43 protein-coding genes, 1 tRNA gene and 1 pseudogene are annotated in these 42522 nt (G+C 61.8%); 32 read left to right on the top strand and 13 right to left on the bottom strand.

Going from position 1 to position 42522, the window contains the following annotated elements:
* From ACXJKO_RS11310 to ACXJKO_RS11300, 3 genes and pseudogenes are all read left to right on the top strand, one after another.
* A pseudogene (locus tag ACXJKO_RS11310) lies at positions 1-662 on the top strand (cytochrome ubiquinol oxidase subunit I); the annotation flags it as partial.
* Position 663: 1 nt separating this feature from the next.
* The gene (locus ACXJKO_RS11305; RefSeq protein WP_457091190.1) at positions 664-1023 is read left to right on the top strand and encodes a hypothetical protein; all 360 of its coding nucleotides are present in this window, start codon (positions 664-666) and stop codon (positions 1021-1023) included.
* An 18-nt stretch (positions 1024-1041) separates the two neighbouring features.
* Complete coding sequence (locus ACXJKO_RS11300) at positions 1042-1569, top strand: DUF421 domain-containing protein (RefSeq protein WP_457091189.1); 528 nt, start codon at positions 1042-1044, stop codon at positions 1567-1569.
* A 19-nt stretch (positions 1570-1588) separates the two neighbouring features.
* Here ACXJKO_RS11300 and ACXJKO_RS11295 read toward each other — a convergent pair whose 3' ends face one another.
* From ACXJKO_RS11295 to ACXJKO_RS11285, 3 genes are read right to left on the bottom strand one after another with little or no spacing between them, the layout of a single operon-like run.
* Positions 1589-2722, bottom strand: a complete 1134-nt coding sequence (locus ACXJKO_RS11295) for an alpha-hydroxy acid oxidase (protein WP_457091188.1) — start codon at positions 2720-2722, stop codon at positions 1589-1591.
* A gap of 31 nt (positions 2723-2753) precedes the next feature.
* Positions 2754-4049 carry an L-rhamnose catabolism isomerase gene (rhaI, locus tag ACXJKO_RS11290; protein WP_457091187.1) on the bottom strand — a complete coding sequence of 432 codons (1296 nt, stop codon included), beginning with the start codon at positions 4047-4049 and terminating at the stop codon, positions 2754-2756.
* 21 nt (positions 4050-4070) lie between these two features.
* Entirely contained in the window at positions 4071-6176 is a 2106-nt protein-coding gene (locus ACXJKO_RS11285; protein WP_457091186.1) for a bifunctional rhamnulose-1-phosphate aldolase/short-chain dehydrogenase, read from the bottom strand.
* A 245-nt stretch (positions 6177-6421) separates the two neighbouring features.
* Here ACXJKO_RS11285 and ACXJKO_RS11280 point away from each other — a divergent pair, with 245 nt between their 5' ends.
* The 7 genes from ACXJKO_RS11280 (at position 6422) to ACXJKO_RS11250 (ending at position 13649) form a co-directional block, all read left to right on the top strand.
* Positions 6422-7234: a DeoR/GlpR family DNA-binding transcription regulator gene (locus ACXJKO_RS11280; protein WP_457091185.1), complete on the top strand. Its 813-nt coding sequence runs from the start codon at positions 6422-6424 to the stop codon at positions 7232-7234.
* Between the two features lie 36 nt (positions 7235-7270).
* Complete coding sequence (gene rhaS, locus ACXJKO_RS11275; protein ID WP_457091184.1) at positions 7271-8266, top strand: rhamnose ABC transporter substrate-binding protein; 996 nt, start codon at positions 7271-7273, stop codon at positions 8264-8266.
* 79 nt (positions 8267-8345) lie between these two features.
* Entirely contained in the window at positions 8346-9863 is a 1518-nt protein-coding gene (locus ACXJKO_RS11270; protein ID WP_457091183.1) for a sugar ABC transporter ATP-binding protein, read from the top strand.
* Positions 9864-9879: 16 nt separating this feature from the next.
* Positions 9880-10899: an ABC transporter permease gene (locus ACXJKO_RS11265; RefSeq protein WP_457091182.1), complete on the top strand. Its 1020-nt coding sequence runs from the start codon at positions 9880-9882 to the stop codon at positions 10897-10899.
* A complete protein-coding gene (locus ACXJKO_RS11260; protein ID WP_457091181.1) occupies positions 10896-11942 on the top strand; it encodes an ABC transporter permease in 1047 nt (348 codons plus the stop codon). Before ACXJKO_RS11265 ends, ACXJKO_RS11260 begins: the two co-directional genes overlap by 4 nt.
* Positions 11939-12262: an L-rhamnose mutarotase gene (gene rhaM, locus ACXJKO_RS11255; protein ID WP_457091180.1), complete on the top strand. Its 324-nt coding sequence runs from the start codon at positions 11939-11941 to the stop codon at positions 12260-12262. Before ACXJKO_RS11260 ends, rhaM begins: the two co-directional genes overlap by 4 nt.
* 4 nt (positions 12263-12266) lie before the next feature.
* The gene (locus ACXJKO_RS11250; RefSeq protein ID WP_457091179.1) at positions 12267-13649 is read left to right on the top strand and encodes an FGGY-family carbohydrate kinase; all 1383 of its coding nucleotides are present in this window, start codon (positions 12267-12269) and stop codon (positions 13647-13649) included.
* 368 nt (positions 13650-14017) lie between these two features.
* On the opposite strand, the gene ACXJKO_RS11245 is transcribed toward ACXJKO_RS11250, so the two are convergent.
* Complete coding sequence (locus ACXJKO_RS11245; protein WP_457091178.1) at positions 14018-14395, bottom strand: hypothetical protein; 378 nt, start codon at positions 14393-14395, stop codon at positions 14018-14020.
* Between the two features lie 181 nt (positions 14396-14576).
* On the opposite strand from ACXJKO_RS11245, the gene ACXJKO_RS11240 reads away from it, so the two are divergent.
* Positions 14577-15311: an extensin-like domain-containing protein gene (locus tag ACXJKO_RS11240; RefSeq protein WP_457091177.1), complete on the top strand. Its 735-nt coding sequence runs from the start codon at positions 14577-14579 to the stop codon at positions 15309-15311.
* Between the two features lie 73 nt (positions 15312-15384).
* Positions 15385-16368, top strand: coding sequence for a L,D-transpeptidase family protein (locus ACXJKO_RS11235; protein ID WP_457091176.1), 984 nt, complete (start codon positions 15385-15387; stop codon positions 16366-16368).
* A 5-nt stretch (positions 16369-16373) separates the two neighbouring features.
* On the opposite strand, the gene ACXJKO_RS11230 is transcribed toward ACXJKO_RS11235, so the two are convergent.
* On the bottom strand, positions 16374-16649 hold the full coding sequence (locus ACXJKO_RS11230) for a hypothetical protein (protein WP_457091175.1): 276 nt from the start codon (positions 16647-16649) through the stop codon (positions 16374-16376).
* 192 nt (positions 16650-16841) lie between these two features.
* Positions 16842-17261 carry a BA14K family protein gene (locus ACXJKO_RS11225; protein WP_457091174.1) on the bottom strand — a complete coding sequence of 140 codons (420 nt, stop codon included), beginning with the start codon at positions 17259-17261 and terminating at the stop codon, positions 16842-16844.
* 301 nt (positions 17262-17562) lie between these two features.
* Here ACXJKO_RS11225 and ACXJKO_RS11220 point away from each other — a divergent pair, with 301 nt between their 5' ends.
* From ACXJKO_RS11220 to ACXJKO_RS11200, 5 genes are all read left to right on the top strand, one after another.
* Positions 17563-17961: a molybdopterin-dependent oxidoreductase gene (locus tag ACXJKO_RS11220; protein WP_457091173.1), complete on the top strand. Its 399-nt coding sequence runs from the start codon at positions 17563-17565 to the stop codon at positions 17959-17961.
* A 2-nt stretch (positions 17962-17963) separates the two neighbouring features.
* Positions 17964-20108: a PAS domain-containing sensor histidine kinase gene (locus ACXJKO_RS11215; RefSeq protein WP_457091172.1), complete on the top strand. Its 2145-nt coding sequence runs from the start codon at positions 17964-17966 to the stop codon at positions 20106-20108.
* Between the two features lie 14 nt (positions 20109-20122).
* The gene (locus ACXJKO_RS11210) at positions 20123-21166 is read left to right on the top strand and encodes a response regulator (RefSeq protein WP_457091171.1); all 1044 of its coding nucleotides are present in this window, start codon (positions 20123-20125) and stop codon (positions 21164-21166) included.
* A 171-nt stretch (positions 21167-21337) separates the two neighbouring features.
* A complete protein-coding gene (locus ACXJKO_RS11205) occupies positions 21338-21721 on the top strand; it encodes a hypothetical protein (protein WP_457091170.1) in 384 nt (127 codons plus the stop codon).
* Positions 21722-21848: 127 nt separating this feature from the next.
* Positions 21849-22037, top strand: coding sequence for a hypothetical protein (locus ACXJKO_RS11200; RefSeq protein ID WP_457091169.1), 189 nt, complete (start codon positions 21849-21851; stop codon positions 22035-22037).
* On the opposite strand, the gene ACXJKO_RS11195 is transcribed toward ACXJKO_RS11200, so the two are convergent.
* Positions 22034-22243, bottom strand: a complete 210-nt coding sequence (locus ACXJKO_RS11195) for a DUF2842 domain-containing protein (RefSeq protein ID WP_457091168.1) — start codon at positions 22241-22243, stop codon at positions 22034-22036. The two genes, ACXJKO_RS11200 and ACXJKO_RS11195, sit on opposite strands and share 4 nt — an antisense overlap.
* 123 nt (positions 22244-22366) lie before the next feature.
* On the opposite strand from ACXJKO_RS11195, the gene ACXJKO_RS11190 reads away from it, so the two are divergent.
* Positions 22367-23431 (top strand): COX15/CtaA family protein, encoded by a 1065-nt coding sequence (locus ACXJKO_RS11190; RefSeq protein WP_457091167.1) that lies wholly within the window; start codon positions 22367-22369, stop codon positions 23429-23431.
* Between the two features lie 56 nt (positions 23432-23487).
* Here the strand turns inward: ACXJKO_RS11190 and ACXJKO_RS11185 are convergent, their stop codons facing one another.
* A complete protein-coding gene (locus ACXJKO_RS11185; RefSeq protein WP_457091166.1) occupies positions 23488-23898 on the bottom strand; it encodes a DUF1236 domain-containing protein in 411 nt (136 codons plus the stop codon).
* 329 nt (positions 23899-24227) lie between these two features.
* Between ACXJKO_RS11185 and ACXJKO_RS11180 the strand changes: the two genes are divergently transcribed.
* The gene (locus tag ACXJKO_RS11180) at positions 24228-24899 is read left to right on the top strand and encodes an AAA family ATPase (RefSeq protein WP_457091165.1); all 672 of its coding nucleotides are present in this window, start codon (positions 24228-24230) and stop codon (positions 24897-24899) included.
* Positions 24900-25198: 299 nt separating this feature from the next.
* Here ACXJKO_RS11180 and ACXJKO_RS11175 read toward each other — a convergent pair whose 3' ends face one another.
* Positions 25199-26482: an O-acetylhomoserine aminocarboxypropyltransferase gene (locus ACXJKO_RS11175; RefSeq protein ID WP_457091164.1), complete on the bottom strand. Its 1284-nt coding sequence runs from the start codon at positions 26480-26482 to the stop codon at positions 25199-25201.
* Between the two features lie 201 nt (positions 26483-26683).
* Positions 26684-27208: a CoA-binding protein gene (locus tag ACXJKO_RS11170; protein WP_457091163.1), complete on the bottom strand. Its 525-nt coding sequence runs from the start codon at positions 27206-27208 to the stop codon at positions 26684-26686.
* Between the two features lie 51 nt (positions 27209-27259).
* Here ACXJKO_RS11170 and ACXJKO_RS11165 point away from each other — a divergent pair, with 51 nt between their 5' ends.
* Positions 27260-27697: a PaaI family thioesterase gene (locus tag ACXJKO_RS11165; RefSeq protein WP_457091162.1), complete on the top strand. Its 438-nt coding sequence runs from the start codon at positions 27260-27262 to the stop codon at positions 27695-27697.
* Positions 27698-27714: 17 nt separating this feature from the next.
* On the opposite strand, the gene ACXJKO_RS11160 is transcribed toward ACXJKO_RS11165, so the two are convergent.
* Positions 27715-28344: a glutathione S-transferase family protein gene (locus tag ACXJKO_RS11160; protein WP_457091161.1), complete on the bottom strand. Its 630-nt coding sequence runs from the start codon at positions 28342-28344 to the stop codon at positions 27715-27717.
* Between the two features lie 285 nt (positions 28345-28629).
* Between ACXJKO_RS11160 and rplM the strand changes: the two genes are divergently transcribed.
* The 3 genes from rplM to argC all read left to right on the top strand — a co-directional run bounded on the left by rplM (position 28630) and on the right by argC (position 30667).
* Positions 28630-29094 (top strand): 50S ribosomal protein L13, encoded by a 465-nt coding sequence (gene rplM / locus ACXJKO_RS11155; RefSeq protein WP_457091160.1) that lies wholly within the window; start codon positions 28630-28632, stop codon positions 29092-29094.
* A 3-nt stretch (positions 29095-29097) separates the two neighbouring features.
* Positions 29098-29574, top strand: a complete 477-nt coding sequence (gene rpsI, locus ACXJKO_RS11150) for a 30S ribosomal protein S9 (protein ID WP_457091159.1) — start codon at positions 29098-29100, stop codon at positions 29572-29574.
* A gap of 121 nt (positions 29575-29695) precedes the next feature.
* Positions 29696-30667, top strand: a complete 972-nt coding sequence (gene argC, locus ACXJKO_RS11145; RefSeq protein ID WP_457091158.1) for an N-acetyl-gamma-glutamyl-phosphate reductase — start codon at positions 29696-29698, stop codon at positions 30665-30667.
* A 55-nt stretch (positions 30668-30722) separates the two neighbouring features.
* On the opposite strand, the gene ACXJKO_RS11140 is transcribed toward argC, so the two are convergent.
* Entirely contained in the window at positions 30723-31607 is an 885-nt protein-coding gene (locus tag ACXJKO_RS11140) for a fumarylacetoacetate hydrolase family protein (RefSeq protein WP_457091157.1), read from the bottom strand.
* Between the two features lie 383 nt (positions 31608-31990).
* On the opposite strand from ACXJKO_RS11140, the gene ACXJKO_RS11135 reads away from it, so the two are divergent.
* Positions 31991-33304, top strand: coding sequence for an OmpP1/FadL family transporter (locus tag ACXJKO_RS11135; RefSeq protein WP_457091156.1), 1314 nt, complete (start codon positions 31991-31993; stop codon positions 33302-33304).
* A gap of 72 nt (positions 33305-33376) precedes the next feature.
* Here ACXJKO_RS11135 and ACXJKO_RS11130 read toward each other — a convergent pair whose 3' ends face one another.
* Positions 33377-35194 (bottom strand): PHA/PHB synthase family protein, encoded by a 1818-nt coding sequence (locus tag ACXJKO_RS11130; RefSeq protein WP_457091155.1) that lies wholly within the window; start codon positions 35192-35194, stop codon positions 33377-33379.
* Between the two features lie 111 nt (positions 35195-35305).
* Here ACXJKO_RS11130 and ACXJKO_RS11125 point away from each other — a divergent pair, with 111 nt between their 5' ends.
* The 8 genes from ACXJKO_RS11125 to ACXJKO_RS11090 all read left to right on the top strand — a co-directional run bounded on the left by ACXJKO_RS11125 (position 35306) and on the right by ACXJKO_RS11090 (position 42395).
* Positions 35306-35716: a hypothetical protein gene (locus ACXJKO_RS11125; RefSeq protein ID WP_457091154.1), complete on the top strand. Its 411-nt coding sequence runs from the start codon at positions 35306-35308 to the stop codon at positions 35714-35716.
* A 42-nt stretch (positions 35717-35758) separates the two neighbouring features.
* Positions 35759-36979 carry an LL-diaminopimelate aminotransferase gene (locus ACXJKO_RS11120; RefSeq protein WP_457091153.1) on the top strand — a complete coding sequence of 407 codons (1221 nt, stop codon included), beginning with the start codon at positions 35759-35761 and terminating at the stop codon, positions 36977-36979.
* Between the two features lie 113 nt (positions 36980-37092).
* A complete protein-coding gene (locus ACXJKO_RS11115) occupies positions 37093-38415 on the top strand; it encodes a homoserine dehydrogenase (protein ID WP_457091152.1) in 1323 nt (440 codons plus the stop codon).
* Between the two features lie 63 nt (positions 38416-38478).
* A complete protein-coding gene (gene glpX / locus ACXJKO_RS11110) occupies positions 38479-39477 on the top strand; it encodes a class II fructose-bisphosphatase (RefSeq protein ID WP_457091151.1) in 999 nt (332 codons plus the stop codon).
* A 95-nt stretch (positions 39478-39572) separates the two neighbouring features.
* Positions 39573-40013, top strand: coding sequence for an N-acetyltransferase family protein (locus ACXJKO_RS11105; RefSeq protein ID WP_457091150.1), 441 nt, complete (start codon positions 39573-39575; stop codon positions 40011-40013).
* Positions 40014-40040: 27 nt separating this feature from the next.
* Positions 40041-41852, top strand: coding sequence for a single-stranded-DNA-specific exonuclease RecJ (gene recJ / locus ACXJKO_RS11100; protein WP_457091149.1), 1812 nt, complete (start codon positions 40041-40043; stop codon positions 41850-41852).
* A gap of 78 nt (positions 41853-41930) precedes the next feature.
* Positions 41931-42005, top strand: a tRNA-Glu gene (locus ACXJKO_RS11095).
* 156 nt (positions 42006-42161) lie between these two features.
* The gene (locus tag ACXJKO_RS11090; RefSeq protein WP_457091148.1) at positions 42162-42395 is read left to right on the top strand and encodes a DUF6894 family protein; all 234 of its coding nucleotides are present in this window, start codon (positions 42162-42164) and stop codon (positions 42393-42395) included.
* Positions 42396-42522 lie beyond the last annotated feature (127 nt).

The raw sequence follows: 42522 nt of genomic DNA, 5'->3' as shown, positions 1-42522 counted from the left end.
TCTGGTGGCTGTGGGAGACGGACCCCGGCCCCGTGCGGCCTGCCGCCGATATCGGCGGCGGCTATGTGCTGCCTGTCTATGTCACCGGGCCGATGAACCATTCCTGGTGGGCGATGATCGTGCTCATGGTCGTATCGGGAATGGTCTTCACCTGCCTGATCTTCTCCTATCTCTTCCTGTGGCTCGTGAACCCGGGCGCGTGGCCTACGCCAGGAACCGTCATCCCTGAATGGCTGTGGTCGGCAGCGTCCGCCGGTCTCTATGTGGCAAGCGCGAGCCTAATCGCCATTGCCAGCCGCACCTTGAGAGGCGATGACCGCCGTTCGCCGCGCGCGGTGCCTATCCTGATCGGGATCGCGCTCGTGCTCGTCGGGGCTGCATCGGCGGTGGATCTGTGGTCGCAATGGCAGGCGGGTTTGAGCCCATCCACCCATGCCTATGGCGCGACGGTCTATGCGATCATCTCGCTTCAGATCTTCTTCGTCATGACGACGGTCATCATGGGGCTTTACACCATCGCCCGCTGGCTCACCGGCAAGCTCGACAGCATCCGCCGGACGACCTTCGATAACACCATGCTGTTCTGGTACTACACCGTGGGCCAGGGCCTCGTCGGCCTACTTGTCGCCCACGGCTTCCCGCGTCTGACTGGAGGCCTCTAGCATGACCGGGCGGCGGACGATCCAGGTTCTCCTGATGCTCGGCGGGCTCCTTGCCTGGGCGGTGCAGTTCACGGTGATCTACGGCGTCACCTCGACCCTCTGCGGACGGGGATGGGCGGATGCGACATTGCTGGGCTTTCGGGTCGTGCCGGCGACGATTTTGGCGACCACGCTTCTCATGCTCGCCGCCACCGCGATTTTCTTGCTCATCTCGCTGCGAATCTATCGGCAGGTGCGGGATCAGCCGGTGGCGCCTGCGGATCTCTTCATGAGTCAGGCGGGCGTCCTGATCAACGCTTTCTCGCTGGTCGTGCTCATATGGCACGCGGTGCCCGCCTTCCTTCTTCCGTCCTGCGCATAGAGCTTAAGAGGAGCGATCATGATCGACTGGCAGGAATTGTTCATCCCGACCCATCCGATCTTCGAGATCATCCTTCGCGGGACGCTGACCTACATCATGCTGTTCCTGATCCTGCGATTCTTCCTCAAGCGGCAATCGGGCGTGATCGGGATCGCGGATCTGCTGGTGATCGTCCTCATCGCGGATGCGGCGCAGAACGCCATGGCGAGCGAATACAAGTCCATCACCGAAGGCGGAGTCCTCATTCTCACTATCGTGTTCTGGAATTACGCGGTCGATTGGCTCGGATACCGCTTTCCCGCACTCCAGCGCCTGACCCGACCGGCGCCGCTCCTGCTGATCGAAGACGGCAAGATGATCTTCAGGAACATGCGCCAGGAGATGATCACGACGGAGGAGCTGGACAGCCAGCTTCGCCAGCAGGGTGTCGAACACTCGTCCGAGGTGAAGCGGGCCTATATCGAGGGCGACGGCTCCATCAGCATCATTCGAAAGGACAAGGGAGAAACCGGTTCGAACGATAGTTCCTTGAAAGGCGTTGCCTGAGCCGCCGATCCGGCGGCTCTTACGCCATCAGGACGGTCCGATCGATCTCCGCAATCGTGCGCCGTCCCGTGAGCGCCATGGTGACGTCGAGTTCCCGCGCGATGATGTTGATGGCCTTCTCGACTCCTGCCTGTCCACCGGCCCCGAGGCCATAGTTGAAAGCGCGCCCGATCAGGCAGGATTTCGCGCCGAGCGCGATGGCGCGCACGATATCCTGGCCGGAGCGGATGCCGCTGTCGAACATCACCTCCACCTGATCGCCGACCGCCTCGGCGATGGGCGGCAACATGGAAATGGCCGAGGGTGCGCCATCAAGCTGGCGGCCGCCATGGTTCGACACCACGATGGCATCCGCGCCCGTGCCGGCAGCCTTGCGGGCATCCTCCACGTCGAGAACGCCTTTCAGGATCAGCTTGCCCGGCCATATCCTGCGGATCCAGGCCACGTCGTCCCAGTTCAGCGTCGGATCAAACTGGGTGGAGATCCAGGCGGCGAGGGATGTCGCCGCCGACATGCCCTTCACGCCTTCCAGATTGCCGAAGGTCTTGCGCTTACCGCGCAGCACGCTCAGCGCCCAGGCGGGCTTAGTGGCTACGTCGAACACGTTCTTGAGCGTCACGCGGGGCGGCACGGTCATGCCGTTCTTGATGTCGTTGTGCCGCTGGCCCTGCACCTGAAGGTCGAGGGTAAGGACGAGCGCGCTGCACTTCGCGGCATGGGCCCGCCCTACGAGAGACTCGGCAAAGCCACGGTCGCGCATCACGTAGAGCTGGAACCAGAACGGTGCCGTGGTCGCCGCCGCCACATCCTCGATTGAGCAGATCGACATGGTGGACAGGGTAAACGGAATGTTGGCGGCCTCGGCGGCTTTTGCCGCGAGGATCTCGCCGTCGCCATGCTGCATGCCCGTCAGGCCCACGGGCGCAAGCCCGAAGGGCAGGGCGCGCGTGACGCCGAGAATAGTCGTCTCCGTCGAGCGATTGCCCACATCCACCATCACGCGCTGGCGCAGGGTAAGCGCTTTCAGGTCGCGGCGGTTGGCCTCCAGGGTTTCCTCGGCATAGGAGCCACGGTCGCAATAATCGAAGAAGGCACGCGGCGTGCGCCGGCGATGAAGTTCGCGCAGATCCTCGATGCTCGTGACCGTTTTCATCTCTGACTCCAGATGCGAGGTGCGGGCGGCGTCAGACGATGCCGCCGCTGCCACCCACGACCGCGGGGCGCTCCTTGCCGATCTGCGCGCGATAGCCGCTGGCGCGATATGCGGCGACCGGATCGATGGCGCCTCCGGCCTTCAGGCGGGCCATGGCGAGGATCGGCTCCACATCAGTGCGGAAACCGTTCTTCAAGGTCTCGGATGCCATCAGGGCGTCGTTCGATTCCTGATAGCTATCAAGGGCTTTCCGGTCCACGATCAGCGCCTGCGCATAGGCGCGGCGGATCTCGTTGGCGCTGCGGATCAGGCTTTCGATCGGGTCCGTCACGTTGTGCGACTGGTCGATCATGTGGGCCGGGTGGAAGTCCGGCACGTTGCGATGCTCCGCATCCACCAACTCGTTGAAGACGAGGAACAGGCGGTAGGGATCGATGGAGCCGGTATCCAGATCGTCGTCGCCGTATTTCGAGTCGTTGAAGTGGAAGCCGCCCAGCTTGTCGAACTGGATGAGGCGCGCCACGATCATCTCGATATTCACGTTCGGCGCATGGTGGCCGAGGTCCACGAGGCAATAGGCCTTCTCGCCGAGTTCCGTAGCGATGAGGTAGTTGGTGCCCCAATCCTGCACGACCGTGGAATAGAAGGCCGGCTCGTACATTTTGTGCTCGGAGAAGATGCGCCAGTCGCCGGGCAGTCGCTGGTAAATCGCTTTCATGGCGTCGAGATAGCGCTCGAAGCTGCGGGTGAAGTTGGTCTGGCCCGGAAAGTTCGAACCGTCGCCGATCCACACGGTCAGCGCCTTGGAGCCGATGGCCTCGCCGATCTCGATGCACTCGATGTTGTGCTCCACCGCCTGCTGGCGGGTCGCCGCATCCGCGTGGCTGAGCGAGCCGTATTTGTAGCTGTGCTCCTGCCCCGGCGCGTCGGAGAAGGTGTTGGAGTTCATGGCGTCGAAGCCGAGACCCAGCGCATTCGCATGGGTTTTCAGCCGGCGCGGATCGTCCACCTTGTCCCACGGGATATGCAGGGAGACGTTGGGCGTCGCCTGCGTGAGCTGATGGATTACCGCGCAATCATCGAGCTTGTCGAAAATGTTGCGCGGCTCGCCCATGCCGGGGAAACGGGCGAAGCGGGTGCCGCCCGTGCCCACGCCCCAGGAGGGCACGGCCACAAAGAACTGCCCCACCTTCTCGGTGATCGCGTCGATGCTGATGCCATCGCGGGCGAGCTTTGCCCCGAGAGCATCGTAGTCCGCCTTCAAGGCGCTGTTGCGCTTCTCGTTGTCGGCGGCGACGATCTCGGCCCGGATCTTCTGTTCTGCCATGGTTTCCTCCCCGGTCCGGTCTTAGCGCGTGAACGACATGGCGTTGCCGGCATCCACATTGACGATATTGCCGGTGGACTTTGCCGAGGCGTCGGAGGCGAGGAAGTATATGGCTTCCGCGATATCCTCCGGGAACACGTTCAGCTTCAGCAGGGAGCGCTTGCGATAATGCTCCTCCAGCTCGTCGACGGCGAGCTTCGATGACGCCGCGCGCTGCTCGCGCCACTCGCCCGACCAGATCTTGGAGCCGCGCAGCACCGCATCCGGGTTGACCGTGTTGACGCGAATGCCGACGTCAGCGCCTTCCAGCGCCAGGCAGCGGGCGAGATGGATCTCGGCGGCCTTGGCAGTGCAATAGGCGGAGGCGTTGGGAGAGGAGGCGAGGCCGTTCTTGGAGGCCACGAACACGATGTTGCCACCGAGCTTCTGACGGCGGAACAGGCGGAACGCCTCGCGGGAGACCAGGAAATAGCCGGTCGCGAGAATGTCCATGTTCTTGTTCCACATGGCGAGGTCGGTGTCCTCAACCGGAGCCGAGGAGGCGATGCCCGCATTCGACACCAGAATGTCGATGCCGCCGAACTCGACCGAGGCTTCGATGAAGGAGGTGAGAACCTCGTTCTCGCTCGTGACGTTGAGCTTTAGGCCGCGAACAACATCCTTGCCGAAGCGCTTGCCGAACTCGTCCACCGTGCCGCTGAGCGATTCTTGGTCGATATCCGCCAGAACCACGGAGGCACCCTCGGCCATCAGCCGCTCGGCCGTCGCACGGCCGATGCCGCCCGCGCCGCCGGTGATGAAGGCCACGCGGCCCGCAAGGCTCTTAGGTCTAGGCATGCGCTGGAGCTTAGCTTCCTCGAGGAGCCAGTACTCGATATCGAAGGCTTCCTGCTCAGGCAGGCCCTGATACTCGGAAACTGAGGACGCGCCGCGCATCACGTTGATGGCGTTCACATAGAACTCGCTGGCGATGCGGGCGGTGGCCTTGTCGCGAGCAAAGGAGAGCATGCCGACGCCGGGAATGAGGAATATCACCGGGTTCGGATCGCGCATCTTCGGGCTGTTGGCATGCTTGCACTGCTCATAATAGCGCGTGTAATCGGCGCGATAGGCGTCGAGCGCGGCATCGAGATCAGCCACCACGGCGTCGATGTTCGGCGACTTCGGATCGAATTCGAGCACGAGCGGACGGATCTTGGTGCGCAGGAAGTGATCCGGGCAGCTGGTGCCGAGCTGAGCAAGGGGCTTCAGGTTGGCGGAATTGACGAATTCGAGCACCGCGTCCTGATCGTCGAAGTGCCCGAGCTTGCGCTCCTCTTGGCCGATCTTGCCGCGGATTTCCGGCATCAGGCGCGCGGCGATCTTGCGGCGCTCCTCAACGGAGAGGCTCGTGGTCACTGCTCCGCCGAAGGCCGCCTTACTGGCGGTCTGCTGCGCGAACCACGTGATGGCCTTGTTGATGATGCGGAGCGTCAGCTCGTAACAATCCTTGGCGTTGTCGGCCCAGGTGAAGAGGCCATGGCTTTCGAGTACGACGCCCTTGGCCTTCGGGTTGGCCTTGGCGAAGGCTTCGAGATCGAGACCGAGCTGGAAGCCGGGGCGACGCCAGGGTAGCCAGCCGATCTCGTTACCAAAAATCTGCTGCGTCAGCTCCCGGGAATTCTTGGAGGCGGCGATCGCGATGATCGCATCCGGGTGCATGTGGTCCACATGCTTGTAGGGCAGGAAGCCGTGCAGGGGCGTGTCGATGGAGGCCGCGCGAGTGTTCAGATTGAAGGTCGCATGGGGCAGGAAGCCCACCATGCGGTCCTCGTCCTCGACGCCCTTATAAATCGTCTTCAGCGACAGCAGCTTGTCCATATAGAGGGTGGCGAAGCCATCGAGCTTGATGGTGCCGACATCGCYGCCGGAACCCTTCACCCACAGAACCTTGACTTGGCCGCCGGTGAGCGGATCGGTTTCTGTCACCTTGGCCGAGGTGTTGCCGCCACCGTAATTGGTGATGCGCTTGTCGGCGCCGAGCAGGTTGGAGCGATAGAGCAGCAGGCCCGGCTCATCGAACGTCGCGGCCTTCGCGTCATCCCACTTGTTGTCGAGCAGCTTTACGGTTTGCGTCGCAGTATCCACGGGTTCCTCCTGCCAAGCTGAACTAGGCGCGCATGCCTCACAATTAGGCGCAGAACATTCGCGAGACTCCGATCCTTGTCAACCAAAACCGGTCAAAAGCGCTCAAATACTGTCATTATACGAAGGGATAAGACCGGAAATGATTGACGATTTTGGGATTCTCCAAGACCCTAGTGTTGCCTGTAAGCGGATTTGATGGCCTCTTGATGATCCTGCTCGTTTCATTGGCACTCAGGTGAGGAAATATGCACGAACGTGAAAGGCATCGGATCATTCTTAGCCTCGTTCAGGAGAGACCCGTCGCAACCATCCAGGATCTGGTGGAGCTGACGGAAGCCTCCGAGGCGACGATCCGGCGGGATATCGCGGCCCTTCACGTCCAGGGGCGCCTGCGCCGTGTTCGCGGCGGGGCCGAAGCCCTGCATCCGCAGCAGATCAGCCCGCTGGCTGCCAAGCCATTTCGCGTGTCGGAAGGCGAGAACAGCGCCAAGAAGCGCGCAATCGCCCGCGAGGCCGTGGCTCTGTGTAGCGACGGCGATGCCATCATCATCAATGGCGGAACGACTACGTTCCAGATGGTGCATTATCTCTCGACGCGCCGGATGCAGGTCTTCACCAATTCCTTTGCGATCGCGGAACATCTGATCAAGCATTCCAAGAACCAGGTGATGCTACCCGGCGGCTCGGTCTATCGCGACCAGAGCATCATTCTCTCGCCCTTCGACAATGACGTGACGCGCAATTTCTACGCGCGCCGCATGTTCATGGGTGCCCAAGGCGTCGGCACGCTCGGTGTGATGGAGCAGGATGCGCTGATCATCCAGGCCGAGCAGAAGCTCATCAACCAAGCGGACGAGCTGGTGCTGATGGTGGATTCCACCAAATTCCAGCGCCGTTCCAGTCTCATTCTCTGCCCCCTCAATCGCGTTTCCACGCTGATCACCGATGACGGCATTCCGGATCAGGCGCGCGCGATGATCGAGGATGCGGGCATCAAGCTGATCGTCGCCAGGGTCTCGGCAACGGAGGCGACACAGGAATCCTCATCGGCGGCGTGAAGTCCGCCGGAGGTGTTTTGGAACGGGAGGAAGAACATGAAACTATTCGCGAAACTTGCTGCTGGGACGGCCCTGGGCCTCGCTCTTCTCACGGGTGCTGCCAGCGCCGAGAACCTCAAGATCGGCCTTGTGGTGAAGTCCCTCGGCAACGGCTTCTTCGAGGCCGCCAACAAGGGCGCTCAGCAGGCCGCCAAGGAACTCGGCGGCGTCGACATCATCTATACCGGCCCAACCTCGACCACGGCCGAGGGCCAGATCGAAGTAATCAACGCGCTCATCGCGCAGAAAGTCGATGCCATCGCGATTTCGGCTAACGATCCCGACGCCGTTGTTCCGGCCCTGAAGAAGGCCATGCAGCGCGGCATCAAGGTGATTTCGTGGGATTCCGGCGTCAACAAGGACGGCCGCATCCTCCACCTGAACCCGTCGTCGAACGAGCTGATCGGCAATATGTGCCTGAAGCTCGCCGCCGACCACCTGCCGGATGGCAAGGGCGACTTCGCCATCCTGTCGGCGACCTCCACCTCGACCAACCAGAATGTCTGGATCGCCGAGATGAAGAAGCAGCTGCCGAAGTATCCCGGCCTGAATCTCGTCACGACCGTCTATGGCGATGACCTCGCCGACAAGAGCTACCGCGAAGCGCAGGGCCTGCTCACCTCGCAGCCGAACATGAAGGTGATCGTGGCTCCGACGACGGTTGGCGTACTTGCGGCTTCGCAGGCCGTGAAGGATGCTGGCAAGATCGGTCAGGTCTACGTGACCGGCCTCGGCCTGCCGTCCGAGATGGCCGGCGCTGTGCATTCGGGCGCGACGAAGGAATTCGCGATCTGGAACCCGATCGACCTCGGCTATACCGCGACGCAGCTCGCTTACCGTCTCGCCAAGAAGGAGACCGACGGCAAGCCCGGTTCCGAGATCAATGCCGGCCGCATGGGCAAGATCAAGATCGGCGACAACGGCGAAGCCGCCATGGCCGACCCCTTCGTCTACAACAAGAGCAATGTGGACGAGTTCGCCAAGATCTTCTGAGATCTGAAAGCGCTTCGGGGAAAGGCGCGGTCAATCCGCGCCTTTCTTGCTCATTTTCGAATAAACGGCGGGAGTTCCCATGTCTGTCGTACAGGCCGTTCCTCACGATTCCGTTCCGCTCCTGGAAATGCGCGGCATTTCCAAGTCCTTTCCTGGTGTGAAGGCGCTCGATAACGTCAATATCGCGCTCTACCCCGGAACCGTGACGGCGCTGATCGGCGAGAACGGTGCGGGAAAATCCACGCTCGTCAAGATTCTGACCGGCATCTACCAGCCGGATAGCGGCGAGATTGTCGTCGATGGTTCAACTGTCCATTTCGCTAATGCGGAATCCGCCATCCGCAGCGGCATCACGGCGATCCATCAGGAAACCGTGCTGTTCGACGAACTCTCCGTCGCCGAAAACATCTTTCTCGGCCATGCGCCGCGCAACCGTCTGGGCCTCGTGAACTGGAAGGCCATGAATGCGCGGGCAGGGGCCTTGCTCACCTCCATCGATGCGCCGATCAGCCCCTATACGCGGCTCAAAGACCTCTCGATCGCGCAGCGCCACTTGGTTGCCATCGCGCGCGCTCTCTCCGTCGAGGCCCGCGTCGTCATCATGGACGAGCCGACGGCGGCGCTCTCCTACAAGGAAGTAGAGGATCTCTTCCGCATCATCGAGCGGCTGAAGAAGCAGGGCAAGGCGATCCTGTTCATCAGCCACAAGTTCGAAGAGGTTTACGAGATCGCCGAACGCTTCGTGGTTTTCCGCGATGGGCGCTCCATCGGCTCCGGGTCGCTGGCTCAAACGAGTCAGGACGAGATCGTGAAAATGATGGTCGGCCGCTCGGTCGATCACGTATTCCCTAAGATCGACGTGGCTGTCGGGGACACCGTTCTGAAGGTGTCGGATTACTCCCACCCGACCGAGTTCGACAACATTTCCTTCGCTCTGCGCCGGGGCGAAATCCTCGGCCTTTACGGTCTTGTCGGGGCAGGGCGGTCGGAGTTCTGCCAGTCCCTTTTCGGCATCACGCACCCGAGCGCGGGCAGCGTCGAGCTTGAAGGCAGCGTCATCGAAATTCGCTCGCCGTCGGACGCGATCTCGGCCGGCATCGTCTATGTGCCGGAGGAACGGGGCCGCCATGGCATCGTGCTTCAGATGCCAATCTTCCAGAACTTCTCCATGGCCACTTTAAGCAAGACGACGAGGGCGGGATTCCTGCGTCAGGCCGAGGAGCTTGCCCTCGCACGCCGCTATGCGGAGCGGCTCGATCTGCGCGCGGCCGCCTTATCCGTGCCGGTCGGCACGCTGTCGGGCGGCAATCAGCAGAAGGTGGTCATCGGCAAATGGCTCGCGACCAGGCCCAAGGTCATCATTCTCGATGAGCCGACCAAGGGCATCGACATCGGCTCCAAGGCTGCCGTGCACGCCTTCATGAGCGAGTTGGCAAGCGAGGGCCTCAGCGTGATCATGGTGTCCTCCGAACTGCCCGAGATCCTCGGCATGTCTGACCGGGTTCTCGTGATGAAGGAAGGCCGCATGGCCGGAATCTGGGAGCGTGACGGGCTCGATGCCGAGACACTGGTGCGCGCCGCCACCGGCAATGAGTGATGGGAAGACAGACGCGATGAGCCGTATCCTGAAATACCGCGAACTCCTGCTGGTGGCGATCATCATGGTCCTGATCGCAGCCTTCACCTTACGCGCGCCGGGCTTCGCTTCGCCCAAGAGCCTCGCGAACATCTTCAACGACACCTCGATCCTGATCATCCTGGCGCTCGGCCAGATGGCGGTGATCCTCACCAAGTCTATCGATCTGTCCGTTGCCGCCAACCTGTCCTTCACGGGCATGGCGGTCGCGATGCTGAACGCGGCTTTCCCCGGCATTCCGCTGCCGCTGCTGATCGCAGCAGCGCTCGGCATCGGTGCCATGCTCGGCGCCATCAACGGATTCATGGTGTGGAAGATCGGCATTCCCGCCATCGTGGCGACACTAGGCACGCTCACGATCTATCGCGGCATGGCCTTCGTGCTCTCGGGCGGTGCCTGGGTCAACCAGACCCAGATGACGCCCGTCTTCCTCAACACGCCACGCCTGCCGGTGCTCGGCCTGCCCCTGCTCGGATGGACGGCGATCCTCGTGATCGCGATCATCAGCGTGGTGTTCATGCGCACGGTCTTCGGGCGCTCGCTCTATGCCGCAGGCGGCAATCCCACGGCGGCGCTCTATGCGGGCGTCGATGTGGGCCGCACGAAATTCTTCGCCTTCGTGCTCTCCGGTGCGCTGGCCGGCCTCTGCGGTTATCTCTGGGTGTCGCGCTACGCGGTAGCTTATGTCGATATCGCGGCGGGCTTCGAGCTCGATACGGTGGCAGCCTGCGTCATCGGCGGCATATCCACCCTTGGCGGTATCGGCTCCGTGGGTGGCGCCGTACTGGGTGCGCTGTTCCTCGGCGTGATCAAGAATGCCCTTCCGGTTATCGACATCTCGCCCTTCTGGCAGATGGCGATCTCCGGGTTCGTGATCATCGTCGCCGTGCTCTTCAACGCCCGCCAGGAGCGCCGCAAGGGCCGCCTCATCCTGCGCGATGCCGCGAAGGCTCGCCCCGTGCGCGTCGAGACCCCCGTCGAAGGAGCAGCCGCATGACCACGCTCGCAGCCGAGAAGCAGCCCGTGCGGCACATTCCGGACAAGCTCTCCACGCCCATCGGGCGGCTGGTGGGAAGCTGGGAGGCGCTGCTGGTCGCAGTCGCCATCTCGATCTTCATCGCCAACTCGCTGGCATCCCCGCACTTCCTCGATCCGTGGAACCTGTCGGACGCTACCTATAACTTCACCGAGAAGGCGATGATCGCCTTCGCGATGACTCTGCTGATCATCTCAGGGGAAATCGACCTGTCGGTGGCGGCCATCATCGCACTTGCCTCAACAGCCATGGGCGCGGCCGCGCAGGTCGGCTTCCAGACGCCCGCCCTGGTTGGCATCGGGCTCAGCGTCGGCGTTCTCTGCGGCGCGTTCAACGGGTTGCTCGTGGCGCGCATCGGCCTGCCGTCCATCGTGGTGACCATCGGCACCATGAGCCTGTTCCGCGGCATCGCGCAGATCGTCCTCGGCGATCGGGCCTATGGCGGCTATCCGGCGAGCTTCGCCTGGTTCGGCCAGGGCTACATGTCGGACTTTTCCTGGTGGCCGACTTTGCCGGGCTTCGAGGTCGTGACCTTCGAGATGGTGGCTTTCGTCGTCTTTGCCATCCTCTTCGGCATCCTGCTGCACAAGACGACGTTCGGGCGCTGGATCTATGCCATCGGCAACAATGCCTTCGCCGCGCAGTTCTCCGGCATTCCCGTCCGGCGTACCAAGTTCACCCTGTTTCTCATGACGGGCCTGATGAGCGGCTTTGCTGCTGTGTGCCTTACATCGCGCCTCGGCTCCACCCGGCACACCATCGCCGCAGGCTGGGAGCTTGAAGCCATCACCATGGCGGTGCTGGGCGGCGTGAGCATCCTCGGCGGCTCGGGCACCATTCCGGGTGTCGTGCTGGCCGCCATCGTCATGGGCCTCGTCACGTTCGGCTTAGGGCTTCTCAACGTGCCCGGCATCGTCATGTCCATATTCATCGGCCTGCTGCTGATCCTCGTGATTGCGCTGCCGATCCTCGTCCGCCGCATCCGCTCGAGAGCCGCCGCATGAGCACGAAAGAAAAGTATGCGTTCAAGATGCAGCTTAACCCCGGCATGGAGGTGGAATACCGCCGCCGGCATGACGAGATCTGGCCGGAACTGGAGGCGCTGTTGAAGGATGCGGGTGTCGAGGATTATTCGATCCATCTCGACCCTGAGACCAATATCCTCTTTGCGGTGCTCTGGCGCCCAGTTCGGCACAACATGGCGGAGCTGCCGAACCATCCGGTGATGAAGCGCTGGTGGGGCCATATGGCCGACATCATGGTGACGAATCCGGATAGTTCGCCGGTGGAAAAGCCGCTCGTCACCGTCTTCCATATGGCGTGATCCGATGAAAGTCGCAGTGCTCGATGTCGGCAAGACCAACGTCAAGGCCGTGATCGTCGATGTAGCGGCGGGCCGAGAGCTTGCTGCGCGCACCAGGCCGAACAAGGTGCTAACGGATGGCCCCTATCCGCATTTCGATGTGGACGGCATCTTCGCGTTCTTTGTCCAATCTCTGAAAGAGCTTCACGCCGATTTCGGGTTCGAGGCGATCTCGATCACCGCTCATGGCGCGAGCGGTGCGCTGCTCTCTGAGAATGATCTTGCCCTGCCTGTTATCGACTACGAGTTCCGCTATCCAACCGAGATCGATGAAGCCTACGACGCGATCAGGCCTCCATTCGAGGAGACCTTTTCACCCCGGCTGCCGGGAGGGCTCAATCTCGGTGCGCAGTTTCATTATCAGAAGACGACGTTCCCTGAAGCCTTCAGGCAGGTGCAGACCATCGTCACCTATCCGCAATATTGGGGCTGGCGCCTGACAGGCGTTGCCGCGACCGAGGTCACCTCGCTCGGGTGCCACACGGATCTGTGGCTGCCGCGAGTGGGCATGTTCTCGAGCCTCGTCGAACGTCTCGGCATTGCCGGCAAGCTGGCGCCGRTCAAGAAGCCGTCGGACCTCCTGGGCCATGTGATTGGTGAGATCGCAGAAAAGATCGGGCTGGCCGCGTCAGTTCCGGTCTATTGCGGCATTCACGATTCCAACGCATCCCTCCTGCCGCATCTCCTTCAGCGCGAGGCGCCGTTCGCGGTTGTGTCCACCGGCACATGGGCCGTGCTTTTCGCGGTCGGCGGCGATCTCGATCATCTGGACCCCGCACGCGACACTCTGGCGAATGTCGACGCCCTCGGCCGCGCCGTGCCATCGGCCCGCTTCATGGGCGGGCGCGAGTTCGAGATGCTGACAGCAGGGCAGGGGAAGGCGACGGCTGAAGCCATCAGGCGTGTCGTGGACGAAGGCATCTGTCTCACGCCGAGCGTGATGCCGGGATGCGGGCCTTATCCCAATGCCGAGCATCGCATCGTGAATGCTCCGGGTGGTCTCGATGCGGATGAGACCTACGTGGCCGCTTCTCTCTATTGCGCCTTGATGACGAAGACATGCCTCGATCTCACGGGCGCTTCAGGCCCCATCGTCGTCGAGGGGCCGTTTACGCGGAATGCGCTTTATATCGAGGCGCTTGATCGAGCAACCGGGCGACCGGTCATCGCGGCGACGGGCTCGACAGGGACGAGTGTTGGAGCGGCTCTTCTCGCGTCGTCTCTCTCCGCCTCTCCAACGGCGAAGGCGGATGCTTCCTCCACCTTGACGCTGTCCGGGGACTTACAGCGTTACTGCTCTGAATGGTTTCGCCATACGCAGAGCCTGCCGAGCGCCGAGACGCCATAAAAATTGGCCGGAAATAAGTGTTTTTCAGCGTTCTAGGCCGTCCAGCCTAATAGACGGCGCCGTTTTTTTGCTTAGCTTACTTCCTACGAGGTAACCCGATTCGAAAGAAAAAAGCGCCTCAATGATGAGGCGCTTTGAGGTGCGGCCATAGGGGCAAAAATAAACGGCCGAGCTTCAACATTAGGGGCTTCTCTCTTGCTTTCCGAGTCGTTAACACCAACTCTAAAGGTGTACTCATTTAGAGTTATGTTGGAGAGCTTACGAAATTAGGCCCTGAGGGGTCAACGAGTGTCCGTAGGGGCAATACGGGCCAAGGGCTGCGACCGAGACGAAAAAGTCCGGCGCGGCCCTTCTCATTTGTAGTGCGGTCAGAGCGCGGCCTGTCCCGGGCGGTCGATCACTTCCCAGTTGCCGAACAGGTCGATCTGGGCATGGCCCGGAAGATCTTCCCCAAGATAGAGAAGAATTTCCACCCACGGACGGCCGTGCGGGCGCGGAGTGACCTTCGTCACTTGGCCGAAAAAGCCGGTAAGGGGACAGCGCACGAAATCGCCGATGTCAGGAACGCGATTTCCCTCGCGCTCAAGTTCATCTTCCGCTTCCTTCAACTGAGCGCGCAGGACCTCAATCCGGGCTTTCAGCTCCTCGACCCGCTTGCTGCAATAATGGCCTGTTGGCTCGTGCAACTTCGGAGCAATCGTCGACGCTTCGCTCAGTCCGATCATCGAAAGCGGAATCGCGCTCATCCAGAATCCTTTCGCCCGTGCCCTGCCAATGGGTTCAAGCCGCGGGAACGGGCAGGCATTCGAAGAACGTGGAGCACCGACGAGAGTTCAACAAGATACCCTGAAGGAGAAATGGAACGCGGGATCGCACGCTTCGGTTGTCTGCACGAAGAAAAGCTTGAGTGCAGTCATCGGAGGTTGCATGCACAGGTGCGTTCGTGTGGTGGAGTGGATAGAGGCGATAACGCTCGTCATCATGCTCGCCTGTGCCCAATCGGCTTTCGCGCAGCCCGCATCGCCACCCTTGCCACCGCCGCGTCCTGACAGGCCGGTGCCGGTTGAAACGCCATCGGACAAACCGGTCGAGGCCAAACCCGAGCAGAAGGATGTACAGGCCGATGCGGAAGCGGCGGCCTGCATCGAGCGACTCACAGCACTCGGCCTTCGTTTCGAGAAGCGCCCGCCTGTGCTCGACAACGCATGCAAGGTCGATAATCCCGTGCTTGTCTCCGGGCTGTCCAACGACGTCCAACTGTCGACCGGCTCGCTGATGGAATGCTCGCTCGCGGAGGAATTGGTGCGATGGTCGAATGATGTGCTGCTGCCAAAAGCGAAAGAACATCTTCAGGCACAGCCGAAGAAGATTTTGATCGGTACATCATATCAATGCCGCGACCAGCGCTCAGGTACCAAGCCGAGCGAACACGCCTTCGGCAACGCGCTGGATGTCATGGGGATCGAGTTCGACAAGCGTGCGCCGGTGACGATCAAAGCTCATGACGAAGGCGCACCGGAAGCGGCGTTCCAGTCCGCGATCCGGAAGGAAGCCTGCCCCATCTTCACGACCGTTCTCGGGCCTGGCGCGGATGCCGACCACAGCGACCATCTCCACCTCGACATGAGAGGGCGCAAGGCCGGCTATCGCATTTGCCAATGATCATAGGGAACAGGAAGGCCGCTCGCACTTTGTCATGCATCCCGCATGCGGGACGAGAGTGCTGGAGTATTTGATGAAGCTGTTCGGTTATGTTGTTTTGAGTGCGGTGGGGCTGACGAGCATCGCGGTTGCTTCCGAGACATTGACGCTCGATGCCGTGAATTCCGCCGGTCTATCGGAAAAGCTCGAGAAGGGCACTAGTCCGGTTCTGATCAAGGCGCAGGTTCTACTCGACCGCGCACGGTTTTCACCCGGTGTGATCGATGGCCGAAACGGCGAGAACCTGCAGAATGCGATCAAGGCTTTCGAGAAGGTAAAGGGCCTGAAAGTCGATGGCAAACTCGACGATGAATTCTGGACACAGCTGAATGAAGGCGCATCCGATCCTGCCTTGGTCGAGTATGCGATTTCAGAAGATGACGTGAAGGGACCCTTCGCCTCCATTCCCGACAAGATGGAAGACCAGGCGAAACTTGAACGCCTGTCCTATACCAGCGCGGAGGAGTTGCTCGCCGAGAAATTCCATATGGATGTGGATCTGCTTAAGGAGTTGAATCCCGGCAAGCGCTTCGATGCTGCCGGCACATCCATCGTCGTCGCCAATGTCATGCACGATCCGAAGAACGATGAGCAGGCGAAGAAGGACCTAGCGAAGATCGAAGTGGTGAAAAGCGAGAAGGTGCTGCGGGCGCTCGCTAAGGACGGCAAGATAATCGCTGTTTATCCCGCTTCCATAGGCAGCGAGGAGAAACCGGCGCCCACGGGTTCGCACGAAGTGCGCGCCGTCGCGCCGAACCCGACCTACACCTACAATCCGGACTATGCCTTCAAGGGTGTAAAGGCGAAGGAGAAGTTCGTGATCAAGCCGGGGCCGAACAATCCCGTCGGCTCGACCTGGATCGATCTGTCTGTGGAGACCTTTGGCATCCATGGCACGCCGGAGCCGGAGAAAGTCGGTAAGGCTTATTCCAATGGTTGCGTGCGCCTGACGAACTGGGATGTCGAGGCGCTCGCGAAAATGGTCAAGAAGGGAACGCCGGTCGAGTTCCTGGAATAGCCGACTCAGCCATCATTCGCGGAGTTCAGCTCGTCGGGTTTCAAGCCCTCGTCGACTTCCGTGTCGTGCATCTTCACGAGCCATTCCAGCTGCTCCTGCACGAAGCCGGGGTCGCTGTGGAAGCGCATGGCGCAGGCGACGAGGAAGATCGCGATCTCGGGCAGATCGTCGTCGCCCATGTCCGGCATGACGAGTTCGAGCTCGGTCATGTTGCTCGCCGTCACGATGGCCGCTTCGTTCGGCGGAATGAAGGTGCCAGTGTTGTCCGGAGGAAGGGCCATAGGGCTGCTCTCAATTCAGTTGGGACAAAGGCGATGGCGGGTCGATGCCGTCCGACGCGATGTCCGAGGGATGAACTCACTTTCCGAAGTTTTATGGCGCTCCAGCCGGAGGTAAAGGAGGGCTTCGGGATCGGTAAGAAAAACAAACCCCGCCGTGCGCGGCGGGGCTGGTTGGCTGTAAGACCTGAACCTTTACGGATAAGTGCAGACGTAGCGCATGCCGTTCCGGGCCAGGAACGTGCCAGTTCCCGGATCGTAGGAACGGTACTTGCGGGCGCAATAGGCCGCGACTTCGGGGCTGACCGTTCCCGGAGGTGGCGGGGCAGCGGCCGGCTGGGCTTGGTTCGCGATGGCGCCTGCGATCAGGGCTCCGGCGGCAAGGCCGGCAACGCCGGCCGCCACAGCCGCGCCGCCGTTGTCATGGTAATAGTAGCGGCGGCCGTAATAAGGACGCGGGCCGTAGCCACGGCGATAATAGTACTGAGCATAGGACTCATTGGGATAAGCCCGCTCCACAGACGGCAGCGGACGGCTCGGCAACTGTTCGGCTTGGGCAGGCACTGCCATTGCCAGGGTGGCGGCAGCAATCAAGCCAGCGACAAGTTTGCGCATATGAAGCTCCTGAGTTGCGGTTATGCAAATACCTAGCCTAGGGTTTAAAGGGGCGCACTATAGCGTCGGCGGCCAAGCTTGCACATAGGGTTTTCTTCAGCCCTACAACTTCCGTAGGGAAGCACTGGATTTCTGGTACGAGATCATTCAAAAGTAAGCTGTTCTATTATAATCTCTCTCTCCGAGGGCACATATGCGCTGCGTCATGCTGCTTGGAATTCTGGCTATGACGCTCGGCTTTGCGAGGCATTCTCACGCAGCCGAGCCTCTGCCTGTGCCCAAAGGGCCGGTTTTGCTAATCGTGAGCGGCAATATTGAGCAGACCAATGCACCAGGGCAGGCTCGGTTCGACAGGGAGATGCTGGAAAGCCTCGGCCAGAAGGTCATCGAGACCGGAACGGCCTTCACCGATGGAACCTCCCGTTTCGAGGGAGTGCCCATACGGGCCGTGCTCCAGCGCATCGGTGCGAAGGGGCAGTCCATCAAGGCGACCTCGCTCGACAGCTACGAGATCGTGATCCCGTGGGAGGATCTGAAATTCGATATGATCCTGGCCATGCGGTCCAACGGAACTCTCCTCACGGCTCGCGACAAGGGACCGTTATGGATTATCTATCCACGGGATGAGCATTCTGTGCTGAGGCGCGAGGTTTACGATTCCCGGTGGGCCTGGCAGCTCAGCAAGCTCCATGTCGAATAACCATGAAGCTTAATCTGCAGAGCCAAAAGGGTGGGATCCTAACGCTGCTGGCGATGGTGATCCTCGCCGGCTGCCTGGCCTTTGCCGTCTCGCGTCTGTTCGACGTGGAGCGGGATCTGCGCAGCGAGGATACGCATACCAATCTTTGGCAAATTTCCCAGACCCAATTCGAGGCGGTGCTTCTAGCCGAAAGCCTCGCCCGCGCAGCCGCAAGCGAGACCTTTGCCGACGAGGAGCAGGCGCCCGCCTTTCGTCTCACGATCCTCATCAGCCGCTTGTCGGTACTGCTCGAAGGGGATCAGGCGAGGGTGATCAACCGCATCGGGTCCATGGGGGACCTCAAGCAGGCCTATCTGCAGGTCATTCTGTTCGAACCGCTCCTGCAGGGTCCCGTCGATCCGCAGGAGGCCTCCCGGCTGCGCGTGCAGGTGAGGGATATCTCCTATCTCCTACGGGACATGGCCAACAAGGTCATGGTGTTGAACCGGGAGGAGGGCGCCGCGAAGCGCACCATGTATCTCGGCATCGTGTTCGAGAGTTTCGCCTTCATTCTCGGCATCGTCTTAAGCGCAGCGTTCCTGATCCTGCGCCTGTTCAAGGGCATTCAGGAAACCAGCCAGGCGAGGCAACTGCTGCGCCAGGAGCAGGAACTGTCGGATCTGGTCATCAACAATATCAGCAACCAGGGCATCGTCATGTTCGACGAGTCCCTGCGCTGCCTGTTGTGGAACCCCGGCATGGAGGGAATGCTGACGGTCAAGGCCGATCAGGCTATCGGGCGTAGCCTTCAGGATCTCGATCCGCTTTTCATGAAGTCCGATGTGGTCCATTCGCTCAATCAGGCCATCGAAGGCACAAGCTCGATCTTCGAGGATGAGACGTTCCCGGCCGGCGGGCAGGAGCGCTGCCTCGAAATCAACTGCTTCCCGGTTTCCATGGCACAGCGAAAACTCGGCATCGCGTTCGTGCGCGACGTGACGGAGCATTGGCTTGCTCGCAAGCAGGCCGAGCGCCAGAACTTCGATCTAGAGATCAAGATCCTTCAGCGCACGGCGGCCTTGCGCCAGGCCGAGCGTCGCCTGATCGCCGCCATCGAATCCGCCTCCGAGGGCTTCGCCGCGTTCGACTGGACCGGCAAGCTTCTCTTCGCGAACGAGCAGATCTGGGCTGCCGCTCCGGTTGCCCTGTGGTGCTGGGAGGAAATGAGTCTGCCGGTCTTCCTGCAATGCTTCGCCATGTGCGAGGGCGCCGATACCCGGCTCCTGGCCGCCCAGCCGCCTTTCGAGGAGATCGAGGTCGACCTTCTGATCAAGAAGGATTCATGGGCAAGGTTGTCAGTCACGAAGGCCGATGGCGCGACGATCTTCGTGCGCCTCACTGACATCACGGGCTACAAGCAGGTCGCGAATGCCCTGCAATCCGCCCTCGACCGCGAGCGCGAGACCACGAATGCCTACCGCAACTTCGTCTCCATGGTGTCCCACCAGTTCCGGACGCCTCTAGCCATTCTGGATTCCAGTGCCCAACGCATTCTGAGGCGCGGGCCGAATCTCACCCAGGATGAGCTTTCCTCCCGTGTCCAGAAAATCCGGAATGCCGGAAGCCGCCTGACGCGCCTTGTAGAAAGCGTGCTCAACGCCGCCAAACTCGATGCCGGCAGGATCGAACTGAACCCGGAAAATTGCGATCTGGTCAACCTCGTCATGGATATCAGCGAGCGCCAGAGCGAGCTGAATTCCCATGCGGACATTCGCTTCCAGGTGCCGGACACGCCGGTGCATGTTTATTGCGACAGCATGCTGATCGAGCAGGTTGTCATCAATCTTCTATCCAACGCCATCAAATATTCGGGCGAGACACCCGTTGTGGAGATCAAGGTCTGGATGGAAGGCGCCCGTGCATTCTGCTCCGTGCGAGACTGGGGAATCGGTATTCCCGCAGATGAGCTGCCGAAGATCTTCGACCGCTTCTACCGCGCCCGCACGGCATCTGGAATCGCCGGTACGGGCATCGGCCTGAACTTCGCTCAGAGAATTATGCATTTACACGGCGGCGATATTCAGGTTGAGAGTTTCGAGGCCGGTGGGTCTTTGTTTACGTTCGACTTGCCCTTATCCAATGTCGACCAAGCGCAGCAGGCTGCATGAGTGGCTGAAAACATATGAGTGCTCAGATAACAATTTTGTGCGTCGAAGACGAAGACGACTTGAGGATCGACATCGCCGAGGAACTCGAGGCGGCGGATTACCGTGTCCTTCAAGCCGCGAACGGCTCCGAAGCCCTTACTTTGCTTGAGAACGAGCGTCCGGACCTCGTCCTTTGCGACATCACCATGCCAGGCCTCGGCGGCTACGACGTGCTGAAAGCGCTGCGCGAGCAGGGCGACATGGCCGACGTTCCCTTCATCTTTCTGACGGCCCTGGCTGAGCGGAACGACGTGCTCGTGGGCAAGCAGGCCGGCGCGGACGATTATCTCGTCAAGCCGATCGATTACGAGATTCTGCTCGCCACCATCGCCGCGCGCCTGAAACAGGTCGCCCGCGTGCAGACGAGCGCCGTCAGCCGTGCCGAAGAGGCATGGCAGGAGATCCTGAAATCCTCCCGCGGCCGCACCGTAGAGGCGCTCTACAAGGCCACCTTCGCGTTCGACCGCTTCCTCGTCGGCGTCGTCATCGTCGATGAGAAGGGCTCCGTGCGGCTCATGAACAAGGAGGCCGAGCGCATCGTCGGCGAGAACGACGGCCTCAGCGTCTCGCAAGGGATTCTGAAGGGCTCGGTCGCCAAGCAGGCGACGAAGCTCAATCAGGCCATCGAGAAGGCTTTCGAGGAAGAGGAACTCGACGAGATCGTTTCTTTCCCCCGCAATTCCGGCGGGCGGCCTTATCTGGTTCTTGTCCCCGGCCAGCGCTTTTCCGCCGATGAGCGGCCCGATGCCGTGGTGCTTCTCGTCATCGACACGGAGCAACGCACCAAGGTCTCGGGCGATACGCTCGTGCGGCTCTACAACCTCACGCCGTCCGAAACGCGCGTGGCCCTCATGCTGATCGACGGCAAGCGCCTCGACCAGATCGCCGAGGAGCTGGAGGTGGCGCAGACGACCGTGGTCTTCCATCTGAAGAACCTCTTCCGGAAGACGGAGACGAATCGTCAGGCCGATCTGGTGCGCGTGCTGCTGTCGGTGCCGCTGAGAACGACTAGCGATTGAGCCCTTGACGCCGCGCAACCGGCGTTAAGGGTTTGTTCACCATCGCGAGCGAAACAAGGTTCGGCCCAAGCGTTGCCACAATCTGTTTAACTTCCAGACAGGTTTGATTGGCTATGGTCGCCGACAAGAAAGGGAGAATGGAAATCTCCCTCCTGTCATAGGTGACGATCCATGAAGGCCATCAAATTCTTGTCCGGGGCTGCTGCCGTACTGACGCTGGTATCCGGTCTGGCCGCCGCACAGCCGGCTGCCGCTCGCGATAGGGGCATGTCTCCTGGAGCCGCTGCTGCCGTCGGTGCGTTGGGAGGCCTCGCGGTCGGCACCATCGTGGGTGCGACGGTTGCCCAGCAGCCTGCCTACGCTGCTCCAGCCCCTGTTTATGTGGCTCCCCCGCCGCCGCCTCCGCCGGCACGCCGCGTCTATGTGGAAGAGGAGCCCGTCGTTTACGAACGCCCGGCTCGTCGCGTCTACGTAGAGCGCTGCTCGACGGAACGCTACCGCGAGTGGGTTCCCGGCTGGGGCTGGGAATATCGCGACCGCCAAGTCTGCCGTTAAGGTTTCGATGGAAAGGCCCGCCTCAGACGGGCCTTTTCTTTTGGGCGGGCCTTTCTTTTTAGGGCGCGCAGAAACCTCGATTCCGCTGCCGCGTTGAACGCTGGTACCTCTCAATGCGAGACCAGCCATGATCAACATACCGCGAGATTCCGCCGCTTCCGATACGCCGAATCCTGGCGATCAGGCCAAGCCTGGAACGCCGGGCACGGGCGAGAACATCTGCCCTGAATGCAAAGGCGCCGGCCGCATCGGCATGGCGTCCTGCCCGAATTGCGGCGGTACGGGAAAGATCGTCGAGGGAATCGGCGGCGCTTAATTCTTGTCGGGCTTCGCCATCCAGCGAACCAATGGCATCAGCGGCACGACCCAGATCAGGCCGAGCACGACATAGGCCAGGGTCTGGACGAGCTTGGGCGCCTGTGTGATGCGGCCTTCGGCGACAGCCATGGCGAACAGGGCATAGCTGAAGATGAAGACCAGCATCACCACCGTGCCGATCAGCTTGCGAAAACGCATGCCCATTTTATGATTCTCCTAATACGCCTCGTCCTGGTGCGTCACTGCATTGATTGCCTCGATCCGGCATAGCCTCTATGTGACAGGCCATATCCCGGGTTCAAGCCCAAATCGATGATGAGGACGAGCATGGCTGTCGCAGCCTCCACCCAGGGCATGCCGCTGGAGCGGCTGCCCCAAGTCCGGACCCATACCCTTGTCTGCACCTGGATCTATACGCTCGCGGTCCTGGTTGTGCTCATGGTCGCGGTCGGCGGCGCGACGCGGCTGACCGGCTCGGGCCTCTCGATCACGGAGTGGAAGCCGGTCACCGGCGCAATTCCTCCGCTCACCGAACAGGCCTGGATGGCCGAGTTCGAGAAATATCGGCAGATTTCGCAATATGAACTCGTGAACAAGGGCATGAGCCTGTCCGACTTCAAGTTCATCTATGCCTGGGAATGGGGCCACCGGCAGCTCGGGCGCCTTATCGGACTCGTCTTCTTCCTGCCGCTCGTCTGGTTCTGGCTTCGCGGCAGAATCAACGGCCGCCTTGCGCTGACGCTTATAGGCATCGGTGCGCTCGGCGGCCTTCAGGGCGCTATCGGCTGGATAATGGTGGCCTCGGGGCTCGAGCCCGGCATGACGGCGGTCGCTCCCATCAAGCTGACCCTGCATCTGACTGTGGCGAGTGTGATTCTGGCCTGCCTCGTTTGGGTCGCATCGGGCCTGAAGGATCGATCCGCCGCGCAGGAAGCAGGGGCGGGGTACGCTCCCCGAATTCTCCTCGGCCTCATCCTGGCGCAGATTGCGCTTGGTGGCCTCGTGGCAGGTTCGAAGGCCGGTTTGACCTACAACACATGGCCGTTGATGGACGGGCAGTTCGTGCCCTCGACCTCGGCTCTATTCATCGTAAGGCCCTGGATCGAGAACTTTGTCGATAATGTCGTACTAGTTCAGTTCAACCACCGCATGCTGGCTTATGCGCTTGTGGCCTTTGCCCTGTGGCATGCATGGTCCATGCGCCGTAAAGCGCCGGCCTCCGGCGCCGCTCGCCGCGCAACTGCGATGGCCGGCCTGACGCTCGCGCAGATGGTCCTTGGAATCGTGACGCTTCTGCTCGCCGTGCCGCTCTGGGCCGGCCTTGCTCACCAGATCTTCGCCATGGCCGTGCTTGCCATGAGCGTTGCCCATGCCCGCGTGAGCCGTGCCTGACAAAAAGAAAGGGCGGCCACGAAGGCCGCCCGATCTTTTGAAGTCATGCCGCTTGTTTAGCGGACGACCTGGACGATGCGGCGGGTGCCGGGATCAACCAGAACCGGGGTGTCGTTGACCACCGTATAGCGGTACTGGGTCACGCCGTACTCGGCCGGAACCTCATAATACTGCACGCCGGAGGAGGGGAGCACCGCGCCCACGCGAACCTCTTCCTGATAGCGGTAGGAGGGAACGTTCTGGGTGACGACGTACTGCTGGAAGCGGGGCTGCGCGTCGCCGGCCAGGCCGCCAACGATGGCGCCGGTCACGCCACCGACAGCAGCGCCGATCGGGCCGCCGACAATGGCGCCGCCCACGGCGCCGGTTGCCGCACCGGCGGCCGCGCCGCCACTGCTCTGAGCGAATGCGGCAGCCGGGACCAGGGTAGCGAGAACAGCGCCCGCGATGAGAATTTTCTTAGTCATGTGTCAGCTCCTAAAACTGTGAAGTTCGGGAGCTTAACGGCCAGCTTCCTGTGTGGTTCCGATAATGATAGAAGGTTGCAAATCAAGGGTTTTCAAGAATATTTGCCTGGCTACGTGAGCGTTGTTCAGCTTTGATACAAGGCCCTTTCCGGGGGTAATCCGCAGGCCTCCAAATGCAGATTTCCCGCGTAGAGCTTGGGGATATGCACAGAGTGATGCGATCGGGGGATTAGGAAATCAGGTCTTGTTCTGCTAGAGATGAACAATATTAAGCTCGCGTTAACTGAAGCGCGGCGGGCTGTCGCAAATAGGCTTATGAGGAGTTAGGCATGAATGTGCTGGTCTTTGCTTCGCGGAAGGGTGGCTCGGGTAAGAGCACGCTCGCCGCTCATCTTGCGAGCTATATCGCCAACCCGACTCGCCGGACATTGCTGATCGACAACGATCCGCAGGGCTCGCTGACGCTGTGGCACAAGATTCGCGGTCAGGATCATCTCGGGATCAGGCACAACGTGCGCGACATCGGAGAAACGATCAAGCAAGCGAAGCGTGACGGCTACGAGTGGATTCTCGTCGATACGCCGCCGAACAAGTCGCCCATCGTGGCCGATGCGATCAAGCACGCCACGCTCGTCATCATCCCGACCCGCGCGAGCCTCTTCGATATCGCGGCGCTTCAGGACACGGTTCAGTTCGCCCGCGAAATGCGCAAGCCCTATGCAGCCGTGATCAACGCCGCTCCGATCAAGCACGGCGACAAGGAAGATCCGGTCGTGTCCGATGCCCGTGGCGCGCTGAATGCGCTGCAGGTGCCGGTCTGGGCCGGACAGATCACCCATCGCCCCGAGTTGACGCTGGCTCTCGCCACCGGAGAAGGCGCGATGGAGTACAAGCCGCATTCGCAGGGTGCCGAAGAAATCGGACGTCTCTGGACGGCTCTCGAGCGCTCGCTCAACGCCATCCACAACACCTACAAGAAGGCCGGCACGCGCGCTGCGTGATCGAAGCCTGCATCAGTTCATGAGAAAGGGCGGCTTTGAGCCGCCCTTTTGTTTTTCAGGATGACACCCTTCACGTCATGGCCGGGCTTGTCCTGGCGATCCACGTCTTGCGCACTTTCCACCTCTCAGACCTCATCCTGAGGAGGTCACGCAGACCGTCTCGAATGAGCATCCAGTGCTCTCTGGAACCTCCTTCGAGATGCGAGCACGCTCGCTCCTCAGGATGAGGTTGTCGTGTGTTGGAAATGAAAATGCCCGGCACGAGGCCGGGCATGTCTCAGCAAAAGTTGTGATGCGAATTAAGCTGCATCCAGCGCCTGATTGAGATCGTCGATCAGGTCCGCCGTATCCTCGAGACCAATCGACAAACGCACGACCTCCGGGCCCGCGCCAGCCTGCGTCTTCTGTGCGTCCGTGAGCTGGCGGTGGGTGGTGGAAGCCGGGTGGATGATCAGAGAGCGCGTGTCGCCGATATTGGCGAGGTGCGAGAACAGCTTCAGGTTCGATACCAGCTTCACGCCCGCCTCATAGCCATCCTTCAGGCCGAAGGTGAATACCGCGCCGGCGCCCTTGGGGCAGTACTGCTTGGCGAGGTTGTGATAGCGGTCGGAGCGCAGGCCCGGATAGCTGACCCAGGACACTTTGTTGTGGCCCGCCAGATGCTCGGCGACGGCCAGGGCGTTGTCCGAGTGACGCTGCATGCGCAGCGGCAGGGTCTCGATGCCGTTGAGGAGCAGGAAGGCGTTGAAGGGCGAGAGCGCGGGTCCGAGATCGCGCAGGCCGAGCACGCGGCAGGCAATAGCGAAGCCGAAATTACCGAATGTCTCGCCCAGGACCATACCGCCATATTCCGGACGGGGCTTGGAGAGCATGGGGTAACGGTCGTCGCCCGCAAAGTTGAACGAACCGCCATCGACGATCACCCCGCCGACCGAATTGCCATGGCCGCCGAGGAATTTCGTGGCCGAATGGACGATGATGTCCGCGCCATGCTCGAAGGGACGGATCAGGTAGGGAGAGGCCATCGTGTTGTCGACGATGAACGGGATGCGATGCTTCTTGGCGATGGCCGCGATGGCCTGGAGATCGACAATGACGCCGCCTGGATTGGCGATGGATTCGACGAAGATCGCCTTGGTTTTCGACGTGATGGCCGCTTCAAAGGAGGACGGATCGTCCGCGTCGGCCCAGACTACGTTCCAGCCGAAGTTCTTGTAGGCGTGGTTGAACTGGTTGATCGAACCGCCATAAAGCTTGTTGGCGGCAACGAACTCGTCGCCTGGCTGGAGCAGCGTGTGGAAGACTAGGAATTCCGCCGCATGGCCTGAAGCCACTGCAAGACCCGCCGTGCCGCCCTCAAGGGCTGCCACGCGCTCTTCCAAAACGGCGTTGGTCGGGTTGCCGATGCGCGAATAGATGTTGCCGAAAGCCTGCAGGCCGAAAAGAGAAGCCGCGTGGTCCACGTCATCGAAGACAAAGGATGTCGTCTGATAAATCGGGGTCGCGCGAGCGCCGGTTGCGGCGTCGGGGGCAGCGCCCGCATGAATGGCAAGAGTATTGAAACCAGGCAAACGGTCGGTCATTTCGGGGCTTTCCTCTAGGGCTGTCGGATTGTTCTCTATAAAGAACGAAACGTTCGTCCGGTCAAGAAAGACTTGGGTTTGCTGGGGGTCTGTTTGGCCCCACATCGACACTGGCCTTGTGACAGTGATTCCGATGCATTGAGGCGCGGCCATTCTCCAATCGAGATGGCCGGGATAGGCCCGGCCATGAGGTGGAGGATGTTACGACCGGTTGAGCCCGAGCTTCTGAAAGCCCTTGCCGGACAGAACCGGCTTCTTCGCGCTCAGCATCCGCGAATTCACGCCCTGCCAGGAGATTTCGCCGGAGAGGCGGCCGAACTCGATCTTCGGGCAGCGGTTCATGACGACCTGGAGGCCCATGGCCTCGGCCTTGGCCGCCGCCTCGTCGTTGCGCACGGAAAGCTGCATCCAGAGAACCTTCGGCAGTGGATCGAGGGCGAGCGCCTCGTCGGTGATCGGGCCAGCCGCTTCCGAATTGCGGAAGATTTCGACCATGTCGATAGGGCCCGGAATTTCCGCGAGGGACGCATAAACCTTCTTGCCGAGAAGCTCGCCGCCCGCCAGTCCCGGATTGACGGGTATGATGTCGTAGCCGCGCTCCAGCAGGTACTTGATGACGATCCAGCTCGGGCGCGCGGGATTCGCGGAGGCGCCGACCAGCGCGATGGTCTTTACGCTGTTGAGGATGCCGCGGATGTATTCGTTCGGGTAATTGTCGTGATCCATGGGGGGAACGTATGGGATAGGGCAGGGCAGTTCAATGAGCTTTGTGAATCCATGGCATTCGACCATCCGATCATGACGAAGGACGATCTCACGGCCTTCCTCGACCAGGAGTTCCCCCAGATGCATGCGGGCGGGCGAACCTACCATGTGGAAGAAGTCGGCCCGCTCTCGGCGCGCATGCGCATGGATTATCACGAGCGCCATCTCAGGCCGGGCGGAACGCTCTCCGGCCCCTCCATGATGGCGCTGGCTGATCTCGCCCTCTATGCCGCGATCCTCGCCCATATCGGCCCGGTGGCGCTGGCCGTCACCACGAGCCTCAACTTCAACTTTCTGAGAAAGCCCGAGCCGCGAGGGTTGATCGCCGATTGCCGCCTTCTGAAGCTGGGCAAGCGCCTCGCCGTGGGCGAGGTCTCGATCTTCTCCGAAGGCAGCGCCGATGTGGTCTGCCATGCGACCGGGACCTATTCGGTCCCGGATCGCCGATAAGGACAATCAAGGAGCGTCTACTTCTGCTGAGTCGCCGCCAGCCCGTCGTCGATCTCCCGCGCGCGGATAGCCGCTGGACGCGAGTTGATCCGTTGCCAATAGGCCTGGAAGGCCGGGCGCTTTTCGAGAGTGCCGAACATCATGCCCCAGCCGATCTGCGAACCGACATAGACATCGGCCGCGCTGAAGCGGTCTCCGGCAATGTATTCGGATTGCGTGACGGCATATTCCAGCGCGTTCACCACATCCTCGGTGCTGCCGTAGCCGACCATGCGGCGGCGCTCCTCGGGCACGGTGAAGCCCAGAGAGACATTGCTGAGCGCGGCCTCTACGGGGCCGGCTGCAAAGAACATCCAGCGGTAATAGGGGCCGCGGTGGAGATCGCCAGGCGGCGGGGCGAGGCGCGCTTCGGGAAAGGCATCGGCCAGATAGGCGCAGATCGCGGCGGCTTCCGTGACGACCGTGCCCTTATGGATGATCGTCGGCACCTTTCCCATGGGGTTGAAGGCCCTGAAGTCCGGGCTTTTCATAGACGTGCCGAACTCCAGGATCTCGGTTTTGTAAGGCTGGCCAACCTCTTCGAGCATCCAACGGACGATCCGTCCGCGAGACATGGGATTGGTATAGAAGATGAGATCGTCGGCCATCGGTGATCCTCATGGGAGAGCAGGGTGAGAATAGGCTACGATAGACTTGGCCGGAAAGTTCGGCAAACTAATGTGGTTTTATAATACCACATAAGCGGTATTTAGATACCTTATGGTATTAAGTGTCTGCATTTATGGGTATTTTCTGTATGCTGTTGTCGGCTGAATAGTGTTGACTAACATACACGAACGCAATACACACCGTCTCACTCGCCGCCGCATCTCGCGGCGGTTTGTCGTTTTTCAGAACCTGAGCCCTATGGGCTCTCAACGGGAACCAGCGCAATGAAGACTACGACTTCGCTGAAGCCCGCCGATGTCGAGAAGAAGTGGGTTGTGATCGACGCGAAGGGCCTCGTTGTGGGCCGTCTCGCGACGATCGTGGCTATGCGCCTGCGCGGCAAGCATAAGCCCAGCTATACGCCCCACGTCGACTGCGGCGACAATGTTATCGTCATCAACGCCGACAAGGTGGTGTTCACCGGCCGCAAGCGCGAGCAGAAGGTGTACTACCATCACACCGGTTATCCGGGCGGCATCAAGGAGCGCACTGCCAAGTTCATCTTGGACGGCCGCTTTCCTGAGCGCGTGGTCGAGAAGGCTGTGGAGCGCATGCTCCCCCGCGGCCCGCTTTTCCGCCAGATCCTGGGCAACCTGCGCGTCTACGGCGGCGCTGAGCATCCGCATACCGCTCAGCAGCCGGAAGCGCTGGACGTCGGTGCCCTCAATGCCAAGAACGTGAGGGCCTAATCCATGGCGACTCTCCAGTCTCTCGCCGATCTCGGCACGAACGCCCAGACCGCCGCTCCGGAAGCTCCGAAGCATGTCCAGAAGCTCGACTCCCTGGGTCGCGCTTACGCCACCGGTAAGCGTAAGGACGCTGTCGCCCGCGTGTGGATCAAGCCCGGCTCCGGTAAGATCCTCATCAACGACCGTTCGGTCGAGGTGTACTTCGCCCGCCCCGTGCTGCGCCTGATCCTGTCGCAGCCGCTGCAGGTCGCCCAGCGCGATGGCCAGTACGACATCGTCGTGAACGTCAACGGCGGCGGCCTCTCYGGCCAGGCCGGCGCGGTCCGTCACGGTCTCGCCAAGGCGCTGACCTACTACGAGCCGGAGCTTCGCGGCCCGCTCAAGAAGGAAGGCTTCCTGACCCGCGACGCACGCGTCGTCGAGCGCAAGAAGTACGGCAAGAAAAAAGCTCGCCGCAGCTTCCAGTTCTCGAAGCGTTAATCGCTTTCAGATTATGTTTCGAAAAAGGGCGGCTCTCGGGCCGCCCTTTTTTGTTTTCTGCGAGCTATATTGGCGTTATGCGCCTTGATGCTTTCGATGCCCACAGGTGAACGGATCGACCATGACAACCATGACCCAGAACTCCTCGGCTCTCGGCCAGCAGACCAAGACGGTGTTCATCGACGGCGAGGCCGGCACCACGGGCCTCGGCATCCGCGAGCGTCTGAAGGATGTGGCGGGGATCACGATACGCAGCATCGACCCCGAGCGGCGCAAGGACCCAGAGGCGAAGCGGGACATCCTGGCCGATGTGGACCTCGTGGTGCTCTGCCTTCACGACGATGCGGCCCGCCAGACGGTCGGCCTCGTCGAGGGCTTGAGCGGCAAGAAGCCCAAGATCCTCGATGCCAGCACGGCGCATCGCGTCGCGCCCGGCTGGGCCTATGGTTTCCCGGAGCTGGATGCATCCCAGAAGCAGACCGTGGCCTCGGCGGAGCGGGTGGCCAATCCGGGCTGCTATCCTACCGGCGCCATCGCGCTCCTGCGCCCGTTGGTGGATGCGGGGCTTATTCCCACCGATTACCCGATCAGCGTGAACGCGGTCAGCGGCTATAGCGGCGGCGGGCGTTCCATGATCGAGGCCTATGAGGCCGGCACGGCCCCGTCCTTCGAACTCTACGGGCTCGGCTTCGAGCATAAGCATGTGCCCGAGCTGCAGAAATATACGGGCCTGACCCGCCGTCCGATCTTCATCCCGTCCGTCGGTAATTTCCGTCAGGGGATGCTGGTGAGCATTCCGCTGCATCTCGACCTGCTGCCCGGCAAGCCGAAGGCGAAGGATCTCGAGACGGCGCTGATGGAATGGTATCGGAGCGGCGGCCTTGTGAGCGTCGTGCCGACGATTGCCGAGGGCAAGAAGATCGAGCGCATCGAGCCCGAGGCGCTGAACGATACCGACCGGCTTGAACTCTTCGTGTTCCAGCACGACAGCTACAATCACGCGGTGCTGGTGGCCCGCCTCGATAATCTCGGCAAGGGAGCATCCGGCGCTGCGGTTCAGAACATCCAGCTCATGCTGGGGTTAGATGCGTAAGCCATAACATCGTCATGCCCGCAACACGTGCGGGCATGACGACAGAGATTATTCTTTAATGCCCCTTCCACCCATGGCTCGTTTTCGGTGGGTTCTCCTCGAATGCCACGAGGCGCTGGCGTTGCTCGCCGAGACCTTCGATGCCGAGCGTCATCACGTCGCCGGCGCGCAGGAAGCGCTGGGGCTTCATGCCCATGCCGACGCCGGGCGGGGTGCCCGTGGTGATCACGTCGCCGGGCTCCAGGATCATGAAGTGTGAGACGTAGGAAACGATCTGCGCCACGTTGAAGATCATCGTCTTGGTGGAGCCGGTCTGCATGCGCTCGCCGTTCACGTCGAGCCACATGGACAGGTTCTGCGGATCGGGGATCTCATCCTTGGTCACGAGCCAGGGGCCCAGCGGGCCGAAGGTCGGGCAGCCCTTGCCCTTGGTCCAGGTGCCGCCGCGCTCGGTCTGGAATTCGCGCTCGGACACGTCGTTGCAGACGCAATAGCCCGCCACGAAATCCATGGCCTCGTTCGCGCCCACATAAGACGCGCGCTCGCCGATCACGATGGCAAGCTCCACTTCCCAATCCGTCTTTTGCGAACCGCGCGGGATGACCACGTCGTCGTTCGCGCCGACGATGCAGGACGGAGCCTTGTTGAAGATGATGGGCTCGGCCGGAATCGGCGCGCCGGTCTCGGCCGCGTGGTCGGCATAGTTCAGGCCGATGGCGATGAAATTCCCGACCCGCCCGACACAGGACCCGAGGCGCTGACCGGCGGGGGCGAGGGGAAGCGTCGTGAGGTCGAGGCTCCGCAGGCGGGAAAGGCTGTCCGGAGACAGGCTGGCGCCGACAATATCAGGAACGATGCCGGACAGGTCTCGGATTTGCCCCTGCGAATCGACCACTCCCGGCTTCTCGTGTCCTGCTTCCCCAAATCTCACCAGCTTCATGACGACTCCTCTCGTAACGGCATGTTTCTATTAGGCGCGATGCTCCGCGCCTACAATGCATCATCCCGGCTCAAATCTGTTGCCGTTATGCCACGAACCCACACAAATCGGCTGAATGCCCTCGTTGCGGAAGGCGGAAAGCAAAAGCTACAGCCATCGCCTTCAATACATTCGTTTACATATGAACCAAATGTTTTTCTTAGTAACACTGCAACAATATCAGTGCCGCTGGAAAGTATTGTCGAGCAAATGCAAGTTCGCGGCTTGGTGGCATAGGCTCATGTATGGTGTCAAAGGATGATTGCCGCGAAAATGAAGCATTGGCACAGTGCTCTCCAACGCGGGATTCCCGCGAAAACCTAAAATAAGGGTAGGAAGCTTTCATGAGCCGGTTCAACCGCCATTTATCCCTCGCCGCCATTTCCTTCGCAGCTCTCATCGCCGCTCAGGGCGGTGCCCAAGCTGGCGCTTTCGGCCTTCGCGAGCAGAGCACGACGGCGCAGGGCATGTCCTTCGCAGGCGCTGCTTCCGGCTCGGGCGACGTTTCCTCCATGTACTGGAATCCGGCGACGATGACGTTCCAGTTCGGCCTCCAGGCCGAGGCGCACATCGCCGCGGTTATTCCACGCTCCGAGATCTCGCCCACCTTCACGCTGCCGGCGGGCCTCTCCACTCTTGGCGACTCCGGCGATCTTGGTCTTGATGCGGTCGTGCCCTCCAGCTACGTCAGCTACCAGATCAACGACCGCCTCTGGGTCGGTCTGGCTACCGGCGCGCCTTTCGGCCTCGCGACAAAGCCCGATTACATCTGGGCCGGCCAGCTTTATGCACGCACCACCTCGGTCTTCTCGCTCGAGGCGCAGCCCACCATCGCCTACAAGGTCAATGACTGGCTGTCCGTCGGTGCCGGCGTGCGCGCCCAGTACCTCAAAGTCCGTTACTTCTCGGCCATCGGCCCGTCGCCGCTCTTCCCGTCGCCGTTTGCTCCGAGCGCAGGCCTCGAGGGCGACAGCTGGGGCATCGGCTACTCGCTCGGCGCGACCCTGACGCCGGCTGTGGGCACCTCCATCGGTATCGGCTTCCGCTCCGCCGTCCAGCAGGATCTGGAAGGCGAGTTCCAGTACGCAGGCGTTCCGATCAAGTCGCGCGTGGTTCTGCCTGAGTCCGTCTCAGTCGGCATCAGCCAGCAGGTTACCGATGCGTTCTCCGTGCACGGCACGGTCGAGTGGACGAACTGGAGCCGTCTCGGCTCGCCGCGCGTCTATAACGGCCTCACCGGCACGCTGCTGGCGGCTTCGCCGACGCTGCCGCTCGAATACGATGACGGCTGGTTCTTCTCCGTGGGCGGCGAGTACCGCTTCAACCCGGCCTGGACCGTGCGCGCCGGCGTCGGCTACGAAATCTCGCCGATCGACGTCGAGAACCGCAGCCCGCGCCTGCCCGATTCCGACCGCGTGTGGCTCTCGCTCGGCGCTACCTATAACTGGAGCGAGCAGCTCTCGTTCGACGTGGCCTACAGCCACCTGTTCACGGTGGGCAACACCGACATCGACATCCGCCCCGGCCACCCGAGCTTCCGCGGCGCCGTGTTCGCGGCCGATGTGGACGCGAGCGTCGACATCATCTCCGCATCGGTCAAGTACCGCTGGGACAATCCGGCCAAGGCCATCCCGGCCCCGATCGTCCGCAAGTACTGAGATTTGCGCAGAGTTTGAAACGAGAAGGCCGGCGGTTTCGCCGGCCTTTTCTTTTTGTGTGCGTGGAGAGGCTCAGCTCTTCGTCAGCACATAAGTCCCTGGCGCGTCGCCGAGCGGTTTGAGCTTGCCGCCTCCGGGCTTGCGCGCGGCGACTAATTTGGGTGCCTGTTTCTCGATCCAGGAGAACCAATAGGGCCACCACGAGCCTGGATGCTCGGTAGCCTTACCAGCCCATTCCTCCAGCGTGCCTTCCACCGGACCGCCGGTCCAGAACTGGTACTTGGCTTTCGCCGGAGAGTTCACGACGCCGGCGATATGGCCCGAGCCTGCCATCACGAAATCCACCGGACCGCCGAAGGCCTGCGAACCAGTGAAAACAGACAGTGCCGGGGCAATGTGGTCTTCCTTTGCCGCGAGGTTGAAGATCGGAGCCTTGACCTTCTTGAGATCGAGCTTCACGCCGGCGAGCTCCATCTCGCCCTTGGCGAGCTTGTTCCCGAGATAGCAGTTGCGCAGATAGAAGGCGTGGTTCGCCGCAGGCATGCGGGTGGAATCGGAATTCCAGTAGAGCAGATCGAACGGGAAGGGCGCCTGCCCCTTCATGTAGACATTGACCACGTTCGACCAGATCAGATCGTTGGGCCGCAGCATGTTGAAGGCGTTGGCCATGTGCGAGCCTTCGAGGTATCCGCGTTTCTTCATGGTGGCTTCGAGCGCGCTGATCTGCTCTTCGTCCGCGAAGATCTTGAGATCGCCCGCATGGGTGAAATCCACCTGCGCGGTGAAAAAGGTCGCGCTGTCGATGCGCTTGTCGCGTTTGGCCGCCATGTAGGCCATGGTGGTGGCAAGCAGCGTGCCGCCGACGCAATAGCCGATAGCCGTCACCTTTTTCTCGCCGGTCGCCTGCTCGATGCCGTCGAGCGCCGCGAAGATGCCTTCGCGCATGTAATGCTCGAAGCCTTTCTCCGCGTGTTGCGCTTCCGGGTTGACCCAGGAAATGCAGAAGACGGTGAGGCCCTGCGATACCGCCCAGCGGATGAAGCTTTTCTCCGGGTTGAGATCGAGAATGTAGAACTTGTTGATCCAGGGCGGGACGATGAGGAGAGGGCGCTTGAGCACCTTCTCAGTCGTCGGCGTGTATTGGATCAGCTCGATCAGGTCGTTGCGGAAAATCACCTTGCCGGGCGTGGCCGCGATGTTCACGCCCACCTTGAAGTTGGAAGGGTCGGTTTGGCGGATTTTCAGCTCGCCGCCGCCCGCCTCGATATCCTCTGCCAGCATGGTCATGCCGCGTACGAGATTGGCGCCGTTCTCCTTGATCGTCTCGCGGATGAGTTCCGGATTCGTCAGGAGGAAGTTGGAGGGCGAGAGAGCGCTGGAAATCTGCTTGAGATAGAACTGCGCCTTGTGACGCGTCCGCTCGTCGAGCCCGTCCGCGTCCTCCACGAGGTCCTCGGCCCAGCGCGAGGAGATGAGATAGGCCTGCTTCAGGAAATCGAAGATCGGGTTCTCCGACCATTCCGGGTCCTTGAACCGGCCATCCTTGGGTTCTGGCTCGGCCACGGGCTCGGTGTCTTCTCCCTGGGCCCGCTTGAGGGTCGAGGCCCAAAGGGTGAAGAACTGAGAGCCCAGGCGCGTCTGGGCCTCCATGGCCTTTTGAGGATCGGTCATCCAGGCTTCCGCCACCCGCCCCAGGGTTTTAAAGGCCTCGGAGGCGTCGTTCGAGACCTCGGGATGTGCCTGCCGTTCCTCGAGAGGTTTGAGGTAGGCGGCCGTGGCCTTGGTCGCTCCCTCGATGAAGCGGGCCATGTTTCGAGAGAGTTCCTCGAAGTCAGGAGAGGAGGCAGAAGAAGAGGATTGGGCCTTCTCGCCACCATATGGCTTGTCCATAAGGCGATCTCCCTCTATGTCGCGGCATTGCTCAGGGGCCGCAATTCGAGCATCTTAGCGTCCGATCTCTGACCTGTGCCAGAGACATCTTGGATTTCCCAGGTACTAAATATGCGTATCACTTTTCCTACAGCCCCCCGCGCGACGGCTCTCGTGCTGACGGCCCTGGTCGGCGTCAACGTCACGGCATGTGCAGGCGGTTCCAATCCCGTGCGTGATATCGCGACCGCCGTGGGTGCTGGCCCCAAGACGGCCCCGGCGCCGGATTTCGTGACGAGCTCCCGCCCGCAGTCCCTGGATTACATGCCCATCGGCACGCCCGTCGAAGGCCGCCCGACCGCGGCCCGCACCGCCGAGGAGGTCAAGAAGGCCGAAGGCGAGCTCGATTCCTTGCGCGCCCGCAACGAGGCCGCCGGCGCCGCTGCTGCCCGTTTGGGCGGCACGCCCCCGCCCGAGCCGCTGCCGCCGGTCAAGAGGCCGCAGAACTCAAGGCAGAACACGAATTCCAATCGAACGCCGTAGAATCTATACAAATATTGCGATTCCGCTCGAAGGACTGAAACAATGTCTAATTTTTACCGCATCAAGCGCCTGCCCCCTTACGTCTTCGAGCAAGTGAACCGCATCAAGGCCGCCGCCCGCGCCAACGGCGCCGACATCATCGATCTCGGCATGGGCAACCCGGACCTGCAGGCGCCCCAGCACGTCATCGACAAGCTCGTCGAAACCGTGGGCAAACCCCGCACCGACCGTTATTCCGCCTCCAAGGGCATCGGCGGCCTGCGCCGCGCCCAGGCCGGTTACTATGAGCGCCGGTTCGGCGTGAAGCTGAACCCCGATACGCAGGTGGTGGCGACCCTGGGCTCCAAGGAAGGCTTCGCCAACATGGCGCAGGCCATCACGGAACCGGGCGACGTAATCCTGGTTCCGAACCCGAGCTATCCGATCCATGCCTTCGGCTTCCTGATGGCCGGCGGCGTGATCCGCTCCGTGCCCGCCGAGCCGACGCCCGATTTCTTCGTGGCCGCCGAGCGCGCCGTGATGCACTCGATCCCGAAGCCGGTGGCGCTGGTGGTCTGCTACCCGTCCAACCCGACGGCCTATGTGGCCTCCCTCGACTTCTACCGGGATCTCGTGGCCTTCGCGAAGAAGCACGAGCTGATCCTACTGTCGGATCTCGCCTATTCGGAGGTCTATTTTGACGACAATAACCCGCCGCCGTCGATCCTACAGGTGCCCGGCGCCATCGACGTGGCGGTCGAGTTCACCTCCATGTCGAAGACCTTCTCCATGGCGGGCTGGCGCATAGGCTTCGCCGTCGGCAACGAGCGGCTTCTGGCGGCGCTCGCCCGCGTGAAGTCCTATCTCGATTATGGCGCCTTCACCCCAGTTCAGGTGGCCGCCACCGCCGCTCTGAACGGCCCTGACGACTGCATCCGCGAGATGCGCGCGACCTATAAGAAGCGCCGTGACGTCATGGTCGATTCCTTCGAGAAGGCGGGCTGGTCGGTCCCGGCTCCGAGCGCATCCATGTTCGCCTGGGTGCAGATTCCTGAGAAGTTCCGCCATATGGGCAGCCTGGAATTCTCGAAGCTGCTGGTCGAGAAGGCTGACGTAGCGGTCGCCCCCGGCATCGGCTTCGGCGAGCACGGCGACGACTACGTGCGCATCGCCCTTGTGGAAAACGAGCAGCGCATCCGTCAGGCCGCCCGCAACATCCGCAAATTCTTCGACACCGCCGACCAGACGCTGCACAACGTGGTGCCGATGGCGCGCAGGGGCTGAGCCCTTATCAGACGGCATGGCCCTGATGCCTGCACGCCTGTTTCCATGTTCGCATGGACATGGGACCCTGGCTCTCGTAAAGAGCAGTGCGATTTCACAGGGAGCTATTGTCCGTGACAGGTCCTCTTAAGGTCGGCATCGCCGGCCTCGGTACGGTCGGCGCGTCGGTCATTCGCATTCTCGCTCGCCAGAACGAGGCCGTCGCCCAGAGGGGCGGGCGGCCGGTCGAGGTGGTGGCGGTTTCCGCCCGCGACAAGTCCAAGGACCGGGGCATCGATCTTTCCGGCTGCACATGGTTCGACAATCCGGTCGAGCTTGCCCGCTCGGCGGATGTGGATTGCGTGGTCGAGCTGGTTGGCGGCGCCGACGGCGCTGCGTTGGAGACGGTCCAGGCGGCCCTCAACCACGGCAAGACGGTTGTGACAGCCAACAAGGCTTTGCTCGCCAAGCATGGTCTCGCCCTGGCGAAGCTCGCCGAATCCAAGGGTGTGTCGCTTGCCTTCGAAGCATCCGTCGCCGGCGGCATCCCGATTATCAAGACCTTGCGTGAGGCGCTTCCGGCCAACCGGGTGTCGCGCCTTTATGGCATCCTCAACGGCACCTGCAACTATATCCTCTCCCGCATGGAGCTGGAGGGCATGACCTTCGCGGAGTGCCTCGCGGACGCGCAGCGTCTCGGTTACGCGGAGGCCGATCCGACCTTCGACGTGGAGGGCTTCGACACCGCCCACAAGCTCGCGATCCTCACGAGCCTTGCCTTCGGCACCGAAATCGATGCCGAGGCGATCTATGTGGAAGGCATCTCCTCCATCACCCCGCTCGACCTCGCCATGGCGAAGGAGCTGGGCTTCCGCATCAAACTGCTCGGCGTCGCCGAGCGCACGGAAACCGGCATCGAGCAGCGCGTCCACCCGACCATGGTGCCGCGCACCTCGTCCATCGCGCAGGTGATGGGTGTGACGAATGCCGTGACTATCGACGCCGACGCCGTGCGTGAACTGACCCTTATCGGCCCCGGCGCGGGCGGTGACGCCACCGCCTCCGCCGTCGTGGCCGATATCGCTGACGTGGCCGCCGGAACGGTGCAGCCGCTCTTCGGCCGCCCTGCGGGCCAGCTCGAGAAAGCCCAGCGCGCGCCCATGCAGCGCCACGAAGGCGGCTATTATGTGCGTCTGACCGTGCACGACCGTCCGGGCGTTGCAGCAGGCGTCGCGACGCGCATGGCGCAGGCGGATATCTCGCTAGAGAGCATCCTTCAGAAGCGCTCCGAGGTCGCTGCGACGCAGGACCCGCACGGCCGTTCGGGCGCGCCGGTGTCGCTCGTTCTCATCACCTACGCGGCGACGGAGGCATCCATCCGTTCGGCGCTTGAAAAGATCTCTGGGGATGGTCTTATCGCCGAACCGCCCCAAGTCATTCGCATCGAACGCGATTAACATCTGCCGGGCGGGCTTTTGAGAGCCCGGCCGACCACCTTCAAAAAGGGAGACGACACGTCCATGTCGCAAGGCATTACCGTCCAACCGGGGCAACTCATCGAGCGCATCCTCACCTTGGAGCTCGTCCGCGTCACTGAACGCGCCGCCGTCGCTTCCGCCCGGCTTCGCGGGCGCGGCAACGAGAAGGCCGCCGACCAGGCTGCCGTGGATGCCATGCGCCGCGAGCTCAACAAGCTCCCGATCGATGGAACGGTGGTGATCGGCGAGGGCGAGCGCGATGAAGCGCCCATGCTCTTCATCGGTGAGAAGGTGGGCAACAAGAACGGCCCGAAGGTGGACATCGCCGTCGATCCGCTGGAAGGCACGACGCTTTGCGCCAAGGACATGCCGGGCTCCATCGCCGTCATGGCCATGGCCGAGGCCGGCACGCTGCTGGCTGCTCCCGACGTGTACATGCACAAGATCGCCATCGGTCCGGGCTATCCCGCCGGAGTCGTCGATCTCGATGCCTCGCCTGAAGAGAACATTCACAACCTCGCCAAGGCAAAGGGCGTGAAGCCGAACGAGATCAACTGCCTCGTGCTCGACCGTCCGCGCCACACGGAGCTGATCGCCGCGATCCGCAAGACCGGCGCAGGCGTTCGCCTGATCTCCGACGGCGACGTGGCCGGTGTGATCTTCACGACAAAACCTGCCGAGACCGGCATCGACCTTTATCTCGGCATCGGGGCCGCACCGGAAGGCGTTCTCGCGGCCGGCGCCCTGCGCTGCATCGGCGGCCAGATGCAGGCCCGCCTGATCCTCGATAGCGAGGAGAAGCGCTCCCGCGCGCTCCAGATGGGCGTGACCGATCCTAACAAGAAGTACGACATGACCGACCTCGCCCGCGGTGACGTGATCGTGGCCGCCACCGGCGTGACCGACGGTGCGCTGATTAAGGGCGTCCATTTCAGCAAGGACGTTATCACCACGGAGACCGTGGTTTATCGCTCCGCCACCGGCACCGTGCGCCGCATCTACGGCGAGCATCGCGAGCTGTCGAAGTTCCACCTCGACTAGTCATATCGAGAGTCGAACCTTTCGTATTCTGCGTCATGGCCGGGCTCGTCCCGGCCATCCACGTTTTAGGATGCACTGAGCAACACAGGAATCCCATGATCCAAATTCGCCCCTTCACCCCGGAAGACCGTCAGGCGTGGGAGCCTCTCTGGCAAGGCTACCTGACCTTCTACAAGGCATCCGTCCCCGCCGATGTGACGGATGTCACGTGGCTGCGGCTCAACGATCCCGCCGAGCCCATCCATGGCCTCGCCGCCGTGCTCGATGGGAAAATCGTCGGCATCGTGCATTACATCTATCACCGCTCCACGTGGACGACGGCGGATTACTGCTATCTGCAAGACCTCTTTACCTCGGAGGAGGCGCGCGGGCAGGGCGCTGGCCGTGCCTTGATCGAGGCCGTGTATGAGAAGGCGACGGCTCACGGAGCCAGCCGGGTCTATTGGTTGACCCATGAGACCAACACTTCGGCGCAGGCTCTTTACGACAAGGTGGCGGCCCGAAGCGGGTTCATTCAATACCGCAAGGTGTTTTGACCACATTTCGTGCTTAATAGATCCATTGTGACAGAATCAGCTCCTCTCCTTTTGCCGAAACCTTTCCTGGGCGTGACCCAATCCGCCCTCGGGCGCACTTGGGTCGAGCGTTGCGATGCCTCGCAGAGCACGATTGCACTCGCCATCGCCCAGACCCATGGCGTGCCCGACATTCTCGCCCGCGTTCTCGCCGGGCGAGGCGTGGGACTGCACGAGACGGAAGGCTTCCTGAACCCGCGCCTGCGCGACCTGATGCCGGATCCGCATGTGCTGACGGATATGGAGGCTGCTGCCTCACGCTTGGCGGATTCGGTGCAGCGGGGGGAGAAGGTCGCGATCTTCGGCGATTATGACGTGGATGGCGCTTGCAGCGCCGCGCTCCTCGCTGAGTATCTGCGCGCCTGCGGCATCGCTTACGCCATCCATATCCCCGATCGGATCACCGAAGGCTATGGCCCGAACGTGGACGCCATCCGTGGCCTGAAGCAGCAGGGTGCCGATATTCTGGTGACCGTCGATTGCGGCACCGCCAGCATCGAACCCTTGGCCGAAGCGAAGCGCCTGGGGCTCGACCCTCTCGTTCTCGATCACCACCAAGCTCCAGAGCAGCTGCCCGAGGCGCTCGCCATCGTGAACCCGAACCGGCAAGACGATCTCTCCGGTCTCGGGCATCTCTGCGCGGCGGGCGTGGTGTTTCTGTTCCTCGTCGCCCTCAACCGGGTTTTGCGTTCGCGCGGTTTCTTCCAGGGTGGACATGAGCCGGACCTGATGAGCAGCCTCGATCTGGTGGCGCTGGCCACGGTGGCGGATGTGGTGCCGTTGCTTGGCCTCAACCGTGCCTTCGTGCGCCAGGGTCTTGCCATCATGAAGAGCCGCCGCCGCATCGGCTTGGCGGCTTTGCTGGATACAGCAGGCCTCGCAGGAGCGCCGGAGGCCTGGCATCTCGGCTATCTCGTAGGCCCGCGCATCAATGCAGGTGGCCGTATCGGAGATGCCGCCCTCGGCTCGCGGCTGCTGCTGACGGAGGATTCGGTCCAGGCCGGGCAGATCGCCGCCGAGCTCGACCGCCTGAACCGGGAGCGTCAGGCCATCGAGGTGGTGGCTGTGGAAGAAGCGGAGGCTCAGGCCTTCATGGCCCTGGAGCGTTCGCCTGACCAGCCCGTTCTGGTCACGTCTTCCGCGGAGTGGCACCCCGGCGTCGTCGGCCTGATTTCAGCCCGTACCAAGGAGCGCTTCCGCCGCCCGGCCTTCGCCTTCACGGTAAATGCGGACGGCACGGCAACGGGCTCGGGGAGGTCCGTCCCCGGTGTCGATCTCGGCCATGCGGTGCGTGCGGCGGTGGATGCCGGGCTCGCCATCAAGGGCGGCGGTCATACCATGGCGGCGGGCGTCACGATTCGCGCGGCGGATATGGACCGCTTTCTGGCCTTCATCACCGAGAAGCTGACGGAGCCCGTCAGCGCCATGCGGCTCAACGACCAGTTCGCCATCGATGCCACGCTTACCGCAGCGGGCGCGCAGCCGGGCCTCGTGACGGCGCTGGAGCGGGCAGGGCCCTTCGGCTCGGGGCAACCGGAGCCTGTGTTCGTTTTTCCACAACACCGCTTGATCGAGGCCCGCGAAGTCGGCAGCGGCGGGCATATGCGCGTGAAGCTGAGGGCCGGGGACGGCAGTACCATTGGGGGAATCGCCTTCCGCGCGGCAGGTCAGCCCGTCGGAAATGTGCTCTCGCAGGCCATAGGCAGCTCTCTGCATGTGGCCGGAACCCTGTCGATCGACCGCTGGGGCGGCCATGAAAAGGCGGAGCTTCGCATTATGGATGCGGCAAGGCCTGAATAACGCAATCTGACGCTTGCAGTGCAAAGCGAACCCATCTATAGGTTCGCCCACTTCGGCGGCACCGCTCCGAAGAACCGCGCGCCCTTCGTCTATCGGTTAGGACATCTGCCTTTCACGCAGGAAAGAGGGGTTCGACTCCCCTAGGGCGCGCCACTTCTTTTCCCAGACAATTCCATGTATGCGCCGCTGTCCGAGCATGGCGTCATTTTGCCAGAATTTTCATGTGCATGGCATGGGGCGAAGATGGGATTGAACCCGTGCTCTGGTACGGTTGTTTTCCTGCAAGCTCTCTTCACGAAGTAGAATGCCATGCCACGCTTTTTCTTCAACATCCGGGACGGCTACGATGTCGACGAGGACGATGAGGGAATCGAGCTGCCGGATTTCGAGGCGGCACGGACCGAAGCCCTTGCGACGGTCGAGGAGCTTCGAGAGGAATTGGCCGATGCGGCCAATATCGAACTCGAAATCGTGGACGAGTCGGGACGACGCCTTCTGACGGTGCCCTTCTCCCGAGGCGGGCGCGGCGGCAAGCGTCGCTAATGCTTCAAAAAAGGCCCGGCTTTCGACCGGGCCTTATTCGTTTGACGCGAAGCGCCTGATCAGCATTCGGTCTTCTTCTTCGTAGTGGTATCGCCGAATTCGTCCGTCTTCTGCTTCGTCTCGGTGG

The sequence above is a fragment of the Microvirga sp. P5_D2 genome (assembly GCF_054049475.1).
This window is presented reverse-complemented; position numbering and strand designations above follow the sequence as displayed.

Bases quoted from the DNA above. Each gene is read 5' to 3' on its own strand.
- ACXJKO_RS11300 (WP_457091189.1), top strand. From the start codon at position 1,042: ATGATCGACTGGCAGGAATTGTTCATCCCGACCCATCCGATCTTCGAG.
- ACXJKO_RS11165 (WP_457091162.1), top strand. From the start codon at position 27,260: ATGGCATTCGACCATCCGATCATGACGAAGGACGATCTCACGGCCTTC.
- ACXJKO_RS11135 (WP_457091156.1), top strand. From the start codon at position 31,991: ATGAGCCGGTTCAACCGCCATTTATCCCTCGCCGCCATTTCCTTCGCA.
- argC (WP_457091158.1), top strand. From the start codon at position 29,696: ATGACAACCATGACCCAGAACTCCTCGGCTCTCGGCCAGCAGACCAAG.
- rhaM (WP_457091180.1), top strand. From the start codon at position 11,939: ATGAGCACGAAAGAAAAGTATGCGTTCAAGATGCAGCTTAACCCCGGC.
- ACXJKO_RS11215 (WP_457091172.1), top strand. From the start codon at position 17,964: ATGAAGCTTAATCTGCAGAGCCAAAAGGGTGGGATCCTAACGCTGCTG.
- ACXJKO_RS11120 (WP_457091153.1), top strand. From the start codon at position 35,759: ATGTCTAATTTTTACCGCATCAAGCGCCTGCCCCCTTACGTCTTCGAG.
- ACXJKO_RS11195 (WP_457091168.1), bottom strand. From the start codon at position 22,243: ATGGGCATGCGTTTTCGCAAGCTGATCGGCACGGTGGTGATGCTGGTC.
- ACXJKO_RS11240 (WP_457091177.1), top strand. From the start codon at position 14,577: ATGCACAGGTGCGTTCGTGTGGTGGAGTGGATAGAGGCGATAACGCTC.
- ACXJKO_RS11140 (WP_457091157.1), bottom strand. From the start codon at position 31,607: ATGAAGCTGGTGAGATTTGGGGAAGCAGGACACGAGAAGCCGGGAGTG.
- glpX (WP_457091151.1), top strand. From the start codon at position 38,479: ATGTCGCAAGGCATTACCGTCCAACCGGGGCAACTCATCGAGCGCATC.
- ACXJKO_RS11185 (WP_457091166.1), bottom strand. From the start codon at position 23,898: ATGACTAAGAAAATTCTCATCGCGGGCGCTGTTCTCGCTACCCTGGTC.
- ACXJKO_RS11295 (WP_457091188.1), bottom strand. From the start codon at position 2,722: ATGAAAACGGTCACGAGCATCGAGGATCTGCGCGAACTTCATCGCCGG.
- ACXJKO_RS11090 (WP_457091148.1), top strand. From the start codon at position 42,162: ATGCCACGCTTTTTCTTCAACATCCGGGACGGCTACGATGTCGACGAG.
- ACXJKO_RS11235 (WP_457091176.1), top strand. From the start codon at position 15,385: ATGAAGCTGTTCGGTTATGTTGTTTTGAGTGCGGTGGGGCTGACGAGC.
- ACXJKO_RS11190 (WP_457091167.1), top strand. From the start codon at position 22,367: ATGGCTGTCGCAGCCTCCACCCAGGGCATGCCGCTGGAGCGGCTGCCC.
- ACXJKO_RS11225 (WP_457091174.1), bottom strand. From the start codon at position 17,261: ATGCGCAAACTTGTCGCTGGCTTGATTGCTGCCGCCACCCTGGCAATG.
- ACXJKO_RS11105 (WP_457091150.1), top strand. From the start codon at position 39,573: ATGATCCAAATTCGCCCCTTCACCCCGGAAGACCGTCAGGCGTGGGAG.
- ACXJKO_RS11175 (WP_457091164.1), bottom strand. From the start codon at position 26,482: ATGACCGACCGTTTGCCTGGTTTCAATACTCTTGCCATTCATGCGGGC.
- ACXJKO_RS11180 (WP_457091165.1), top strand. From the start codon at position 24,228: ATGAATGTGCTGGTCTTTGCTTCGCGGAAGGGTGGCTCGGGTAAGAGC.
- ACXJKO_RS11210 (WP_457091171.1), top strand. From the start codon at position 20,123: ATGAGTGCTCAGATAACAATTTTGTGCGTCGAAGACGAAGACGACTTG.
- ACXJKO_RS11260 (WP_457091181.1), top strand. From the start codon at position 10,896: ATGACCACGCTCGCAGCCGAGAAGCAGCCCGTGCGGCACATTCCGGAC.
- rhaI (WP_457091187.1), bottom strand. From the start codon at position 4,049: ATGGCAGAACAGAAGATCCGGGCCGAGATCGTCGCCGCCGACAACGAG.
- ACXJKO_RS11160 (WP_457091161.1), bottom strand. From the start codon at position 28,344: ATGGCCGACGATCTCATCTTCTATACCAATCCCATGTCTCGCGGACGG.
- ACXJKO_RS11125 (WP_457091154.1), top strand. From the start codon at position 35,306: ATGCGTATCACTTTTCCTACAGCCCCCCGCGCGACGGCTCTCGTGCTG.
- rplM (WP_457091160.1), top strand. From the start codon at position 28,630: ATGAAGACTACGACTTCGCTGAAGCCCGCCGATGTCGAGAAGAAGTGG.
- ACXJKO_RS11170 (WP_457091163.1), bottom strand. From the start codon at position 27,208: ATGGATCACGACAATTACCCGAACGAATACATCCGCGGCATCCTCAAC.
- ACXJKO_RS11205 (WP_457091170.1), top strand. From the start codon at position 21,338: ATGAAGGCCATCAAATTCTTGTCCGGGGCTGCTGCCGTACTGACGCTG.
- ACXJKO_RS11305 (WP_457091190.1), top strand. From the start codon at position 664: ATGACCGGGCGGCGGACGATCCAGGTTCTCCTGATGCTCGGCGGGCTC.
- ACXJKO_RS11280 (WP_457091185.1), top strand. From the start codon at position 6,422: ATGCACGAACGTGAAAGGCATCGGATCATTCTTAGCCTCGTTCAGGAG.
- ACXJKO_RS11130 (WP_457091155.1), bottom strand. From the start codon at position 35,194: ATGGACAAGCCATATGGTGGCGAGAAGGCCCAATCCTCTTCTTCTGCC.
- ACXJKO_RS11245 (WP_457091178.1), bottom strand. From the start codon at position 14,395: ATGAGCGCGATTCCGCTTTCGATGATCGGACTGAGCGAAGCGTCGACG.
- ACXJKO_RS11270 (WP_457091183.1), top strand. From the start codon at position 8,346: ATGTCTGTCGTACAGGCCGTTCCTCACGATTCCGTTCCGCTCCTGGAA.
- ACXJKO_RS11200 (WP_457091169.1), top strand. From the start codon at position 21,849: ATGATCAACATACCGCGAGATTCCGCCGCTTCCGATACGCCGAATCCT.
- ACXJKO_RS11230 (WP_457091175.1), bottom strand. From the start codon at position 16,649: ATGGCCCTTCCTCCGGACAACACTGGCACCTTCATTCCGCCGAACGAA.
- ACXJKO_RS11265 (WP_457091182.1), top strand. From the start codon at position 9,880: ATGAGCCGTATCCTGAAATACCGCGAACTCCTGCTGGTGGCGATCATC.
- rhaS (WP_457091184.1), top strand. From the start codon at position 7,271: ATGAAACTATTCGCGAAACTTGCTGCTGGGACGGCCCTGGGCCTCGCT.